Below are 56996 nucleotides of genomic sequence, written 5' to 3'. Positions count from 1 at the left end.
ACAGCTGCTGATTAGCGCCAAACAAAACGGCCGCAGGTTAATGCTCGATTTTGCCGATAGCGGCCCCGGCGTTAGCGACGAGCAGCTGGCGCGGCTGTGTGAACGTTTTTACCGCACCGAAGGTTCGCGTAACCGCGCCAGCGGCGGATCCGGCCTTGGGCTGGCAATCTGTATGAACATCGTAGCGGCCCACGGCGGCAGCCTGAACGCCAGCCATTCGCCTTTTGGCGGGGTTAGCATTAAAGTAGAATTACCTCTGGAACAGGATTTATCGAGGGACGTATGAGCGAATTACCCATTGATGAAAACACGCCGCGTATTTTAATCGTGGAAGACGAGCCCAAGCTCGGTCAGTTGTTGATCGACTATTTGCAGGCCGCGAGCTACGCGCCAACGCTAATTGCGCATGGCGATCGGGTACTGCCCTACGTTCGCCAGACGCCCCCGCATTTGATTCTGCTGGATTTAATGCTGCCCGGCACCGACGGCCTGACATTGTGCCGTGAAATCCGCCGTTTTTCCGATGTACCGATCGTGATGGTCACCGCCAAAATCGAGGAGATCGATCGCCTGCTGGGGCTGGAGATCGGCGCCGACGACTACATCTGCAAACCATATAGTCCGCGTGAAGTTGTGGCTCGCGTGAAGACGATCCTGCGTCGCTGCAAGCCACAGCGGGCTCTGCAGGCGCTGGATGCGCAAAGCCCGCTCATCGTTGATGAGAGCCGCTTCCAGGCCTCGTGGCGCGAAAAATTACTGGACCTGACTCCCGCCGAGTTTCGGCTATTAAAAACGCTGTCTCAGGAGCCGGGTAAAGTCTTCTCCCGCGAACAACTGCTCAATCATCTGTACGACGATTATCGCGTGGTCACCGACCGCACTATCGACAGCCATATTAAAAACCTGCGCCGTAAGCTTGAATCGCTGGATGCCGAGCAGTCGTTTATTCGCGCCGTCTACGGCGTCGGCTATCGCTGGGAAGCGGACGCCTGTCGAATAGCCTAACCTCTGCGCCTCTCAGAGCAGAGAGGCGCAAAGGTTTACTCCCTCTTTCCACGGCGCTACAATGCCCGCCCTTAATGTGGGGACACTCCCCCGAATCGCCGCACCTGGTGCGGCGAGTCTGACCTGTCATCAGAACGAGAAAATCATGTTTAAACCGGAACTCCTTTCCCCGGCGGGAACGCTGAAAAATATGCGTTACGCTTTCGCTTATGGCGCCGATGCGGTCTACGCCGGCCAGCCGCGTTACTCACTGCGCGTGCGCAACAATGAATTTAACCACGAAAACCTGCAGCTCGGCATCAATGAAGCCCACGAGCTAGGGAAAAAATTCTACGTGGTGGTTAACATCGCGCCGCATAACGCCAAGCTGAAAACGTTCATTCGCGATCTCAAACCGGTAGTGGAAATGGGGCCGGACGCGCTGATTATGTCCGATCCTGGTTTAATCATGCTGGTGCGGGAAAACTTCCCTGATATGCCAATTCACCTGTCGGTACAGGCCAACGCCGTCAACTGGGCGACGGTGAAATTCTGGCAGCAAATGGGGCTAACCCGCGTGATCCTCTCCCGCGAGCTGTCGCTGGACGAGATCGCCGAAATTCGCAGCCAGGTGCCGGAGATGGAAATCGAGATTTTCGTCCATGGCGCGCTGTGCATGGCCTACTCCGGCCGCTGCCTGCTCTCCGGCTATATCAACAAACGTGACCCTAACCAGGGTACCTGCACCAACGCCTGCCGCTGGGAGTACAACGTTCAGGAAGGCAAAGAAGATGACGTAGGTAATATCGTCCACAAGCATGAGCCTATCCCGGTGCAGAACGTTGAACCCACTCTCGGTATCGGCGCGCCAACCGACCAGGTATTTATGATTGAGGAAGCCAAACGTCCGGGCGAGTATATGACCGCCTTCGAAGACGAGCACGGCACCTACATCATGAACTCCAAAGATCTGCGCGCAATCGCCCACGTGGAGCGCCTGACCCAGATGGGCGTGCACTCTCTGAAGATTGAAGGCCGCACCAAATCCTTCTACTACTGCGCCCGCACCGCCCAGGTGTACCGTAAAGCGATTGACGACGCCGCCGCCGGTAAACCGTTCGATACCAGTCTGCTGGAGACGCTGGAAGGTCTGGCTCACCGCGGCTATACCGAAGGCTTCCTGCGCCGCCACACCCACGACGACTATCAGAATTACGAGTACGGCTACTCGGTTTCCGAACGCCAGCAGTTTGTCGGCGAATTCACCGGCAAGCGTAATGGTAATCTGGCCGAAGTGGCGGTAAAAAATAAGTTCTCGGTCGGCGACAGCCTGGAGGTCATGACTCCGCAAGGCAACGTCAACTTTACGCTCGAACATATGGAGAACGCCAAAGGCGAAGCAATGCCGGTCGCGCCGGGAGACGGTTATATCGTCTGGCTGCCGCTGCCGGAGGATATGGCGCTGGAGTATGGTTTGCTGATGCGTAATTTCAACGGCGAGTCGACGCGCAATCCGCATAAAAATTAGTTTATTGGCGTTATTTTTTCACTATGTATGGATATTAGAATCGGATCACATACCGTTACGTTCGAAGCAGGTATCATCCATTTCGCTGAAAAACATAACCCATAAATGCTAGCTGTACCAGGAACCACCTCCTTAGCCTGCGTAATCTCCCTTACGCGGGCTTATTTTTTATGCATCCTATTTTCCCGACTTTCTTATTCCATGACGCCATTCATGCGATACACTGAGGATGACGACTAAGAATGAGGCGATAAAGGATGACCCAATTTCCAGCCAGCTTATTAATTCTCAACGGTAAAGGCGCGAATGAGCCACAACTGCGCGAAGCCGTTAATCTCCTGCGCGAAGAAGGTATCGAGATACACGTCCGCGTGACCTGGGAAAAAGGCGATGCGATTCGTTTTGTCGAGGAAGCCGAAACGCTCAAGGTGGCGACGGTGATTGCCGGCGGCGGCGATGGCACGATTAATGAAGTCGCCACCGCGCTGGTCCAGCGCGGCAGCAACATGGCGCTTGGAATACTCCCCCTCGGCACAGCCAATGATTTCGCCACCAGCGTCGGCATCCCGCAGGACTTAGCCAGCGCGCTGAAGCTGGCGATAGCCGGGCGCGACGTCCCTATTGATGTGGTTCGCGTGAATAACGAGGCCGGATTTATCAATATGGCCACCGGCGGCTTTGGTACCCGTATCACCACCGAAACGCCGGAAAAACTGAAAGCCGCGCTCGGCGGCGTCTCCTATCTGATTCACGGCCTGACGCGCATGGATACCCTGAAGCCGGACCGCTGCGAAATTCGCGGCGAGAACTTTCACTGGCAGGGCGACGCGCTGGTTATCGGCATCGGCAATGGCCGCCAGGCCGGTGGTGGTCAGCAACTGTGTCCTGAAGCATTAATTAACGACGGGCTACTGCATCTGCGTATTTTTACCGGCGAAGAGTTGCTGCCTGCGCTGTTTAGCACCCTCGCTAATCCCGATAATTCACCAAATCTGATCGACGGCGTATCGCCGTGGTTTGAAGTCACCGCAGCCCATGAAATGACCTTCAACCTGGATGGCGAACCGCTGAGCGGCAAATCCTTCCGTATGGAAATCCTCGGCGAGGCGCTACGCTGCCGTCTGCCGCCGGACTGTATGTTACTGCGTTAAAACATCAGGGCGGGATATACCCGCCCTGATAACGTTATGAATATTCTACCCCTTCCCTGACGCCGCTTGCCTTACGGGCAAAGCCCGGCTGATCGACACGAATAAACGGGCACAGACAAAACGCCAGCAGATAGAGCGCGGTATAGGCCACCACCACGCCGATGGTGCTGAAGTGCGGCAGCAGCACCACCGCAATCGCCGGCGCGAGGAAGTTCGACAACCCGGCCGACAGGTTATAGACCGAAATCGCCGCCCCTTTATGCTTTGGCTCCAGCGCCGGGAACACCGCCGCCATCGGCACGAACGCCGCGACGAAAATCCCCAGCGCAATCGCCGGCACCAGCGCCATGGCGAAGTTATGCCCGAAGTGCTGCGGCAGGTAGTAAAACGCCAGGCTCGACAGCGCCATGCCGATGCAGCCGAACCAGCGCACCACTTTCATCCAGCCCAGTTTCTCCGCCACGATACCCCAGAAGACGTTGGAGAAAATGGTGGTGAAGAAGAACGCCGCCCACACCTGCAGCCATTCGGAAGTGGTGAAGCCAAGCTCATCGACGAACATCATCGGCATGACCACCGCGAAGCCGAACAGCGACAGGGTGTTGATAATGCGCACAATGCTGGAGAGCATAATGCTGCGGTTGGTGTAGATAAGGGTCACCGCGCGCCCCAGTTCGGAGAACTTCTCGCGGGTGGTGAGGTTCTGCATATGGCGCGGGGTTTCGGTGTTGCGCAGCGCCGCCAGGGCAATCAGCCCGCCGGTGACGCAGAACGCCAGCGCCAGCCACAGGGTGCCCATCTCGCCAATGTGCGGGATGGTGAAGCTCGGGATATAGCTGCCGAACACGCCGATGCCGACGGAGTAGACCGCCCAGAACCAGCCCAGCGCCGAGCTGGAGCTGTCGCTGCGGACATTATGGATAATGGCGACGATGAACGAATAGAGGAACAGCGGATAGGCCAGGCCGCGGATACCGTAAAACAGCAGGATTAAGGCGTAGTTGGCGCGGCCAAGGCCGAAGACGAGGAACAGGACGTGGAACACGCACCACAGCACAAAACCGATAAACATGGTTTTACGCGGGGTGATGATTTCCGCGACCACGCCGGAGACCCAGGCCGAGAGGGCGGCGGCGAGGCCGTAGAGAGTGAAGGCGAAAGAGGCCTGCGCCGGGCTGAAGCCCAGCTCCTTGATGTAGTGCGAGAGGAAGGCGAGTTCAAAACCGTCGCCGGTCATAAACACGGCGATGGCGACGTATCCCCAGATAAGATTCAGCGGCAGACCCATCCACTGTTTGTGATTAACGGACATGGTGACCTCGTTGTTGTAGGGTGCAGGAGAATCACTCCGGCAGCTTCGCCGGAGCGTCTTATGTCTTATTGCTGTCGAAAATGTCGGTCGTTGAGGTACAGAGACTGGAAATGGGCGTAACGCGGCATCAGCGTCTGATGACGCTGCGGATCCGCCTGCCAGGTTTGCCAGATTTCCGGCTTATGGCAAACGCTGGCCAGCGGTTTGCCCGCCGCCAGGCAGGCCAGCCGCGCCGCTCCCAGCGCGCCGCCGGTTTCCCCGCCTTTATGCGTCACCACCGGCATCGCCAGGATATCCGCCAGCAGTTGCGCCCAGAATGGACTGCGGGCACCGCCGCCGACCAGTGAACACTGGTCGATACGGGTTCCACTCTCCTGCAACGCGCGCAGGCCGTCAGCAATGCCGAAGCTCACTCCCTCTAGCACCGCATATCCCAGTTGAGCGCGCTGGCTGGCATGGGTCATTCCCCAGAACATACCGCGCGCCAGCGGATCGTTATGCGGCGTACGCTCGCCGGAAAGATAAGGCAGGAAGTATGGCGCATTGGCTTTTTCGTCTTCGCTTAACTGGGCTATCTCCTCCAGTAGCGCCACTTCGGTGGTGCCGGTCAGACGACAGAACCACTGCAGACAGCTGGCGGCGCTGAGCATCACGCTCATCTGGTGCCACAGGTTCGGCAGCACGTGACAGAAAGCATGCACCGCCGACTGCGGCGCCGGACGATAGCGGTCGGTGACGACAAACAGCACGCCGGAGGTACCCAGCGAGATAAAAGCGTCTCCCGGCGACACCGCGCCAACGCCAATCGCGCTGACCGCATTATCGCCGCCGCCCCCCGCCACCAGCACCGAAGGATTAAGCCCCCAGCGTTCGGCAATGTCTGCCGCCAGCGTGGCGGAAACGTCGCATCCTTCAACCAGTTCCGGCATTTGTTGCCGCGTCAGGCCGCACTTTTGCAGCAGCGCGTCGGACCAGTCCCGTCGCGCAACATCCAGCCACAGGGTGCCGGCGGCATCCGACATATCGGAGACTTTTTTGCCGGTCATCTTGTAGCGCAGAAAATCTTTCGGCAGCAGTACGCAAGCGGTACGGGCAAAATGCTGCGGCTCGTGACGCCGCACCCACAGCAGTTTCGGCGCGGTAAATCCCGGCATCGCCAGATTACCGGCCACCTGATGCAGCTCCGGCGCCATCTCCTCAAGCTCGACGCACTCCTGCGCGCAGCGGGTATCATTCCATAAAATCGCCGGGCGAATCACTTCGCCGCTGGCATCCAGTAGCACGGCGCCGTGCATCTGTCCGGAAAGGCCGATGGCTTTAATCGCCGACCAATGGCTCGCGCACTTCTCGCGCAGAGTGGCAATCAGGTATTCCGTCGCTTCCCACCACGCCTGCGGCGATTGTTCAGACCATTGCGGATGCGGCCGTTGGATGGTCAGCGGCGCGCTATGGCTGGCGACGACCGCATTATTTTCATCCAGCACCAGCGCTTTAACTTCCGAAGTGCCGAGATCGATACCTAAATACATAGCGCCTCCTGCTGGGTCAGCGCGTAAACGGCGGCGATTTGCTCACGCAGCAGCGCGTGGAAATCCGCCGATTCCGCCAGCTCGCCAAACAGGGCTTTATCACCGGCGTACCGGGCGATCGGGTCAGGCGAATTAAACATGGCGTGTACCGCCGACTCATCAAGAATTCCGTCCTGGTACTGATACGGTAAAGCTCCTTTATGCCACTGCTGCATAAAGACAAAGAACAGCGCCGGCAACATAGCGGTAGCCTGCGGGCGCACGCCGCGCTGGTAGCACTCCTGCAGGGTTGGGGCAATCATCGCCGGGATTTTTGAGAATCCGTCTGCCGCCACCCGCTGGTTGGTGTCCTGGATATAGGGGTTGGTAAAACGCTTGAGTACCACGTCGCGATAGGTTGCCAGGTCGATGCCGTTATCGCCCAGACACGGAATCACATCTTCACTGACGTAACGGTCGGCGATGGCGTAGATGGCATCGGTAAGCGTACTCTCGTGAATATATTGCTGGCCCAACAGGGTTCCCGCCCACGCAATACAGCTATGTGACGCGTTAAGAATGCGGATCTTCGCCTCTTCATAGGGGATAACCGACACCACCATCTCGACGCCCACCGTCTCAAGCGCCGGGCGCTCAGCGCGGAAATTATCTTCCACAACCCATTGAATAAAGGTTTCGCCCATCACCGGCGCTTTATCGTCGATGCCGGTTTGCGCTTTGATACGTGGCGCCAGATCGGCGGCCGGGCGCGGCGTGATACGATCGACCATCGTGTTTGGACAGGTCGCGTTCACCGCCAGCCAGTCAATAACCTGCTGTTTACCGGTCAGCTGCAGAAATTCCACCAGTCCATCATGGAAACGCTCGCCGTTGTGGCGCACGTTGTCGCAGTTAAGCAGCGTCAGCGGACCAGCATCGTCGGCGATGCGTTTTTCAAGAATCCGGGTGATGGTGCCATAAATGGTTTTGCAATCCCCCTGCAAATCGGCCTGCAGATCGGCGTTGCTGGTCTCCAGGCGATGTTGCGTATTGAGGTAATAGCCCCCTTCCGTCACCGTGAAAGCAATGACTTTGGTCTGCGGGTTCGCGCCTTCATCAATCAGCGGCTGCAGCCCCGCCTGCCACGGCAGTAATTTTTGAATTGAGGCGATCTCTTCGTATTCTCGCTCCCCTTCCGGGCTCACCGTCTCGAGGACATAGCGCCCTCCCTGCTCCGCCAGCGCCTGCACCACATGCTCGGCGTCATTACGAATATTTCCCGCCGCGATATGCCAGCGCGAATCGCCGGAAACCCGCAGTCGATGCAGATACCACGCCTGATGGGCGCGATGAAAAGACCCGAGACCAATGTGAAGCCATGTGAATTGCGTATTCATGTTCTGCTCTCCTTGAGGTGATGCGGCTCACTGTAGATGATCATTTGAATCAAATAAGAGCTACAGATCACAAAAGAACAATTACCCAATAAAATTACAAATGACCAATTCAGAGCAAAAGCTTGCCTGTTTGGAAAACCGCAGCCAAAATGCGGGTATCTGCGCTACTGCGCCCGCGTATTTAAGGCAGGATAACGTGAGTAAAGAAGACGACATCAGGCTGGATCAGAAGGTCCGCGCCGCATGGATGTACTACATTGCCGGTCAGAATCAGAGCGAAATCGCCAGCCATCTCGGCACCTCAAGGCCGGTGGTCCAGCGCCTGATCGCCGCGGCGAAGGAAGAAGGCATTGTGTCAATTGGTTTGCATCATCCGGTGGCGAACTGCCTCGATTATGCGCAGTTGTTGCAGGAAAAGTATCAACTCATCGAGTGCAATATCGTGCCGACCTACAACGAGGAGAGCACGCTGGATAGCGTTTCCTTCGGTTGTTATCAGCTGATGGCCCGCTACCTGCAGAGCGATAACGCCAAAATAATCGGCATTGGTTCTGGATTAACGCTGAAAAAAACCATCCAGCGCATTGATTTCGATAGCCCCAACAGCCGCTGCGTGGCGCTGATTAGCGCAATGAACGATGAAGGGAAATGCAACTACTACGACGACGTGCCGTTGCTGCTGGCGCGGAAAATTCAGGCCAACTACTACCAGTGGCCCGCGCCGCGCTATGCGCAAACCCGTCAGGAACATGAGATGTGGTGCGGCAGCCGCCTGTTCAGCAACGTATCTGCCGCCGCACAGCAGGCGGACGTTATTTTCGTCGGTATCGGCCCATTGGGGACCCAAAGCCCGATCTTCAAAGACGGATTTATTAATAAGGCCCAACTGGATGAACTGACGGCGCGCGGCGGCATCGGCGAGATCCTCGGCCGCTTTATCGATGCCGACGGCGGCGTCGTCGACAGCGAAATTAATCGCCTGATCACCAGCTACGATATCCGCCAAAATCAGTGCCCGCGCATAGCCGTCGCCTGTGGCGAGAACAAGCGCCCGGCGATCCTCGCGGCGTTAAAAGGCGGCTGGATTAACGGCCTGGTGACCGATGAACATACCGCCCGCTGGCTGCTGACGCGCTAGCGCCAGCGGTTTTCACGCCAGATGCTCGCGGCTGCTAATCAGCAGCGGCGGGATCTCTACCCGCTGCTGGCTGGCCTCGCCAGCGTCGATGATATTGAATACCGCTTCCAGCATCGCCGGTACGTTCTGCTGCACCATGTCAATGTCGTGACCCAATAGATAAACAAACGGATCCCAGTCAAAACAGCCCATTGGTGGCTGTTCGGCGCCGGTCAGCCCTAGCTGGGCCAGCCATCGCACCACCCCTTCCAGCGAGATGGTCGAGTTAACGAAGAACCCCTGAAGATGTTCATCAGCGCTTTTGAAACGCGCCTGCATGCAGGCTTCTACTTTGCCTTTTGAATAGCCCGGAGAAAGAATATTTTCATCCGGCACGCTCATGCCCCGCGCCGCATGGGCATCGCGAAATCCGCGCAAACGCTCCAGGGTGTTGTGGTCGCTGCTGCGCCCGCCGACAAAAAACAGCGGCGCCAGTTTGCCGTGGCGATTGAGGCTGTTATCAAGAATTTTATCGGTCAACGCGCGGGCGCCCGCGTAGTTATCGGAGATCACCGACGGTGCGGTGGAGCCCGGCAGGTCAAGGTTGACCGTCGGCACCCCCGCCTGCTGACAAAGCTCGGTAATTTTATCCGGATTAGTCGCCCCGGTCGCCACCACCCAGTCCACCTGCCAGGAAAGCATCGCTTTCACCGCTTCGATTTCCAGCTCCGGTCGACGGCGAGTACAGGTAATAATCGGCAGCAGGCCGCGCTCACGCGCCATCTCTTCAAAGCCTTCCGCCACGGAACCAAAATAACGGTTGTCGTATTTGGGGACAATCATCCCGATGACATGCGATTTTTTACTGCGCAACATGCTGGCCTGGCGATTAATCGCGTAGCCCTGTTCTTGCGCAATCCGCGTCACTTTTTCCGCAAGTTTGGCGCTGATACGGCGTTTTTTCCAGTTGCCATTGAGGATCGCGCTCACCGCGCTTGCCGAAACGCCGGATAATTCCGCCAGATCGTAGATAGTGATTTTTTTCATTTTCCCAACTTGCGTCACAAATTCATTTCGCTGTTAATTTCCCCACTTGCTCAATCGATGAAGCTGGCGCAACATTAGCTTCATCGATTGAGCAACCATGACGCTCGCTAGCGTATACACTCAATAATCGTTCAGACATCAGCAAATTGAAATAAATGGTGCTGATATTCAATAGCTTAACTTAGTTACTCCTGCTCTGACAGGCCAGATTGTTGTAGCAGGTAACCGCTCCTCAAGCTCGTCGAGTCCCGCTTGATGAGCAAAACAGACAACATGAAGGATTATAAAATGAACCACTCTGTATCCTCTATGAATACTTCTCTTAGCGGCAAAGTCGCCGCGGTCACCGGCGCCGCTTCCGGCATTGGTCTTGAATGCGCGAAAACCCTGCTTGGCGCGGGCGCGAAGGTGGTTCTGATCGACCGTGAAGGCGAAAAGCTCAACAAGATTGTGGCAGAGCTTGGCGAAAACGCTTTTGCTTTACAGGTCGATCTGATGCAGGGCGAGCAGGTGGATAAGATCATTGACGGCATCCTGCAACTTGCCGGCCGTCTCGATATCTTCCACGCCAACGCCGGCGCTTACATCGGCGGCCCGGTCGCTGAGGGCGACCCGGACGTCTGGGATCGCGTGCTGCACCTCAATACTAACGCCGCCTTCCGCTGCGTGCGTAGCGTGCTGCCGCATATGATCGCGCAAAAATCCGGCGATATTATTTTCACCAGCTCCATCGCCGGCGTGGTGCCGGTTATCTGGGAACCTATCTATACCGCCTCAAAATTCGCCGTACAGGCATTTGTTCATACTACCCGCCGCCAGGTTTCCCAGCACGGCGTCCGCGTCGGCGCGGTACTGCCGGGCCCGGTGGTCACCGCCCTGCTCGATGACTGGCCGAAAGAGAAAATGGAAGAAGCGCTGGCCAACGGCAGCCTGATGCAGCCTATCGAAGTTGCCGAATCGGTGCTGTTTATGGTCACCCGTTCGAAAAACGTCACCGTGCGCGACCTGGTTATTCTGCCTAACAGCGTTGATTTATAACCCCCGGTATCGGTGACTAAAAGGACGATTTTATGAATGGCGAGACTCAAACCCTCATCGGCGTCGATGTCGGCTCCGGCAGCGTGCGCGCCGGGGTATTTAACCTCAGCGGCGAACTGCTGGCCCACGCCACCCGGGAGATAACCCTCTTCCGTAGCGCCGGCAGCGTGGTGGAACAATCCAGCCGCGAAATCTGGCAGGCGGTTTGCGACTGCATTAAACGCGCGGTCGTAAAGGCCGCCGTCTCTCCGCACTCGGTAGCCGGTATCGGCTTCGACGCCACCTGCTCGCTGGTGGTAATCGGGGAGAATGACGCGCCGCTGGCCGTCGGCCCCAGCGAAGAGGCGGACCGCAATATCATCGTCTGGATGGATCACCGCGCCACCGAACAGGCGGAACGCATCAATGCCACCCGCCATCCGGTGCTGCAATACGTCGGCGGGACTATCTCTCCGGAGATGGAAACGCCGAAGCTGCTGTGGCTGAAAGAAAATCGCCCGCAGACTTATGCCCGTGCGCGTCACTTCTTCGACCTGGCCGACTACCTCACCTGGCGCGCGACTGGCGATCTGGCCCGCTCCGTCTGTACCGTCACCTGTAAATGGACCTATCTGGCCCATGAAAAGCGCTGGGATGCCGACTACTTCCGCCAGATTGGCCTCGCAGAGCTGGCGGAAGAAGACTTCGCCCGTATCGGCCAGCGTATCGTCGATCCGGGAACGCCATGTGGTGATGGGTTAACCGCGGCGGCGGCCGAAGAGATGGGTCTGCCTGTCGGTACGCCGGTGGCGGTCGGGATGATCGACGCCCATGCCGGCGGCATTGGCACCGTTGGCGTACTCAACGGCGCGGTGAATAATATGGCCTACGTCTTCGGCACCTCCTCCTGCACCATGACCACCACCGAGAAAGCGGTGTTCGTCCCTGGGGTCTGGGGGCCTTACTATTCGGCGATGGTGCCGGGTTACTGGCTGAACGAAGGTGGACAAAGCGCCGCCGGCGCGGCTATCGACCAGTTACTGAGCTTCCATCCGGCGGCGGCCGAAGCGCGCGAACAGGCCAAAGCCGCCGCCGTTCCACTGCCGGTCTGGCTGGCGGATCGCGTGCTGGCGCAGGTTGCCTCGCCGTCGGAGGCGGTGAAGCTGGCAGATGGACTGCACGTCGTGCCGGAGTTTCTCGGCAACCGCGCGCCGCTTGCCGACCCCCACGCGAAAGCGCTGATTGCCGGGCTGGGGATGGAGCGGGATCTTGATAACCTGACCGCGCTGTATGTCGCTGGATTATGCGGGATTGGCTACGGCCTGCGGCAGATCCTTGATGCCCAACGCGCCTGTGGTATTGAGAGCGAAAATATCGTTATCAGCGGCGGCGCGGGGCAGCACCCGCTGGTACGCCAGCTATTGGCCGATGCCTGTGGCGTAACCGTGGTCAGCACCGCCAGCAGCGAACCAGTCTTACTGGGCTCCGCCATCCTCGGCGCCGTCGCGGGTAACGTCGCCGCCTCGCTGCCGGACGCCATGAAGCGGTTCACCAGAGTGGATAAAACCTATCGCAGCGAAACGGCGTTTAGCCCGCTGCATCAACGCAGGTATGAGGCCTACAAAGCGCTACAACAGGCCGGTCGGCTAATCCGCGAATAACGTACCTCTTTAATTTAATAACAATAATGCTCCGCTGTTGTGCAGCGGAGCCGCTCCTCTGCATCCTGAAATCGAGGTTAACATGTCCGTTAATAACAAACAGTGGTTCGGTCTGCCGCTGAACCTTATCTGGGGATACGTCGCCATCGCCGTGTTTATGACCGGCGACGGTTTTGAACTCGCCTTCCTCTCGCACTACATCAAGGAGCTGGGCTTCAGCCCGGCACAGGCCTCTTTCGCCTTCACCCTCTACGGCCTCGCCGCTGCCCTCTCGGCCTGGGTCTCCGGCGTGGTCGCGGAAATCATCACCCCGCGTAAAACCATGTTTATCGGTTTTGTGCTGTGGTGCGTGTTCCACGTCCTGTTCCTCGTCTTCGGCCTCGGCCGCGCCAACTACGCCTTAATCCTGCTGTTTTACGGTATCCGCGGTCTGGCCTATCCGCTGTTCCTCTACTCGTTCATCGTCGCCATTATCCATAACGTCCGCAGCGACAGCTCCAGCTCGGCGCTGGGCTGGTTCTGGGCGGTCTACTCCGTCGGCATCGGCGTGTTCGGCAGCTATATCCCGAGCTTCACCATCCCGCACATTGGCGAGATGGGCACTCTGTGGCTGGCGCTGGCGTTCTGCGTCACCGGCGGGCTGATTGCCCTGGCGGCGCTGCGCAACACCGAAACCCCGCGCCATATGCAGAACCTCACCACCCGCGAGAAGTTCTCCGAGCTGGGGCGCGCGGTGACCCTTATCTACACCAACCGCAGCATTATGCTCTCCAGCATTGTGCGCATTATCAACACCCTGTCGCTGTTCGGCTTCGCGGTGGTCATGCCGATGATGTTCGTCGATGAGCTCGGTTTCACTACTTCCGAATGGCTGCAGGTGTGGGCGGCGTTCTTCTTCACCACCATCTTCTCCAACGTCTTCTGGGGTATCGTGGCGGAGAAACTGGGCTGGATGAAAGTGGTGCGCTGGTTCGGCTGCATCGGCATGGCGCTGTCGAGCCTGGCGTTTTACTACCTGCCGCAGCACTTCGGGCATAACTTCGCCATGGCGCTGGTGCCGGCGATTGCGCTGGGGATTTTTGTCGCGGCGTTCGTGCCGATGGCGGCGGTGTTCCCGGCGCTGGAGCCAAAGCATAAAGGGGCGGCGATTTCGGTCTACAACCTGTCGGCCGGGCTGTCGAATTTCCTCGCGCCGGCGATTGCGGTGGTGCTGCTGCCGCACTTCAGCACCATCGGCGTGGTGGTGGCCTATACCGCGCTCTATATTCTCGCCTTCTTCCTGTGCCCGTTTATTCGCGTTGAACAGCCAGGGTTTGCTACCAGCGAAGCGGCTAAACCGCTGACCGTCAGCGCAGCAAAATCATAAAAAACCCCGGAGACCGGGGTAAGTAAAAGAGTCAATCCGGGCCTCACGCCCGGATTTTTGCCTTATGCGATAGTGACTTTGCCGTCCAGATAGACATCCTGCACCGCATTGATCAGCTTCACGCCTTCGCTCATCGATTTCTTAAACGCTTTACGACCGAGGATCAGCCCCATGCCGCCGGCGCGTTTATTGATCACCGCCGTGCGCACCGCATCGGCGAGATCGGTTTCGCCGCCCGCCGCGCCGCCGGAGTTAATCAACCCGGCACGGCCCATATAGCAGTTTGCCAGCTGATAGCGCACCAGATCGATCGGGTTATCGCTGGTCAGCTTGCTGTAGACGCGATCGTCGGTATAACCGAAGTTCACCGCCTTATAGCCGCCGTTATTCTCGGCCATTTTCTGCTTCACGATATCAGCGCCGATGGTGGCGGCCAGATGGTTGGCCTGGCCGGTCAGGTCAGCGGAAACGTGGTAATCGACGCCATCTTTTTTGAATGCCGGGTTGCGCAGATAGGCCCACAGCACGGTGACCAGGCCGAGCTCGTGCGCGCGCTCGAAGGCGGCGGAGATCTCTTCAATCTGCCGACGCGACTGCTCGGAGCCAAAATAGATCGTCGCGCCAACCGCAACCGCGCCCATGTTGAACGCCTGCTCAACGCTGGCGTACAGGGTCTGGTCATACTCGGTCGGGTAGCTCAGGGTTTCGTTATGGTTGAGCTTAACGAGGAATGGAATGCGGTGCGCGTAGCGGCGCGATACCGAGGCCAGTACGCCATAGGTAGAAGCCACGCAGTTACAGCCGGCTTCGATGGCGAGTTCCACAATATTCTTCGGATCGAAGTAGAGCGGGTTGGCGGCGAATGACGCGCCCGCCGAATGCTCTACGCCCTGGTCGACCGGCAGAATGGAAAGGTACCCCGTTCCGGCCAGACGCCCGGTATTGTAGAGGGTCTGCATATTACGCAGCACCGCAGGCGGGCGGTTGTTATCCACCATCACCCGGTCGACGTAATCCGCGCCCGGTAAATAGAGTTGATCGGCTGGAATAGTCATACAACGGTGCTGTAAAAGGCTGTCGGCATCTTTGCCAAGCAACTGCGTAATATCAGTCATAGCTATCTCCCGTAAGTGCTGGCCGCAGCCAGCATGTTTTATCCCAACCCAAAAATTTTGGGCAGGTTAAGCCTGGTACCGAGTTAGCATATTTTCCAGCCGGGCGCGCATTTTTTCAGTAGATTCTGCTGTCTCGTTTCACTGCCATTTACCACCAGGCGTGGAAATGATGTACCGGGCCGATACCGTGCCCCACTTCCAGCGAATCGGCCTGCGCCAGCGCCGCCGATAGCCAACCCTTCGCTTCGGCGACGGTTTGTCCCCAATCGGCATAGCGAGGACGCAGCGCCGCCAGCGCGGCAGATAACGTACAGCCGGTACCGTGGGTATTTTTGGTCTGCACGCGCGGCGCGGTAAAGCGCTGTTCGCCTTCGCGGGTGAACAGCCAGTCCGGGCTTTCGGCGTCGTCCAGATGTCCGCCCTTCATTAATACCGCCCCGCAGCCTAATGCCAACAGCGCCCTGCCCTGTTCCAGCATCTCGCGCTCGCTTTGCGCATGCGGCGCATCGAGCAGCGCCGCGGCCTCCGGCAAATTCGGGGTGATCAGTGAAACGTGCGGCAGCAGGCGCTGGCGCAGCGTCGCAATTGCCGAGTGGGATAACAGCGGATCGCCGCTTTTCGCCAGCATCACGGTATCCAGCACCACGTTGGCAATCTGATAGCGGGCAAGACGCTCCGCCACCGCTTCAACGATATCGGTTTCCGCCAGCATGCCGATTTTCGTGGTATCGATTCGCACGTCGCTAAACACCGAATCCAGCTGCGCCGCCACGAAGTCCGGCTCAATGCGGTATACCGACTGCACGCCGCGGGTATTCTGCGCCACTAGCGCGGTGATGACCGAGCAACCGTAAGCGCCGAGTGCGGAGAATGTTTTGAGGTCGGCCTGGATCCCGGCGCCGCCGCTGGGGTCGGTGCCGGCGATGGTTAAGGCGTTAATCCGCTTCATGCATGTACCTCCGCGTATAGCGAGTCGAGGAATGCCGGAATAAAACTACCGGGGCCGCCATGCTTCGCCGCTTCCCCACCCGCCATTTTCATCAGGCCGCAGGCGGCGGCCACGTTTTGCAGCCGATCGCCGGGCATCGCGGCGCTTGCCGCCACCACCGCGGATAACGCACAGCCGGTCCCGACCACCCGCGTCATCAGGGGATCCCCGCCGCTCACGGCTAGTGTGCGCTCGCCGTCGCTGATGTAATCCACCTCGCCCGTCACCGCGACCACGGTATTGAGCTTGCGCGCCAACGACTGGGCGGCGGGTAACGCCGCGGCTGCGCTATCGGTCGTGTCCACGCCGCGCCCGCCGCCGCTGCTCCCCGCCAGCGCCATGATTTCCGAGGCGTTGCCGCGAATCGCCGCAGGCCGCAGTTCCAGTAACTCACGACAAAAATCAGTGCGTAGCGTCAGCGCGCCGACGGCAACCGGATCCAGCGTCCAGGGTTTTCCCGCCTGGCGGGCGCTCTGCGCCGCCGCTCGCATCGCGTTGGCGCGCTCAGTGGTTAAGGTCCCGACATTAATCAATAGCGCATCGGCAATGGCGGCAAACTGCGCGGCTTCCGTAGAATCAATCACCATCGCCGGCGAGGCGCCAATAGCCAGCAGGACGTTAGCGGTGAAAGTCTGGACCACATCGTTGGTCATACAGTGAACAAGCGGCGAAGAGGTGCGGAAAAGCTGCTGCAGGTGCGCGATATGCGCCGGATTTAGCGGTTCATGCATGGTTTGCTCCCGCCAGATGAGGAAGCAGCGCAGACCATGCGGTCTCTGACTTCCCTACGCTGGCATTATCCAGATCAGGTGGTACGGGTATTTCTCAGCCTTCACAAAGAAGGGCACCCCGAGTCATTTGGTACAAAATGGCGACTAACGTTCCGTTAATCTCTCTTCAGGATAGTAATGCCAGCGGTAAGTCTTGTAAACGGTAAAAGCGGTATGTCTCCCGGCGATATGTCCCTTAATCGTACAGCCATTCACCCGCTTTTGCGGACTCTACCAACATTTGTACTGTTAGCGGTTTAAGCGGCTTCTCTGGAGGCATGGAACCTAAAAACTCAGGTTCAAAGTAATAGATAATTTCGAAGCCATTCATTTTTACATTCCATTGTTTGAAATAGTAATCTAAAGTATCTTCTGCATCTTCCCAGATGATATTCAGCCCCCCCTTTGTTAATTCAGTATCTAACGTGACTTCTGGACGATCGCCAAAAAAACAGTATTTCTTATGGCTATGATGAGTATATATATAATCAATAATTTCTTGTTCAATGCTCATTAGAAGTATGTCCATAGTTTCATCATAATGGCTGATTGGCACACCGTCATTACTCGTCATTGTATCATCCCCGTACGCTTGCCACAGAGACGCTCTTTTCACCGCATTGTAAACGATTACACTATTTTTTAGTTATCCGTACGGCGGTTGATGTAGATCACAATTTGCTTAATCACCCTACGACATAGTTACCACGCGTTACGAATTAAGCACGCTAACGATCCGCGGACGATCGCCGCTGTCATGAATGTTCGTCGCATGTATAAAATAATATCTACGATAAGGTCGTTAATGATGAAAGTGAAATACGTCTCGACGATACTGCTGGCACTCAGCGCAGCCATCGCGGCTGGTTGCAGTTCGCCGGCGCAGCGTATGGCCGAGTGTGAAGCCCAGGGGCTCAGTAAAGACGCCTGTTATATTGCGGAACAAAACAAACAGGCTGCGGTGAACGCCGCAGCAGAGAAGCAGGCGCTGGAAAACGCGCAGGCTTTATATCCCGTGCAGAAAGCGCAATCCAGCAAAAAAGTGAAAATCTTCAATGGCATGAAGCTGGTCATAAACTCAACCGGGCTGATCGTTGATGGCAAACCCGCGGCTTTAGACGAAAGCAATGCTGACGCGAAAACCTATTCACAGGGTTTATACGTTTTTATAGTCTACCAATCAGGAAAAATCGCCGTCATGCAGGACGGTAAATTTTTAGGCTACGCCAAATAGCGCCGCTTCCTTGTTAATTTAAAAGCGGCCTAAGAGCCGCTTTTTTCTCCCCTTCCCCGCAGTAACCGACACGTCTGACACCGCGCTAAACAAGAGACATCAATCCCATTGGATAAATCTCATTTTACCTACGAGTGAGTAGTTTTTTAACTAATGTAGTTTTTTTGTAACCATAACTTGCTCAATGTAAACAACTGGTTATAGTTCAAATAAGCGTTACAATTTGTAACACCACGTCAGATCGGAATTAACGAGTGAATTGCCATCATGGTAAGAGGATTCCAATGAAATTGACCCCCGTAGTGAAAGGTTTAGCCATCGCCGGCTTGCTGTCATCGTTAAGCCTGTCAGCATGGGCGGAAGTCGCCGCAAAAGAAGCGACCGCAGCCACCAAACAAGCCAACGACACCCTCTATAACCAACTTCCCTTCTCAGATAACACCGATTTCACCAACGCCCACAAAGGTTTTATTGCCGCCCTGCCCACAGAGATCATTAAAGGCGAACAAGGTAACGTAGTATGGGATCCGCAGCAGTACTCCTTCATCAAAGAAGGTGAAAAAGCCCCGGACACCGTCAACCCGAGCCTGTGGCGTCAGTCTCAATTGATCAATATTAGCGGCCTGTTTGAGGTCACCGATGGCGTCTACCAGATCCGCAATCTTGATCTCTCCAATATGAGCATCATCGAAGGTAAAGAAGGCATTACCGTCGTGGATCCGCTGGTGTCGGCAGAAACCGCCAAAGTGGGCATGGATCTGTATTACCAAAACCGCGGTAAGAAACCGGTCGTCGCCGTTATCTATACCCACAGCCACGTTGACCACTACGGCGGCGTGCGCGGCGTAGTTGATGAAGCGGATGTAAAATCCGGCAAAGTGAAAATTTACGCACCGTCCGGCTTTATGGAAGCGGCGGTCGCAGAAAACATCATGGCCGGTAACGTCATGAGCCGCCGCGCCAGCTACATGTACGGTAACCTGCTGAAACCATCGGCCACCGGACAGGTCGGCGCCGGCCTTGGCACCACCACCTCGGCGGGTACCGTGACCCTGATTGCGCCGACCAATATCATCGAAAAAGACGGGCAGAAAGAAGTCATTGACGGTCTGACCTATGACTTCATGCTGGCGCCGGGTTCGGAAGCGCCGTCGGAAATGCTGTGGTTCATCGAAGAGAAAAAACTGATTGAATCCGCGGAAGACGTGACACACACCCTGCACAACACCTATTCGCTGCGCGGCGCGAAAATCCGCGAACCGCTGCCGTGGTCGAAGTACATCAACGAAGCAATTGTGCGCTGGGGCGACAAGGCCGAAATTATTATGGCTCAACACCACTGGCCGACCTGGGGCAACGAAAACGTGGTTAACCTGCTGAAGAGCCAGCGTGACCTGTATCGTTACATTAACGATCAGACCCTGCGCATGGCCAACGAAGGGCTGACCCGCGATGAAATCGCCGCTAAATTCAAACTGCCGGAGAGCCTTGCCAACACCTGGGCTAACCGGGGTTATTACGGCTCTGTCAGCCACGACGTGAAGGCCACCTACGTGCTGTATCTCGGCTGGTTCGACGGCAACCCGGCGACCCTCGACGAGCTGCCGCCGGAAGAAGCGGCGAAAAAATTCGTCGATTACATGGGCGGCGCCGATGCCATCATGAAGAAAGCGAAAGAGGATTTTGACCAGGGTAACTACCGCTGGGTTGCTCAGGTCGTCAGCAAAATCGTCTTCGCCGATCCGAAAAACCAGGATGCGCGTAATCTGGAAGCGGATGCGCTGGAGCAGTTAGGCTACCAGGCGGAATCCGGCCCGTGGCGTAACTTCTACCTCACCGGCGCGCAGGAACTGCGTAACGGCGTGGTGAAAGGTCCTACCCCGAACACCGCCAGCCCGGATACCGTGCGCGCGATGACCCCGGAAATGTTCTTCGACTATCTGGCGGTACATATCAATGGCGAGAAAGCGGGTAACGCGAAATCGGTGTTTAATATCGATCTCGGCAGCGACGGCGGCAAGTATAAGCTGGAGCTGGAAAACGGCGTACTGAACCATACCGCCAACGCGGAAGCGAAAGATGCCGATACCACTATCGCCCTCAACCGCGCCACCCTGAATAAGATCATCCTCAAAGAGGAGACGCTTAAACAGGCCGTCGATAATGGCGACGCGAAAATCACCGGTAACGCCGATAAGCTCAATGAAATGCTGGGTTATATGGACAATTTCGAATTCTGGTTCGACATCGTCACGCCATAATGCCCTGCTCCCGCGACCATCGGTCGCGGGAGTTTCCTTTCTACTAGTAAGCTTCCGGCAGCGGTCGGTCGATCGAAACCAGTTTGCCGCGCTTCATCGTGATATAGCCCCCGGCTTTTAGATCCGCCAGTACGCGAAATACATGCGTGCGCGACAGATTAGTGCGCTTAATAATAAACAGCGCCAGGCCTTCATTTTCCCCCTGATGGGTACTCTGGCGATAAAGATAACGAAACAGCATCGGCCTGATGGTTTGGTAGCTGGTCATTTGCCGGCGTTCGTTGTGAAGATCGATAGTAAAAATCGACATATAGGTCAGAATGGTCGCCAACTCCTGCACGCGTTCAGGACCGCCGCGTAAAAAGATTTGGTCAAAAACATCATAAGTGACTTTGACCAGCTTCACCGCCGCGCTGCCGATGTATTCAAACTTCGCCAGCGGGCAGTACCTTTCCATAAGTCCAATCGGCATATACTCAATGGAATTACCAATATGAAGGCCATTCTCCGGCATTAATATTGAAAGCGAACCTTCAGTGCAAAAATAAATATACCCTGGCTGAATTGCTAATTTTTTATTTGCCGCAACCGTCAGGGGCTCCCCTTGTGCCATTATTTGCGGAAAAAAGGCATCAATGTTGAGTTGCTGATAATAGCTATGGATATCCTGAAAATTCACGCTATACACCTTGCTACGCCGTCTGTTGTGATATCGAGTATAGCAGCGAAGTGATAGCAGATTCGAGGGCGATTATTTCTTTGAGAATGACCAGTCCCATATGGGACTATCAACGCAAAGTATTCGCTTTAAAATGGCCAGTAATTAGTCTGCATTTAAATTACCCGCTGATATTAAACACTGATAGCGGAACAAATAATCTAAGAGGCCATGCAATGAAATTAAATCAGATCGCTAAACATCTGGCTCTGGCCGGTGTTTTAACTTCACTGTCGCTTTCCGCCTTCGCTGCCGCCCAGCAACAGGACGCCACTCCGGCAACTCATCAGGCAAATAACGCGCTGTACAACAAACTGCCGTTTGCCGATAAAACCGATTTCGATAACGCGCATAAAGGCTTTATCGCCGCGCTGCCGCAAACCATGATTAAAGGCGAGCAAGGCAACGTTATCTGGAACCCGGCAAAGTATGACTTCGTCAAAGAAGGTGAAAAAGCCCCGGATACCGTTAACCCAAGCCTGTGGCGCCAGTCGCAGCTGATTAATATCGGCGGCCTGTTTAAAGTCACCGACGGGGTTTATCAGATCCGTAATCTCGATCTCTCCAACATGACTATCATTGAAGGTGAGAAAGGGATAACCGTTATCGACCCGCTGCTGAGCGCCGAGCCGGCGAAAGAAGCGATGGATCTCTATTACGCCAACCGTGGTAAAAAGCCGGTTGTCGCCGTGCTGTTCACCCACAGCCACGTTGATCACTACGGCGGTATCCGCGGCGTGGTTGATGAAGCCGACGTGAAAGCGGGTAAGGTGAAAATCTACGCCCCTGCCGGATTTATGGAAGAAGCGGTTTCCGAGAACATCATGGCCGGTACCGCAATGAGCCGCCGCGCCAGCTACATGTACGGCAACCTGCTGAAGCCTGACGCCAAAGGGCAGGTCGGCGCCGGTCTTGGCACCACCACCTCCGCAGGTACCGTGACGCTTATCCAGCCGACCAACTACATCACCAAAACCGGCCAGCAGGAAGTGATAGATGGTCTGACCTACGACTTCATGATGGCGCCGGGTTCCGAAGCGCCGTCGGAAATGCTGTGGTATGTCAAAGAGAAGAAAATGATTGAAGCGGCAGAGGATGTTACCCATACCCTGCACAATACCTACTCGCTGCGCGGCGCGAAGATCCGCGACCCGCTGGCGTGGTCAAAATACATCAACGCCGCGATCGACCGCTGGGGCAACGATGCTGAAGTCATTATCGCTCAGCACCACTGGCCAACCTGGGGTAACGACAACATTATCAAGCTGATGAAAGGTCAGCGCGACATGTATCGCTACATCAACGACCAGACCCTACGCATGGCCAACGAAGGCCTGACCCGCGATGAAATCGCCGCTAACTTCAAGCTGCCGGAATCGCTGGAGAAACAGTGGTCGAGCCGCGGTTATTACGGCTCCGTCAGCCACGATGTGAAAGCGACCTATGTTTACTACCTCGGCTGGTTCGATGGCAACCCGGCGACCCTCGACGAGCTGCCGCCGCAACAGGCTGCGAAGAAGTTCGTTGAATACATGGGCGGCGCCGATGCCATCATGCAGAAAGCCAAAGCCGACTATCAGCAGGGGAACTACCGCTGGGTGGCGCAGGTGACCAGTAAAATCGTCTTCGCCGACCCGCAGAATACCGATGCGCGTAATCTCGAAGCGGATGCCCTGGAGCAGTTAGGTTACCAGGCGGAAGCCGGTACCTGGCGCAACTTCTACCTGACCGGCGCGCAGGAACTGCGTAACGGCGTACAGAAACTCCCGACGCCAAATACCGCCAGCCCGGATACCGTGCGCGCGATGACCCCGGAGATGTTCTTCGACTATCTGGGCGTACATATCAACGGCCAGAAAGCCGGCGCGGCGAAAGCGGTCTTCAATATCGATCTGGGTACAGATGGCGGGAAGTATAAGCTGGAGCTGGAAAATGGCGTGCTTAACCACACCGCTAATGCGGTAGCAGACAACGCTGACGCCAGTATTACTCTGAACCGCGATACCCTGAACAAGATCATTTTGAAACAGGAAACGCTGAAGCAGGCTGAAGATAAGGGCGACGTCAAGATTAGCGGCAATGGCGCTAAGCTCGATGAAATGCTGAGCTACATGGACAAATTTGAATTCTGGTTCAACATTGTCACCCCGTAAGCGATAATCGCTGAATCTCCCTCGCGCCCTTTCTGGCCGCGGGGGATTTTTTTATCCATTCGACTCGCATGTTCTGATTTGCGTTCCCCTCGCCGCAGGCTCAAAATGAGTTCAGGACTGTTTTATTGCGCGGAGGTATATATGACCGTTTATCACCATGCGCTGGTACTGATTAATAGCAGCCTTGATGGTGTTCCGTTGCTACAACACGCCGCCAGGATGGCGCAGGAAAACGGGATGCGGATTACCATCGCCCACATCAGCACCGACTACCGGGCACTTAATTACGTGTCCGACAGCCTGCAGAATGATGAAGTATCGCAAGAGGTCATTCAGGCCAAAGCCCTGCTCAACGAGCTGGCGGTGACCGTCGCCCTGCCGGTACAGACGCTATCGCTGGTGACGACCCGCCGTTTTGCTGATGTCGAAGAGTGCGTACAACAACGCCATATCGATTTAATTATCGCCGGACACCATAACCGGCTGCTGGGGGTGCTGTCCTCGCACTCGCTGGAGTACATCAACCATTTGACGGTGGACGTACTGATAAAACACCTGTCCTAGCGCAATGCGGACTGTAACAGAGAAAAACACTCTTCGATTAATGGCGGTAGCGCCTGCGGCCCGCGCATCAGGGCCACCGTCCGCGTCAGTGCCGGCTGCTGTAGTTGCGCCACCTTTAACGCCGGGTCCTGGAGATAGGTCGTATACAGCGCCGGGAGAATGGCCACCGCCAGTCGCGAACGCACCAGCCCATAAAGGGTTTCGATATAGTCTACCTGGTAACGCGTCGTTAAGGTCAAACGCTGGCTTTCCACCAGCGCCGCCACCAGCCGCTGGATATTCCCCTTGGAGAAAACGGCAATATCACGGCCTACCAGTTGCTTCCACGGTAAATTTGGCTGCGCAGCCAGCGGATCATCGCTGTGCAGTACCGCCACGAACGGATCCTCGCGTAGCGGATAAACCAGTAGCTCAGCCGGCAGCGAACTGTCGATGGCGCCGATACCAAAATCAATCTCACCGCTTTGCAGCGCCCGCATTAACGCATCGTTGGTCTGGTCATGAAATTCGATGCGCAGACGCGGAAAGGCCTGCGCCAGGGTCTGCGGCAGCAGCGGAAACAGCAGTGAGCTCACCGACGGAACCAGGCCTATTCGCACCGTGCCATCGCCGCCCGCTTCCACGATCTGTTGCATATCAAAAAAAGATGCCTGGGCCACGCTCAGTATCCGCTGGGCATGAGGTAAAATCGCCGCCCCCAGTTCCGTCAGGGTGACCGCCGAGGCGGTACGATTGACCAACTTGCCCCCAAGCACCGCTTCTATCTGGCGCAGCGCGCTGCTGAGCGCCGGTTGGCTAATCGCCAGCCTATTGGCGGTATCGGTAAAATGGCGTAGCTGGGCCAGGGTCACAAAATACTGCAGTTGCTTTAGTGAGAGCGCGGGCAGACGTTGCCAGGGTTCGTTCATTGTCAGGTTCGCTACCGGTGGTCATACAGGATAACCCGAGCTTATCGGGCGATAAATTTATTCATCTGGGCAAACGTTTGCTGTGCCCCTAGAGTATCCGCATTATCCTTGTGGCGGAGTTGTTATGTCCAGCAATGCTGAAGTCCGTCGTCGCGCCGTACAGGCCGCGCGCGGCGAGTCCCCGTTTGATCTGTTGCTTATCGATGCGCAGATCGTCGATATGGCCACTGGCGAAGTCCGCGACGCTGACGTCGGCATTGTGGGTGAAATGATTGCCAGCGTGCATCCGCGCGGTAGCCGCGCCGACGCCCATGAAGTGCGCTCGCTGCAAGGCGGGTATCTGTCACCGGGTTTGATGGACACTCACGTTCATCTTGAAAGTTCGCATTTACCGCCCGAGCGCTACGCCGAAATTGTCCTGACGCAGGGTACCACCGCGGTGTTCTGGGATCCGCATGAGCTGGCCAACGTGCTCGGCGTCGATGGCGTGCGCTACGCGGTTGACGCCAGTCGCCACCTGCCGCTACAGGTGATGGTGGCCGCGCCGTCCAGCGTCCCCTCTACGCCAGGTCTCGAAATGTCCGGCGCTGATTTCGCCGGCGCTGAAATGGAAACTATGCTCGGTTGGCCGGAAGTACGCGGCGTGGCGGAAGTGATGGACATGCACGGTGTGCTGAACGGTAGCGAACGGATGCAGGAGATTGTCCAGGCCGGGCTTAACAGCGGCAAACTGATTGAGGGACACGCCCGCGGGCTTAGCGGTGCTGACCTGCAAGCGTACCTCGCCGCCGGCGTCACCTCCGATCATGAGCTGACTTCAGCGGCCGATGCGCTGGAAAAACTGCGCGCCGGGCTGACTATCGAAATTCGCGGCTCACACCCCTATCTGCTGCCCGATATCGTTACGGCGTTAAAAACGCTGCCGCATCTCTCTTCGCAAATCACCGTCTGCACCGATGACGTCCCGCCGGATATGCTGCTGGAGAAAGGTGGCATTATCGCCCTGCTCAACCTGCTGATTGAACACGGTTTGCCAACGGTCGATGTGCTGCGTTTCGCCACCCTCAATGCGGCTATTCGCCTGCAGCGTAACGATCTTGGGCTGATTGCCGCAGGACGGCGCGCGGATCTGGTGGTGTTTGATTCGCTGGAGAAACTCGAGGCTCAGGAGGTCTATGTCGGCGGCAAACTTATCGCTCGCAGCGGTCATCTGCTAACCCCCCTTGCCGCCGCGCCCGGCGTGACGCCGCCGCGTGATACTCTGCAGTTAGCGCCCCTCGCCGCGGAAGACTTTATCCTGCGAATTAAGGGCATTCGCCATGGCGTCGCCCGTCTGCGCCACATCAGCGGCGCGCGCTTCACGAAATGGGGTGAAGTAGAAGTACAGATCCGCGACGGTGAAGTACAACTGCCCGCGGGCTTTAGCCTGATATGGGTTAAGCACCGCCACGGCCGCCATCAGGCAACGCCGCAAATCGCCCTGCTCGAAGGCTGGGGCGAGCTGCGCGGCGCCATCGCCACCAGCTACTCGCATGATTCACATAACCTGGTCGTGCTCGGGCGCGATGCTCAGGATATGGCCCTAGCGGCAAATCAGTTGATCGCTTCCGGCGGCGGAATGGCGCTGGCGCAACAGGGCGAGATCCTGGCCCATGTGGCGATGCCGATTGCCGGCATGCTCTCCGATCTTCCCGCCGCCGAGCTGGCGCGGCAGTTCCGCGAGCTGCGAGATTTAAGCAGTAAAGTCGCCGACTGGGAGCCGCCATACCGGGTATTTAAGGCGATTGAAGGCACCTGCCTCGCCTGCAACGCCGGGCCGCATTTAACCGATTTGGGTTTAACCGACGGCGGCAGCCGCCAGATAGTTGACCCGTTGATAGCCTGCCGGGAGACACCGGCGCCAACTCATCACAACAATAATCCTCAGGGAGCCTGAGCATGGCCGATAACACACTTCATACTTCTGCCCGTAGCCACTGGCTGGAGCGCCGCTTTGCGCTGCGCGCACGGGGCGGTTCGCTACGCACCGAATGCCTGGCCGGGATCACCGGCTTTCTCGCCGCCGCCTATTTACTGGTGGTCATTCCAGGGCTGCTGGCGATTGGCGGAATGGATAAAGGCGCCGCCACCACCGGCACTATCCTGGTTTTTGTCGCCGGTTCGCTATTAATGGCGTTTTACGCCAACCTGCCGTTTATCGTCGGTCCGGGCATTGGCGGCTCGGTACTGGTAGGGGTGACGCTGGCGGGCAGCGAAGGTATTGGCTGGCAGATTGGCCTCGGAATTGCCTGCTGGTCGGGGATCCTCTTCTTCCTGCTGACCCAATTTGGCCTGCGCGAAGTGGTCACCCGCTCGGTACCGCAATCAATTAAACTGGGGCTGACGGCCTCGATCGGGTTGTTCGTCGCGGTTCTCGGCTTTCGCAATGCCGGGCTGGTGTTGGCGAATGCCAAAACCAACGCCCTGATGCTCGGCGATTTTCTTGCCCCCGGCGCGCTGGTGGCGCTGTGCGGCCTGTTTCTGGCGATAGCGCTACAGGCGCGTAAAGTGCCCGGCGCGATACTGTGGGCCATTCTGTTCGCCACCCTGGTGGGTATTCCGTTCGGGGTAACAAAGCTGCCGGGCAGCTTTATTGATGTTCCGCACTCGCTGGCTCCGGTGTTCGGGCAAATCGATCTGTTGGGGGCATTAAATATCGCCTTTCTGCCGTTCCTGTTCGTCTTTTTCGCGTCCGAGTTTTTCTCGACCATGGGCACGACCCTGGCGGTCGGTGGCGAAGCGGGTTTACTGGATGAAGAAGGTAACATGCCGCAGATTAATCGCCCGTTTATGGTCGATTCGATTGCCGCCGCGCTGGGCCCGTGGGTCGGTATTCCGGCGGCTACGGCGCTGATTGAATCATCCGCGGCGGCGGAAGCCGGCGGCAAGACCGGCCTCACGGCGCTCTCGGCGGCGGTGATGTTCCTGTTGATGCTACTGTTTACGCCGGTGGCGCTCATGATCCCTAAAGAGGCCACCGCGCCGGCGTTAATTCTGATTGGCCTGAATATGTTCAGCGGCCTGCGCAAAGTCGATCTGGGTAACTTTACCGATGGACTGCCGGTCCTCATGATGGTGATGATTACGCTCATCGCCAACAGCTTCGGCACCGGTATTGCCGGCGGACTGCTGTTTTACATTGTCATCAAAGCGATCGCCGGCAAGTGGCGTGAAATTCCGATTGGCCTGTGGGTGCTGGCGATCCCGCTAATCTATTATTTCGCGACCTTAGTTAAGCACTAAGCGCTTCACAATGTGATTTCACCTCTTGATATAACAAACGCACCGCGGCAGAGAGCTGTTTGCGGTGCGGACAAATCATATTCAACGGCGTTAAATCGCCCTGATAGTCCGGCAGCAGCCGCACCAGTCTTCCTTCCCGCAGATCGTCGCTGACATCGAGAAACGATTTATAAGCGATCCCCTCCCCGGCTACCGCCAGCCGACGGATCACCTCCGCATCATCACTCATGATCGCGCCGTTCATCTCCACGGTATGTACTTCATTACCTGAAATCAGCGGCCAGCGGTCAAAAGGCCGGCCGCGTAATACATACAGTAGCGCACTGTGCCGGGATAACTCCTCCAGACTACTGATTTGACCGTGGCGGGCAATCCACTGCGGTGAAGCGACTAACACCCGGCGATTCTCCGGCGCGACCGGCAGCGAGATAAACGAAGCGTCTTCGTGGTAGCCGTAGCGAAAAGCGACATCCACCGGATCTTTAAACACGTCGGTCAGATGATCGGAAAAGTGCAGCCGCAGACTCAGCGCCGGATGACGTTCGCGAAAAGCGCAAAATACCTTGAGCAGCAGGTTGCGCCCAAGGTCGGATGGCACAGAGATTTGCAGCGTGCCGCGCACTTCATCCCCCGGCGCCTGAATTTTCTGTAACCCGGCCTGTAAGGTATCGAGCATCTGAGTGGCATAGGGCAACCAGGTTTCGCCCTCCGGAGTCAGACGCAGGCTACGGGTCGAACGAGCAAAGAGGCGAATATTAAGCGTCGTTTCCAGGCGTTTGATCGCCGCGCTTACCTGCGCTGGCTGCTGCCCCGCTTCTCGTGCCGCCTCGCTAAAACTGCCTAACGCCGCCGCGCGGACAAATAAGGTCAGATCTTCCAGCCTGAACATGCCAATTCTCCAAAGCTTCAGAATGCTCCCAAAATAGCGATTTACCGCGTAACAACGCAAGCGGCACAAGACTTCAGCCGTGTTTTGCTTACACTTTTTAAAAAACCAGTGCTTGCCATTTCAGCAGCGCTTCAGGAATGATACGAGGCTGCTATTTTGAGTCCAGGTAATATTGAGGAAAATATGCGTAAAACAAAAATGATGCTTCTGGGCGTACTTCTTGCCAGCGCCAGCGCAAGCTGGGCGGCGCCGGCCTCCGGGATTGAACAGTATGCGATGAAAGAATTCACCGCTGATTTTACCCAATTTCATATTGGCGATACCGTGCCGGCGATGTACCTCACTCCTGAGTACAACATCAAGCAGTGGCAATTGCGTAACCTGCCCGCGCCGGATGCCGGCAGCCACTGGACCTACATGGGCGGCAACTATGTTCTGATCACCGACACCGAAGGCAAGATCCTGAAAGTGTATGACGGCGAGATCTTCTATCATCGCTAAGCTCTCACTATCGCCGCAGTTGCGTATTCTTCCTGGCCGCGACAGCGACTACCCTCGCCTGCGTCAGCTGTTTCTTGACGCGCGTCTTGCCTCGTGGACATGGCTTAACGGCGATCAATGGCGGTTGGAAGATTTTGATGCCGTAGTGCAAGACGAACAGCTATGGGTCGCCGAATGCGGCGATGTGCTGGCAGGATTCGCCTCGGTGTGGGTTATCGACAACTTCCTGCATAACCTGTTCGTGGATCCGCAGTGGCAGGGAAAAGGCGTCGGTAGCCTGCTGCTGGAACAGGTTCAGCGCTCATTTAAGCGCAGCGGCACGCTGAAGTGCCTGTCGCGAAATGAAAACGCCCTGCGCTTCTACCAGCATCACGGCTGGAAAGTCGAAGCGCAGGGCGCGTCTCCTGACGGAGATTATTGGCTGATGCGTTACACCCAGCCTTAAACGGCGCGGAAGGCGATCTCGCTCGGGATAACTTCGCCCTGCCAGTACATCTGCGCCGCCACGCGTCCCGCCAGCTGGCGGTAGATATCGGTAAACTCGCTTTCCGGACGCGCAATGACCGTCGGCGTGCCTTTATCCAGGTCTTCACGCAGCGTGATATGCAATGGCAACTGGCCTAGCAACTGGGTGTGATACTTCGCCGCCAGCTTCTCGGCGCCGCCGGTGCCAAAGATAGGTTCGTGGTGGCCACAGTTGCTGCAGATATGCATGCTCATGTTTTCCACGATCCCCACGACCGGCACTTCCACCTTCTCAAACATCACGATGCCTTTTTTGGCGTCGATCAGCGCGATGTCCTGCGGCGTCGTCACCACTACCGCGCCGGTCACCGGAATGTTTTGCGCCAGGGTCAGCTGGATGTCGCCCGTTCCCGGCGGCATATCCAGTACCAGGTAATCCAGATCCGGCCACAGCGTCTCTTGAAGCATCTGCATCAGCGCCTTGCTGGCCATCGGGCCGCGCCACACCATGGCGTTGTCGTCGGTCACCAGATATCCGATGGAGTTAGTCGCCAGGCCATACTTCATGATCGGCGCCATATGGGTGCCGTCCGGCGACGTCGGGCGGCTGTCTTCGGCGCCGAGCATGGTCGGAATCGACGGACCATAGATATCGGCATCGAGAATACCCACTTTGGCCCCTTCCGCCGCCAGCGCCAGGGCGAGGTTCACGGCGGTAGAAGATTTGCCCACCCCGCCTTTACCGGAACTCACGGCGATGATGTTTTTCACGCCATTAATGCCCGGCTGGTTTTTCACTCGCTTCAGGGTGGCGATACTGTGAGAGAGCTTCCAGTCGATGGCCTTCGCGCCGGTAATGCGCAGCAGCTCGGCGCTGCATTGCTCCTTCAACGCCTCAAACGCGCGGGTCCAGACGAACGGCATTTGGATCTCGATATGCACGGTATCGTCAAGCCAGGCAACATGGTGCAGCGCCTTTAGCGTGGTGAGGTTATGCTTCAGGGTTGGGTGCTGGAAATTAGCCAGAGTCCCGGCGACCATCGCACGTAGACGTTCGGGGGATTTGGCCTGGGATTGCGAACTCATCCCGACTCCTTTGTTATTGTGAGTTGATTCTTGTCCGTTAAGTTTACCTGAAAGGGAATAATTCCCCCACAATAAGCTTTGGGCTTACCAAATTATTGCCTTTCAGGTAACATCAAAAGCCCTTTTTACAACAGAAGATGTAATGCCCACTATGACTCAAGTCGCGAAAAAAATTCTGGTAACGTGCGCGCTGCCGTACGCCAACGGCTCTATCCACCTCGGCCACATGCTGGAGCACATCCAGGCTGATGTCTGGGTCCGTTACCAGCGAATGCGCGGCCACGAAGTCAACTTCATCTGCGCCGACGACGCCCACGGCACCCCGATTATGCTGAAAGCGCAGCAGCTTGGCATCACCCCGGAGCAGATGATTGGCGAGATGAGTCAGGAGCATCAGACCGATTTTGCCGGTTTCGATATCAGTTACGACAACTACCACTCGACGCACAGCGACGAGAACCGCGAGCTGTCGGAGCTTATCTATACCCGTCTGAAAGAAAACGGTTTTATTAAAAACCGCACTATCTCCCAGCTCTACGACCCGGAAAAGGGCATGTTCCTGCCGGACCGTTTCGTCAAAGGTACCTGTCCGAAGTGTAAATCTCCGGACCAGTACGGCGATAACTGCGAAGTCTGCGGCGCGACCTACAGCCCGACTGAACTCATCGACCCGAAATCCGTGGTGTCCGGCGCGACGCCGGTGATGCGTGAATCTGAGCACTTCTTCTTCGACCTGCCGTCCTTTAGCGAAATGCTGCAGGCGTGGACCCGCAGCGGCGCGCTGCAGGAGCAGGTGGCGAACAAAATGCAGGAGTGGTTCGAATCCGGCCTGCAGCAGTGGGATATTTCCCGTGACGCGCCGTACTTTGGCTTTGAAATTCCGAATGCGCCGGGCAAATACTTCTACGTCTGGCTGGATGCGCCGATCGGTTACATGGGTTCCTTTAAGAATCTGTGCGATAAACGCGGCGACACGACCAGCTTCGATGAATACTGGAAGAAAGATTCCAGCGCCGAGCTATATCACTTCATCGGTAAAGACATCGTTTACTTCCACAGCCTGTTCTGGCCGGCCATGCTTGAAGGCAGCAATTTCCGTAAGCCGACCAACCTGTTCGTTCACGGCTATGTCACGGTAAACGGCGCCAAGATGTCCAAATCTCGCGGCACCTTTATCAAAGCCAGCACCTGGCTGAACCATTTTGATGCCGATAGCCTGCGCTACTACTACACCGCTAAGCTCTCTTCGCGCATCGATGATATCGACCTGAACCTGGAAGACTTTATCCAGCGCGTTAACGCCGATATCGTTAACAAAGTGGTCAACCTGGCCTCACGTAACGCCGGCTTTATCAATAAACGCTTTGACGGCATGCTCTCTGCTGAGCTGGCTGACCCGGCGCTGTATAAAACCTTCACCGATGCGGCTGCCGCTATCGGCGAAGCGTGGGAAAGCCGCGAGTTCGGTAAAGCAATCCGCGAAATTATGGCGCTGGCCGACGTCGCTAACCGCTATGTCGACGAGCAGGCGCCGTGGGTGGTGGCCAAACAGGAAGGCCGCGACGCCGACCTGCAGGCAATCTGCACCATGGGGCTGAACATGTTCCGCGTATTGATGACCTGGCTGAAGCCGGTTCTGCCGGGGCTGAGCGCGCGCGCTGAAGCGTTCCTCAACACCGAGCTGAGCTGGGACGCCATCCAGCAGCCGCTGCTGGCGCACAAGGTTAACGCCTTCAAAGCGCTGTACAATCGCATTGAGATGAAACAGGTCGAAGCGCTGGTGGAAGCCTCTAAAGAAGAAGTTAAAGCCGCCGCCGCGCCGGTGACTGGCCCGCTGGCCGATGATCCGATCCAGGAAACTATCTCCTTTGACGATTTCGCCAAGGTGGATATGCGCATCGCGCTGATTGAAAACGCCGAGTTCGTCGACGGTTCCGATAAGCTGTTGCGCCTGACCCTCGATCTCGGCGGCGAGAAGCGCAACGTCTTCTCCGGCATCCGATCCGCCTACCCGGATCCGCAGGCGCTGATTGGCCGTCTGACGGTGATGGTCGCCAACCTGGCGCCGCGTAAAATGCGCTTCGGTATCTCCGAAGGGATGGTGATGGCCGCCGGCCCTGGCGGGAAAGATATTTTCCTGTTAAGCCCTGACAGCGGCGCACAGCCGGGTCAGCAGGTTAAATAACCCTCCGCAAAAGCGCTGCTCCGGCAGCGCTTTTTTTTATTCCCTTCACGCCTTCTGTTGCGACAACGCGTAATCGCCATAATAATCATTACTGTCTGCTCCTCTCTGGACGCGCAATACCACTCAACATAGGGAATCGTGATGAAATTTAACCGCAAGATGGCTGGCGTGCTGGCCGTATCCGTTCTGCTGGCGGCCCTCGCCGGCTGCGATAATAAAAAAGAAGAGACTAAAACCTTTGCGCTGAATACCAACGGCGTCGAACTTAGCTTTACCTACCACTATGACGGCGACAAAGTGCTGCGTCAGGATGCCGACAATACCATTCCCTATAAATCGATCGGCGCGGAAAATAAAGAACAGGCGCGGGCGATTATCGAGCCGATCAGCAGCGTCTATCGTAATCTGCAGGGCGTTGAGCAGACCATCGACTATAAAGACTCCTACGCGCTTGAACATCTGACCGTGGATTTCAGCAAAGCGAAAATCAGCGAGCTGTGCAAGCTGCCAGGCTCGATGTTCACCGACTGCTCACAGCAGTTTGTTTCGCTATCAGTATCGACTAAGCTGCTGGAATCGCAGGGTTTTAAAGAAGTGAAGAAGTAAAGAGATACAGGGCCCGGGCGCAGGCCCGGGTCAAGTCAGGCGCTTAGCCTTTGGCGTGCTCGCGCTCGGTAAGACCGCGCAGGAAATAGCGCAAAAACTGATCGCCGCATTCACGGTAGTTTTTATGGTCCGGCGCGCGCATCATGGCGGTAATTTCCGGCATCGACACGCGGAATTTTTGCTGAGTCAGGATCGCCAGAATGTCGTCGGTCTTCAGCGAGAAGGCGATACGCAATTTTTTCAGTACGATATTGTTATTCACCCGGCGCTCGACCGCCAGCGGCGGCGCCGACTCATCTTTACCACGCTTGTCGTAAATCAGACCGTTGAGGAAATTCGACAGTACGACATCCGGGCAGCGCGCAAACCCTTCTTCGTCTTCTTTTTTCAGCCAGGGTACCAGTTGTTCCGCACTCACCGGCGCATCCGCCAGCGCAAAGATACGTACCAGACCGTTATTATTCGTTTTCAGGGTGTAGCGCAGGCTACGTAAAATGTCGTTACTGATCATAATGCCTTCATGATGAAAAATGCTGGCGCTAAGTCTACCATGATTCCGCGTTTTTACAGACCAATCGCCTCTTTCAGGCTTTTCAGGTAACGACGGCTGACCGGCACCGTTTGCCCGGCGCGCATCAGTAGCTCCGCCTGGCCGTTCTCCTCAAGGCGGATCTCTTTCAAATGCGCCATGTTAACCAAATACTGACGGTGGCAGCGCAGCAGCGGCGTTCGGCTTTCCAGAGTACGCAAAGTCAGCTCGGTAAAACCTTCTTTGCCTTCGCTATCGGTGACGTAAATACCGCTCATTCGGCTGCTCACAAAAGCCACATCCTCCATTTGCAGTAGCCAGATGCGGCTGTGACCGGTGCAGGGAATGTACTTCAGCGCCTGCTGGGCATCCTCCAACAGTGATACATCCTGCAGACTGCGCTCCTGGCGCAGGCGGCCCAGCGTTTTCTCCAGCCGGACGTTCTCAATAGGCTTGAGGAGATAATCGAAAGCGTGCTCTTCAAACGCCTTCACCGCATATTCATCGAAGGCGGTTAAAAAGACGATATAGGGGCGATGTTCAGGATCGAGCATGCCAACCATCTCCAGCCCACTGATACGCGGCATTTGAATGTCCAGAAACAGCACGTCGGGACGCAGCTTATGCACCGCGCCAATCGCTTCGACGGCATTGCCGCATTCGCCAACGATTTCTATATCGCTTTGCTCCTCCAGCAGGATGCGCAGGTTTTCTCGCGCCAGCGGCTCATCATCGACGATTAAAACTTTTAGCATGCATTTTCCTCCACAGGCAGTCGCAGCGTGATGCGGGTAAAATGTTCCGCTTCGCAAGCGACGCTAATTCCGCAGTCGGCGCCGAAGCGCGTGCGCAGTCGTCTGTCCACCAGACTCATCCCAAGCCCGCTGGCATTAGGGTTATCACGGTAAAGCCCGGCATTGTCTTCCACATCCAGCTGTAGCCAACGCTCATGCTGACTGGCGCGAATGGTAATTTCGCCCACGCCAAGATGCTGAGAGGTGCCGTGCTTGATCGCGTTTTCGACTATCGGCTGTAACGTAAATGCCGGTAGCTGGAGATGCTCAAGCGACGCTGGCACCTGCATGCGTATCTGCAAATTATCCTGGAATCGCGCCTTCTCAATTTGCAGATAGGCATTCACATGTTCAATTTCGTCCGCCAGGGTGACAATCTCCGTTGGTCGCTTCAGATTTTTGCGAAAGAAGGTCGATAAATACTGCACCAGTTGCCCAGCCTGATCGCTATCACGGCGGATCACTGCCTTCAGCGTGTTCAGGGCGTTGAACAGAAAGTGCGGGTTAACCTGCGCGTGTAGCAGTTTAATTTCCGACTGGGTCAGCAACGCTTTCTGTCGTTCATACTGGCCGGCAAGGATCTGCGCCGACAGCAGTTGCGCTATCCCCTCCCCCAACGTGCGGTTAATCGAGCTGAACAAGCGGTTTTTCGCTTCATATAGCTTAATAGTGCCAATAACCCGTTGATTCTCACCGCGCAGCGGAATGACCAGCGTCGAGCCCAGTTTACAGCCAGGGTGAATTGAACAACGGTATGGCACCTCGTTGCCGTCGGCATAAACCACTTCGCCGGTATCAATCGCCTTTTGTGTATAGGATGAGGAGATAGGTTTACCTGGCAGATGATGATCGTCGCCGATACCGGTAAACGCCAGCAGCCTTTCGCGGTCGGTAATCGCCACGGCGCCGATATCGAGTTCCTGAATCAGCACCTGAGCGACCTTCATACTGTTCTCTTCGTTGAACCCCTGGCGCAGGATCCCCTCGGTGGAGGCCGCCACCTTTAACGCGGTGGCTGAAAAAGCCGAGGTGTATTTCTCAAACATCGCCCGCTTATCCAGCAGAATGCGCATAAACAGCGCGGCGCCGACGGTATTCGTGACCATCATCGGCGCGGCGATACTCTGCACCAGATGCAGCGCATCCTGGAATGGCCGCGCAATGAGCAGAATTATCAGCATCTGTACCAGTTCAGCGAAAAAGGTAATCGCCCCGGCGGTAAGCGGGCTGAACACTTTATCCGGTCGTCCGCGTTTAATCAGTATGCTGTGTACCAGGCCGCCGAGCAGCCCTTCGACAATGGTCGACACCATACAGCTTAACGCCGTCATGCCGCCCAGCGAATAGCGATGCAAGCCGCCGGTCAACCCCACCAGACCGCCGACCACCGGGCCGCCGAGCAGGCCCCCCATCACTGCGCCAATAGCGCGAGTATTAGCAATAGAGTCTTCGATATGCAGACCGAAATAGGTCCCCATAATGCAAAAAATCGAGAAGGTGACATAGCACAGCAGCTTATGCGGTAAACGCACGGTGACCTGCATCAGGGGAATGAACAGCCGCGTTTTACTCATCAGCCAGGCGATAACCAGAAACACGCACATCTGCTGGAGCAGCAGCAAGACCAGATCGAACTCGTACATACCCGCCAACCACACAACCTTTGAAAGCGCGTAACATACACTGCCCGTCCATAACTTTCTTTGAAGCGATACAAGAAAATGATAAATCATGGTGACGATCACACTTTCCACCGTCTCGCCGGCGCCGTAAAGCGCAAAAAATGAACAATTGATAAACCCCTTCTACAGTTAAATGAGGAGCACACGGCGGGAGGGGAAAATGGCGCTGTATACGATAGGCGAAGTGGCTCAGCTTTGTGATATCAATCCCGTGACGCTGCGAGCCTGGCAGCGACGTTATGAACTCATCAAGCCGCAACGCACCGATGGCGGCCATCGTTTATTCAATGACAGTGAAATCGATCGCATCCGCGAAATTAAGCGCTGGATTGATGCCGGCGTTCAGGTCAGCAAAGTAAAAAACCTGCTGCCCGATCGCGAAGCGGATGTCGAAGACGGCTGGCGCGAACAGCAGGAAATCTTGCTCGGTTTTCTGCAGGAAGGTCATTACCAACGCGTGCGGCTATGGCTCAAAGAGCGTAGCCACAGCTATAGCGCACAGATGCTGGTGCATCATCTGCTTAATCCGCTTCGCCACCGCCTGCTAAGCCCTCAGCCGACTTTACTGGCGCTGCGTAGCCTGCTCGATGGTATCTTAATCAACCACATCGCCCAATGTCTCGCCCATGCCTGGAAGCGCCCCGGCCATCACGCGGTGGTGGTGGGCTGGAACACCGATGACACCACTCAATTATGGCTGGAAGGTTGGATCGCCTGCGAGCAGGGCTGGCGGGTGGATATCGTCGCGCACTCGCTTAATCAGATCCGCCCGCAGCTATTTCCTGACAGCACCCTGCTGGTGTGGTGCCCCGCGCCGCCGGGTAGCCCTCAGGCAGCGCAGCTCCGCGAATGGGAACAGCGGGAAAATCTGATCTGGCTAAATAGCAATTAATGTTTCATTAACACCTGCGCTTCACCGTATAATCCCTCCGTTAACAAAAGGAGCCTATCATGAAGCCTGCGAAAATCGCGGTCATTACCCTCTTCTTATGCATGGCCATCGGCGGGATCGGCGGCGTCATGCTGGCAGGTTACTCGTTTATTGTTCGCGGCGGTGTCGGCTGATCCACTGGTTCAGCCGTTCAAAAAAGCGGTCGATTATGATCGCGGCGAGCGCCACCAGCAGCGCCCCCTGTAGCACATAAGCGGTATTAAAGCCGCTGAGACCGATTATTATCGGCGTGCCGAGGGTGTTGGCGCCCACCGTTGAGGCAATGGTTGCCGTACCAATATTGACGATGGTCGAGGTGCGGATCCCGGCCAGCATCACCGGCGCCGCCAGCGGCAGCTCCACCTTGCACAACCGCTGCCAGCCGCTCATCCCCATCCCCTCGGCAATATTCAATACCCCAGGCGATATCGAACTTAATCCAGCCAGCGTCCCCTGCAGCACGGGCAATATTCCGTATAGCGCCAATGCGATAAGCGCCGGCTGCCAGCCGAAGCCCATCACCGGTACCGCGATCGCCAGTACCGCTACCGGCGGAAATGTCTGTCCCATGGCGGCAATGGTTTCCACCAGTGGACGAAACTCTCGCCCGGCGGGTCGAGTGACGATAATCCCTGCCCCCACGCCGATAACCGTCGCGGCAATGCTTGAGAGCGCCACCAGCCAAAAGTGGGCCAGCGTCAACGCCAGAAAACTCTCCTGCTGATAAACCGGGCGCGGCAGCTCCGGAAACAGCCAGGTAAACAGCGGCGCGCTGTGGGGCAATACCAGCAGCAGCGCGATAAACAGCGCTACCAGCCACAGTAGCGGATCGCGAAGCGCCTTCACATCGTGCCCCTATCGTGTAGCAGGTCTGAAAAGTGCAACGTACCGCACGCTTCACCCTGTTCATCGACCACCGGCAAAACGTCGCGGCGATGAGCGACAAACTGCGACAGCGCCTCGCGCAACGTCATCGAGACGTTCAGCGCATCGCCTGCCAGCCGTTCATCCCGCCGCAGGTAATCCCCAACGCCGCGTAGCGAGAGCAGCCGAACGCCCAGTTCGCTACGGCCAAAGAAGGTTTCAACAAAGGCGTTTTTCGGCTGCAGTAGCATCTGCATAGGTTCCCCCTGCTGCACCACTTCGCCGCTGTCCATCAGTACCAGGTGATCCGCCAGGCGTAGCGCTTCGTCGATATCATGGGTGACGAGCACGATCGTGCGCCCAAACAGACGATGAATGCGCAGCATCTCCTGCTGCAGCGCTTGGCGGGTGACCGGATCCAGCGCGCCAAATGGCTCATCCATTAACAGCACCTCCGGGTTGGCCGCCAGCGCCCGTGCCACGCCAACGCGCTGCTGCTGGCCGCCGGAAAGCTGATGCGGGTAGCGATCGCGTAGCAGAGGTTCCAGGCCAAGTAACGCCATGAGTTCATCAACCCGCTCGGTAATTTTTCCGCGCGGCCACTTTTGCAGCTGCGGCACGGTGGCGATATTCTGCGCCACCGTCCAGTGTGGAAACAGGCCGATAGACTGAATGGCGTACCCCATACGACGGCGTAGCGCCAGCAGCGGCTGTCGACGGATATCCTCGCCGGCGAAGCGTATCACTCCACTATCCTGTTCCACGAGTTGATTAATCATCTTCAGAGTGGTCGATTTTCCGGAGCCGGAAGTACCAATCAGCACGGAAAACGCGCCTTCGCGCAGATGCAGATTAAGATCCTTCACCGCCGGCTGTCCGGCGAAGGCCTTGTTCACCCCGGCGAATTCAATCATGCGCCTCTCCTTTTAATAACGCGCCCCACAGTGCAAACACGGCATCCACGACTACCGCCAACGCAATCGTCGGAATGACGCCCAGCAGCACCAAATCCAGCGCGCTGCTGAGGAGCCCCTGAAACACCAAAGCGCCGAAGCCGCCCGCGCCTATCAGCGCCGCCACCACCGCCATACCGACGGTCTGCACGCTGACAACCCGCAGGCTACGCAGCAGAATCGGTAGCGCCAACGGCATTTGGACCTGGCGAAAACGCTGTCCGCCGCTCATTCCCATCGCCATCGCGCTTTCCAGCGCCTCCCGCGGCACCTGCTGTAGTCCGGTCACCACCCCGCGCACCAGCGGCAATAACGCGTACAGCACCAGCGCGATCAGCGCCGGCGCCATCCCGGTTCCAGAAATACCTATATTCCCCAACCACGGAAAATGGCGGGTCAAACCGGCGAGCGGCGCGATCAACAAACCGAATAGCGCCACCGAGGGAATAGTTTGAATCACATTAAGGAAGGTAAATACTGGCGCCTGCCAGTGCGGTCGCCGCCAGAGGGCGAAGCCTATCGATAAACCCAATAATAATCCGGGTAGCAACGTCCCGAACAACAACCATAGATGCTGACGCAGCGCGTCATTAAAGACATCCTCGCGGTTAGCATATTCTTTCAGCAAAGAGAGTTGATCGAGGGCCCCATGCCACAGCAGCAGGCACGGTAGCAACCAAAGCTGCGCATTCAGCAGCCAACGCCATAAAGCGTGCGGAGTCAGTCGGCGGATAGTATCGCTGGCAAGCAGCAGGCATAGCGCGAGAGCAAGCCATAATCCGCTGCCGGGAGAGGTACGCGCCAGCGGGGAGCCCTGTTGCACCAGCTGTAGCGCGATGTCTCCGGCGCCCCACATTAGTAGTGGCAGGAGCAAATCGGCAATAAGCAGGCTACCGAGCAGCGCCAGACGGCCTGGGATCCAGCACAATAACAACAGCAGCAGCACGCCCGCCAGCTGCGCCGCCGCCAGCCACGGCATCTGCGTCCATAGCCAGCGCGCTTCACCGGAAAGCAGACGATTAGGGGCATAAGTGACGAATGGCAGCGCCGTCACGGCCAACAGCAGTAGCGTGAGCAGCAGCGCCACGCGGTTATAACAACGAATAGTCACTCGTATTTACTTCAGCAGCCCTTTTTGTTGCAGGTAATCGGCGGCGACGCTCTTCGCGTCACGCCCTTCAACGGCAATGCTGGCGTTTAATTTCTGCAACGTTTTTTCATCGAGGCTGGCGAACACCGGTTCCAGCCACTGCGCCATCTGCGGATACGCCTTCAGCACCGCGTCGCGCACAACCGGCGTCGGGGCGTAAATGGGCTGTACGCCTTTTGGATCGCTCAGGGTTTGCAGCCCCAAAGCCGCTACCGGGCCATCGGTGCCATAGGCCATCGCCGCGTTTACGCCGGAGGTTTGCTGCGCCGCCGCTTTAATGGTCACCGCGGTATCGCCGCCCGCCAGCGACAACAGCTGATTCTGATTGAGCTTAAAGCCATAGGCTTTTTCGAACGCCGGGAGAGCATCGGCCCGCTCGATAAACTCCGCGGAAGCCGCCAGTTTAAAATCGCCGCCCTTCTGTAGATAGGCGCTAAGATCGGCCAATGAAGCAAGATGATTTTGCTCCGCCACTTCCTGTCGCACCGCGATAGTCCAGGTATTATTGGCGGGAGCCGGGGTCAGCCAGATCAGCTTGTTTTTTTCCGCGTCCAGCTTTTTAACTTTTTCATAGCCCTGTTTGGCGTTTTTCCACGCCGGGTCATTTTCATCTTTAAAGAAGAAAGCCCCGTTGCCGGTGTATTCCGGATAGATATCCAGCTCACCGGCGGTAATCGCTCCGCGAACCACCGGCGTGGTGCCAAGCTGGACTTTATTGACCGTTTTCACGCCGTGGCTTTCCAGCACCTGCAAAATGATGTTGCCGAGCAGCGCCCCTTCCGTATCGATTTTCGAGCCCACCTTCACCGGTTCCGCCGCCTGCAGCGGCAGGCTAAGCAGGGCTGCAAGCGCCATTACACCTGACCATTTCATTGCCATCATCATCCCGCTTCCCTCATTTTTATACGCTTCGCTTACAGAAGCTTAAGAGAAAAGCGTAGTCCATTTGGCCATTTAACGAAAAAGAAAAGGCCGATTAATCGGCCTTTCAGGTGTAACACCCGGTTTATCCCTTTTTACTGGGCTCGCGACTACAGCAGCTCAAATTCGCTCTGCTTAACGCGGGCGGAATCGACGCCGATAAAGACGTTAAATTTGCCCGGTTCGGCAACGTATTTCATCTGCTGGTTCCAGAACTTCAGCGCTTCAACATCAATCGGGAAGCTGACAGTTTGTGTCTCGCCCGGCTTGAGATTCACCTTCTTAAAGCCGCGTAGCATTTTCACCGGCCGGCTCATCGACGCGGTCACGTCCTGCAAATAAAGCTGGATCACCGTCGCCCCTTCGCGTTTGCCGGTGTTGGTCACCTGCACGCTGGCGGTCACGCTGCCGTCGCGCGGCATCGTTGGCGCCGACATTTTGACATCGGAAACGCTAAACGTGGTGTAGCTCAGGCCATAGCCAAATGGATACAGCGGGCCGTTCGCTTGATCGAAATAACGCGAAGTGTATTTATTCGGTTTTTCCGGATTATACGGACGGCCGGTATTCAGATGGCTGTAGTAGGTCGGGATCTGCCCCACCGAACGCGGGAAGGACATCGGCAGCTTACCGGACGGGTTGTAATCGCCAAACAACACATCGGCGATCGCATGGCCGCCTTCAGTACCGGCAAACCAGGTCTCCAGCAGCGCATCCGCCTGCTGATCCTCTTTCACCAGCGCCAGCGGACGCCCGTTCATCAGCACCAGCACCAGCGGTTTACCGGTCGCTTTCAGCGCGCTAATCAGATCGCGCTGACTTTGCGGCAGGGTGATATCGGTACGGCTGGAAGCCTCATGCGCCATACCCTGCGCTTCGCCCACCACCGCAACGACCACGTCGGACTGTTTCGCCGCCGCCACGGCCTCATCGATCATCTCCTGCGGCGAACGTGGGTCGACCTGCACCGCTTTCTCATACAGGTTAAGGAAATCGACAATGCCTTTATCGTCGGTAACGTTAGCGCCTTTGGCATAAATCACTTTGCCTTTATCGCCCAGCGCCTCTTTGATGCCGGTCAGCACGGTGACCGACTGATCGGCCACGCCCGCCGCCGACCAGCTGCCCATCATGTCGCGCTTGCTATCCGCCAGCGCGCCCACCACCGCGATGGTGCCGGATTTTTTCAGCGGCAGCGTATCGAGACGATTTTTCAGCAGCACCAGGCTTTCTCGCGCCACTTCGCGCGCCTCTTTACGATGCAGACGGCTTTCGGCGTTGGTGTCCTGCGGGTCGGACGCTTTCGGCCCCAGATGGCTGTACGGATCGTTGAACAGCCCCATGTCATACTTGACGTTGAGCACGTGGCGGGTAGCGTCATCCAGTTCAGCCATCGTCACCTTGCCGGATTTCACCAGCCCCGGCAGATATTTGCTGTAGTACTCATCGCTCATGCTCATGTTGATACCGGACTTCAGCGCGACGCGCACCGCGTCTTCCGGGTCGGAGGCGACGCCGTGTTTAATCAACTCCTTGATGGCGCCATGGTCGGAAACGGTGATGCCTTTGAAGCCCCACTGGTCGCGCAGGACGTCTTTCAGCAGCCAGGAATCGGAAGTGGCCGGGGTACCGTTGAGCGAGTTTAGCGCCACCATCACCGCGCCGCTGCCGGCATCGAGACCGGCTTTATACGGCGGCATGTAGTCATTGAACAGGCGCTGCGGGCTCATATCGACGGTGTTGTACTCTTTACCGCCTTCAACCGCGCCGTAGGCGGCGAAGTGTTTAACGCTGGTCATCACCGAATAGCGGTCTGCCGGGCTCTTGCCCTGCATCGATTCCACCATCGCTTTACCCATCACGGTGGTCAGGTAAGTGTCTTCGCCAAACCCTTCAGAGGCGCGGCCCCAGCGCGGGTCGCGAGAAACGTCGACCATCGGCGCCCAGGTCATATTAAGACCATCGTCAGCCGCTTCGTAGGCCGAGATACGCCCGACGGTATTCACCGCGTCGAGATTAAAAGAGGAGGCCAGGCCGAGGCTTATCGGGAAGACGGTACGCTGGCCGTGCAGCACATCGTAGGCGAAAAACAGCGGGATCTTCAGGCGGCTTAGCTGCATCACCTGATCCTGCATCACGCGGATATCAGGCCGGGTCACGGTATTAAAAATCGCCCCAACCTGACCGTTTTTGATCATTTCCCGGATCGCTTCTTTCGGGTTATCCGGGCCAACGCTGATTAAGCGCAGCTGACCGATTTTTTCATCGACCGTCATTTTTTTCAGCAGTTCGCTAACAAACGCATCTCGCGCCTCAGGCGTCAGCGGATGGTTACCAAACAGTTCATCGGCCAGCGCGGGTTGCAGCGCCAGGCTCACGGCGACGCCAACAGTACACAACCATTTCATTATTATGTATCCCTCTTTGATTCGGTGCTAATAACCCAGCGAAAACGCAGCAAAAACCGCAGTTTGCCATATATATAAACAACGCGCCCGTAGAATGCTAAGGTTCTTATCTGATTTATAGAAACATTCATGCACCAAATTGTCATACAAAGCGGTATGCTAACAGCGATATAGCTTTCCTGTGCCCACAAGGAGTGAATCATGTCATCTGCAACAACAATAAATAACCCTCCCTTTTTGGCGGAACTGGCGCGGCTGGTTGGCTCCTCGCATCTGTTAACCGATCCGGCGAAAACCCAGCGTTACCGAAAAGGTTTCCGCTCCGGCCACGGCGATGCGCTGGCGGTGGTGTTCCCCGGTACCCTGCTTGAACTATGGCGGGTGCTCAGCGCCTGCGTACAAGCTGACAAAATTATCCTGATGCAGGCGGCGAATACCGGCTTGACCGAAGGCTCCACCCCGAGCGGCAATGATTACGATCGCGAAATCGTCATTATCAGCACGCTGCGTCTGGACAAGCTGCACCTGCTGGATAAGGGCGAGCAGGTGCTGGCCTACCCTGGTACCACCCTCTATTCACTGGAAAAAGCGCTCAAGCCGCTGGGCCGCGAACCGCACTCGGTGATCGGCTCTTCTTGCATCGGCGCATCGGTTATCGGCGGTATCTGTAACAACTCCGGCGGATCGCTGGTGCAGCGCGGACCTGCCTATACCGAAATGTCGCTGTTTGCGCAGATTGACGCCGACGGCAAACTGAAATTAGTCAACCATCTGGGAATCGATTTAGGCGCGACGCCGGAACAAATCCTGAGCCGCCTCGACGACGATCGTATCACCGATGCCGACGTGCAACACGATGGCCGCCACGCCCACGATCACGATTACGTCACCCGCGTGCGCGATGTCAACGCCGATACTCCGGCTCGCTATAACGCCGACCCGGACCGCCTGTTCGAATCCTCCGGCTGCGCCGGCAAGCTGGCGGTCTTCGCCGTCCGTCTCGATACTTTTCCAGCGGAAAAACGCCAGCAGGTGTTCTATATCGGCACTAACCAGCCGGAAGTGCTCACCGAGATCCGCCGCCACATCCTCGCTGAATTCAATAATCTGCCGGTGGCCGGCGAATATATGCACCGCGATATTTACGATATCGCCGAAAAATATGGCAAAGATACCTTCCTGATGATCGATAAGCTCGGCACCGATAAAATGCCGTTCTTCTTCACCATGAAGGGGCGCACCGACGCGATGCTGGAAAAGGTCTCCCTGTTCAAGCCGCACTTCACCGACCGCTTTATGCAGAAACTCGGTCACGCCTTCCCGGCGCACCTGCCGGAGCGTATGAAAACCTGGCGCGATAAGTACGAACATCACCTGCTGCTGAAGATGGCCGGCGACGGCATCGAAGAAGCGCAGAAGTGGCTTACGGACTATTTCCAGCAGGCCGAAGGCGATTTCTTTGTCTGTACCGCGGAAGAAGGCAGCAAGGCATTCCTGCACCGCTTCGCCGCCGCCGGCGCGGCGATCCGCTATCAGGCGGTACATGCCGACGAAGTGGAAGATATTCTGGCGCTGGACATCGCCCTGCGCCGCAATGACACCGAATGGTTCGAACATCTGCCGGCGGAAATCGACAGCCAGCTGGTCTACAAGCTCTACTATGGCCACTTTATGTGTCACGTCTTCCACCAGGATTACATCGTGAAGAAAGGGGTCGACGCGCACGAACTGAAAGAAAAAATGCTGGATCTGTTGAAAGCGCGCGGCGCGCAGTATCCGGCGGAGCACAACGTCGGCCATCTGTATGAAGCGGCGGAGAGTTTAAAGCGTTTCTATCGCCAGAACGATCCCACCAACAGCATGAATCCGGGTATCGGCAAAACCAGCAAACAAAAATACTGGGGCGAGGCGCAGAAGCCAACGGAAGCACAATAATCGTTAACCAGGACTGTTCAGCCGCGGGGCTTCTGTATTACGCTGCATGCCGGAGAAAAAGACTCTCCGGCCAATTAGCTTGAGGAGCCCCCATGTCCGCCAAGGATAAGTTACAAGACGCCGACTTAGAGATCCGCGAAGCGCTGCCCGATGACGCGCATGCGATTGCCGCGCTGTACGTCTGGCACGTGCTTAACGGCCGCGCCTCGTTTGAAGAGATCCCGCCTACCGTCGACGAAATGCGCAAGCGAATTAAAACCGTGCGCGATAACGGGCTTCCGTGGCTGGTCGCGCTGTGGCGCGGCACCATTGTCGGCTACTGCTATGCCACCTTTTACCGCCCTCGCCCGGCCTATCGCTATACGCTGGAAGAGTCGATTTACGTCGAGTCCGGTATGGGCGGGCGCGGCATCGGCAGCGCGCTGCTGACGCGCCTCATCGCGCAGTGTGAACAGGGGCCGTGGCGGCAAATGCTGGCGATTATCGGCGACGGCCACAACAACGCCGGCTCGATTGCCATTCATAAGAAATTTGGCTTTACCGTTGCCGGACAGCTGCGCAGCGTCGGCTATAAGATGGGCGACTGGCGCGATACCCTCATTATGCAGCGCCAGCTTGGCGACGGCGACTGGACGTTACCGGAGTGATATTAGAATTCCCGGATTGCGGCGCAATCCGGGGAAGGACAAATTAATCGTTCTGCGCGGTCTGCGTGCCGCCTTTCAGCATCGCTTCCGCCATCTGCGCTTCGCGCTGCTTTTTATAGCTCAATGCGGAGGCCGGAACCGGCATCACCTTGCCGGTTTCAATCCAGGTCCGTAAACGACTGGCGTCGGCAAAATGGGTGTATTTGCCAAACGCGTCCATTACCACCAGCGCCACCGGGCGTTGATTAATCACCGTACGCATAATCAGGCAGTGGCCGGCGGCGTTAGTAAAGCCGGTTTTGGTCAGCTGAATATTCCAGTTATCGCGATACACCAGATGGTTGGTATTGCGGAACGGCAAGGTATAAGCCGGATGCGCAAAGGTGGCGGTATCTTCTTTGGTGGTGCTTAGCTGGCCGATCAGCGGATATTGTTCGCTGGCGATCAGCAGCTTAGTCAGATCGCGCGCCGTGGAGACGTTATGCACCGACAGGCCGGTCGGCTCAACATAGCGTGTATGGGTCATCCCCAGCGCCTGCGCTTTGGCGTTCATCGCGCGGATAAAAGCGTTATAACCGCCAGGATAGTGGTGCGCCAGGCTGGCGGCGGCGCGGTTTTCCGAGGACATCAGCGCCAGCAGCAGCATATTGCGGCGGCTGATTTGGCTGTTAAGACGCACGCGGGAATAGATACCTTTCATCTCCGGCGTCTGGCTGATATCAACGGTCAGCATCTCGTCCAGCGGTAAATGCGCATCCAGCACCACCATGGCGGTCATTACTTTGGTGATCGACGCCATCGGGCGCACCAAATCGGGCTGGCTGGCGTAGATGATTTTCTTGGTCGCCAGATCGACGATCATCGCGCTACCGGAAGCGATATCCGGCTGGGAAGCGGCGGTTACCGCGCTGGTTTTTGCTATCGCCTGGGGCGCAAAAGGCACAGCCAGCAGCAAAGTCAGGCTGAGCAAGGAAATTCGAAAATTCGGCATCATGGGCATTCTGAAAAGTATTTTTGCACGCTATTGAACGTACGCCGCGGCGTAAAGTGGGCTACGCCGCTGGCAAACGCCATCATACCGCGTCATAACGCCCTGAGGCCAATAAGAATCGTGAGTAAATGCTGCATTGCCGACATAATTATTCATTTCTGCCGGCAATGCATCTGATTAGAAGAGTCGGTACCCGTAGCCCCACAGCACGACGGTGATCGCCAGCAGCACTTCCAGCACCAGCACCCCGATAGCCAGGGTTGAGCTGGCGAAGCTGAGCCCCTCTTCCTTATTAATACTCAGAAAGGTCGGAATGCCCAGATACAGCAGATAACCGGTGTAAAACAGCGCGATGGTGCCTATTAACGCGCACAGCCATACCAGCGGATAGAGCGCCACGATCCCGCTTAAAAACAGCGGCGTCGCGACGTAACCGGCAAAAACCATACAGCGTTTCAGCGACGGCTGTTGCGGATAGCTTCTGGCCATCCACCAGATCACCCGCCCCATCACCGCCACCCCGGCCAGCATCACGGCATAAAACAGTACCGCTAATACCAACCCGGTCATCAGTGAAAGCTTAATCACCGTGCCGTCGCCGAAGTTCCAGCCGAGCTGCGTCGTACCGATAAAGGCGCAGATAACCGGAACCGCCGCCATCACCAGCACATGGTGGGTATAATGGTGCGAAATGGTTTCATTTTCACTCTTGATCACGCTCATCTCTTGATTAGGATGAGAGAAGAGTCCCCAGACATGGTTCATCGCGTCCCCCTTGTCACGGCTTCGTACAGCACTGATCCAAGTATAATTCACTCTGTAGATTATTTTGTGTACAGCGATAAAAATGCGCTTCAGACCGTTTTAATCATCAGGGTGTATGATTAAGGGACTGGTAATAGTAGGAGTTTATGTTTATATGGATATCAATCACCTGATTTCCCAATACGGCTACGCGGCGCTGGTTATCGGCAGCATCGCAGAAGGTGAAACCATCACCATCCTTGGCGGCGTGGCGGCGCATCAGGGTCTATTGAAGTTTCCTTTGGTGGTCGTTGCCGTAGCCTTAGGCGGCATGATCGGCGATCAGCTACTCTATTTTCTGGGGCGCCAGTTCGGCGGCAAGCTACTGCGTCGCTTCTCGCGGCAGAAGGCGCGGATCCGAAAAGCGCAGCGCCTGATTCAGCGGCATCCCTATCTGTTCGTTATCGGCACCCGCTTTATGTACGGCTTTCGGGTTATCGGCCCGGTCTTGATCGGCGCCAGCCGCTTGCCACCGAAAATTTTTCTGCCGCTGAATATTTTCGGCGCCATCGTTTGGGCGCTGATTTTTACCACCCTCGGCTACCTTGGCGGCGAGGCGATAGGCCCGTGGCTACATCATCTCGATCAGCACATCAAACACTGGGTCTGGCTGATCCTGGTGGTGGCGCTGGTAGTCGGAGCTCATCTGTGGCTGAAACGCCGGGAAGCGAAAAGAAAAGCGCAAGATACAGAGGATGATAATGAATAGCGGCGCCGCGCGCCGCTATTGACGCCGTTATTTCGTCGTCTGGTGATAACCGCCACCCAGTGCGGAAGTCAGCTGAATGCTGGCGTCCAGCCACTGGCCGTGCAGGCGCAGCGCGGTAATTCGCTCCTGTAGCGCAGGTAGCTTCGCCATGCTCACGCGGGAGCCGGGTAAGATACCGGCGTTCATTCGCGCCTGGGCGAGATTGACCACCCGCTGCGCGTCTTTCTCCACCTGCTGCTGCTGCTGGTTTTTCTCCATCAGCGTCTCTACCTGGCTTGCGGTTTTCGCCACCTGGTTCACCGCATCGACTACGGCTTTGTTGTATTTAGCGATCGACAGGCCGTTCTGCGCGCTGGCGATATCGAGATTGGCGTTCAACCTGCCGCTATCAAAGATAGGCAGCGTCAGCCCGGCGGTGACGCCCATCTGCTGCGCCGAATGACGGAACAGATCGCTTAAATGCAGCGCATCCTGCTGCAGGAACGCCATCAGGTTGATATCCGGATAAAACGCCGCTTTCGCCGCATCAATTTCGCTCAGCGAGGATTCGATATACCAGTGGGCTTCCTGCAGATCCGGACGGCGGGCCAGCAGTTCATAGCCCAGTTCGCTCGGCATCTGCGCGCTGACCGCGGGCAGCGGCGCCGCTCGCAGATTGAGCGACTGGCTCTGGCTGTTGGTTAACGCCATCAGCCGCGCTTCAATCTCTTTCATATTACCCGCCACGTCGGCCAGCTGCTGATCGGTTTTGCTGACGTTAATGTCGTTCTCCGCCCCTTCGGCGGAGTTGGTGATGCCACGCTGATAGAGCGCGGTATCGACGCTAACAATATTATTCTGTTCGCTTTTAACCTGCTGCAGCACCGTTTTTACCGCCGCTTCGGTCTGCCACTGCCAGTACAGGCGCGCCACGCTGCTGGCCAGCAGCTCGCGGGTCTGCGCCTGCTCGGCGAGCTGGGCTTTCACTTCGCCGATGCGCGCTTTCACCAGCGCGCGGTTTTTCCCCCACAGGTCCAGATCCCAACCGGCGGTCAGGCCAAAGGTACCGTTGGTATACCAGGGTCCGGTATTGCCGTCGGTGTCGGTGGCGAATGGCCCCATCAGGCCTTCCGCGGACATTTTCTGTCGTTCGATATCGGCGGAGAAATCCATCTCCGGACCGAGATTCGCCTGAGACATTCGCGCCTGCGCTTCGGCCAGCTTGATGCGCTGCGCGGCAATTTGCATATCCGGAGCATTGGCTAACGCGCGCTGAATCAGATTATCCAGTTGGGCATCGTGGTAATCTTTCCACCAGTCGGTCTGCGGCCAGCCATTTTTTACGGCGGCGGGCAGATCCATCGAAACGTGAGATGCCGGGGTTTGCTGCTTTAAAGGGCCGCCAATGTCATGCGATGGCGCGCAGCCAGCCAGCGCGATGGCCAGTGGCAGTGCCGCCAGCACGCTTTTGCTCAGTGTAAGATTCATTCTTCGGGTCGGGTTACTTATAAAGGTTGGTCATCATAAATTAATTGAATGACGGTCGTTAAGTAAAGCGTGTGCATTGACAATGAGTCAGCTAAAAATAAACAAAGTTATTATTGGAGTTGCAATGAGTCAGAACATTTATGACGATCCCGGTTTCTTTGCCGGTTACGCCACCCTTGACCGCTCGGTGAAGGGGCTTGACGGCGCGCCGGAGTGGCCGGCAATTCAGCGCCTGCTGCCAGCGTTAGATGGCCTGCGGGTGGTCGATCTCGGCTGCGGATATGGCTGGTTTTGCCGCTGGGCGCAGCAACAGGGAGCAAAACAGATAATCGGTTTCGATCTCTCCAGCCGGATGCTGGAGCGGGCACGGGAGATGACCACCGGCGAGACTATCGAATATCGCTGCGCCGACCTGCAAACCCTGACGCTGCCCGCGAATAGCTGCGATCTGGTCTACAGTTCGCTGGCGCTGCATTATCTGCCGGACGTCGCGCCGCTGTTCGCCATGCTCTATCAGGCGCTGGTTCCCGGCGGTACGCTGGTCTTTTCCGCCGAACACCCCATCTATACCGCGCCGCTGCAGCAGGGTTGGCAGGTAGATGAACAGGGGCAAAAACGCTGGCCGGTGAGCCACTATCAGCAGGAAGGCGAACGTATCAGCAACTGGTTTGCCGAGGGGGTGATTAAACAGCATCGCAAACTCTCAAGCTGGATTAACGCGCTTATCGCCGCCGGTTTTGTGCTGGAGCAGCTTGATGAGTGGGGCCCGAGCGCCGAGCAAATCGCCGCCCAACCGGCGCTCGAGGAAGAGAAAGAGCGTCCGATGATCTTTTTACTGCGCGCCGGTAAACCGGCTTAAACGGCATGCGGCCCGGAAAAAACCGGGCCGCCGAACAGCTTATTCCTGCAGACTACCGCCGTTGCTGGCAATCACCGCCTGATACCAGGCGAAGCTTTTCTTCTTACGCCGTTCGAGCGTCCCCTGCCCGCGATCGTCACGATCGACATAGATAAAACCGTAGCGCTTGGACATCTCTGCCTTTGACGCGCTAACCAGATCGATTGGCCCCCAGCTGGTAAAGCCCATCAGTTCGACGCCGTCAGCAATGGCTTCGCGCGCCTGCACCAGATGATCGTTGAGATAGCTGATGCGATAGTCATCGTTGATGCTGCCGTCGGCTTCGATTTTATCCTTCGCCCCCAGACCATTTTCAACGATAAACAACGGCTTCTGATAGCGGTCCCACAGTACGTTCAACAGCGTACGCAGCCCCAGCGGGTCTATCTGCCAGCCCCACTCCGAGCTTGCCAGATGCGGGTTCGGCACCATGCTGAGAATGTTGCCGCGCGCCTGCTGGTTCAGCGCTTCATCGGCGGTGACGCAGCCGGTCATATAGTAGCTAAAGGAGATAAAATCGACGGTCTCTTTCAGCGCTTTCCGGTCGTCGTCGGTGATGGTTAGCGTAATATCGTTTTCGCGGAAATAGCGCTGCATGTAGCCCGGATAGGCGCCACGGCACTGCACATCGCCGAAGAACTGCCAGCTGCGGTTTTGCTGCAGCGTTTCAAAGACATCTTCCGGCTTGCAGCTCAGCGGATACATCAACCCGCCGAGCAGCATATTGCCAATTTTCCCTTGCGGTACCAGTTCATGACAGGCTTTGACCGCCAGCGCGCTGGCCACCAGCTGGTGGTGGATAGCCTGATAGACTTCGCCTTTACTGCTACCGGCCGGCAGGCCGACGCCGGTCATTGGCGCATGCAGCGACATATTAATTTCGTTAAAAGTAAGCCACAGCTTGACCTGATTTTTATAGCGGCTGAATACCGTCCGGGCGTAGCGCTCGAAAAAGCCAATCACCTCGCGGCTGCCCCAGCCGCCATAGTTTTTCACCAGCGCCCACGGCATTTCGTAATGAGATAGCGTCACCAGCGGAGTGATGTTGTGCGCGGCCATCTCGGCAAACAGCTTGTCGTAGAAGGCCAGCCCGGCTTCGTTCGGCTCGGCGTCATCGCCGTTCGGGAAGATACGCGTCCAGGCGATCGAGACCCGCAGACAGTTGAAGCCCATCTCAGCAAACAGCGCGATATCCTGCGGGTAACGATGGTAAAAATCGATCGCCACATCTTTAATACCGCTGTCGCCGGCGACGCGCTCCACGACGTCGCCGAATACCCCCTGCGGCTGCACGTCGGAGGTGGATAAACCTTTGCCATCTTCCAGATATGCGCCTTCGACCTGATTTGCCGCGGTGGCGCCGCCCCATAAAAAGCCCTGCGGGAATGTTTTCATCGCTCTCTCCTGTGATTAATGGCTAACGGACAACAGCGGCTGGCCGGCATCCACGACGCTCGCGGACACAATCTCAACGCTACGGTAATCATCGCTGTTGCTGATAATAATCGGGGTCGCCAGGTCGTAACCGGCGTCCAGAATGGCCTGACGATCGAACTCCAGCAGCAGATCGCCGGCCTGAACTTTGTCCCCCTCTTTGACATGGGCGGTAAACGGTACGCCGTCGAGTTTGACGGTATCAATGCCGACGTGGATCAGTAGCTCAATGCCACTGTCGCTCAGCAGGCCGATAGCGTGTTTAGTCTGAAACAGTGAGGCGACCTCGCCAGAAAACGGGGCAATGACCTTGCCCACCGCCGGAATAATGGCTACGCCTTTGCCCAGCAGGCCGCTGGCGAAGGTGCGATCCGGCACCTGATCGAGGGCCAGTACGCTGCCGGACATCGGCGCCAGAATATCGTTTTCCGCCGCAGGCGCGATGACGACCGCCTGTTCTGCCTGGCTGCGCGGCAAGCCGGCGAAGAAGGTCAATACGCAGGCGAGAATGAAAGCCACGCCGGTGCCAATGAGACCGCCCCACACGCTAAAATCAATGCCGCCGGGCGGGATCATCTGTGCCGGAAAGAAAATGTTCGGCACCCCAAAGGAGTAGGCGTAGCTATTACTGAAGGCGGTAATCGCGCCGCCAATCGCGCCGGCGATACATCCGAAGATAAACGGGCGACGTAACGGAAGGGTCAGGCCATAAATGGCAGGCTCAGTGATGCCAAATAGCCCGGCGGAAAACGCGGAACCGGCCAGCATCCGCTGACGCGAATCGCGCGTGGCCAGCAGTATCCCCAGCACGGCGCCCACCTGGGCTATCACCGCCGGCAGAATGATCGGCAGCATAGAATCATGCCCCAACACGGTCATGTTATTGATCATCAGCGGTATCAACCCCCAGTGCAGGCCGAAGATAACGCATACTTGCCATAGCGCGCCCAGCACTGCGCCTGCCAGCCATGGGGCAAAAACGTAGATAACCTGATAGCCATTGGCAATCATGTGGCTCAGCCAGGTCGCCAGCGGGCCTATTACCAGAAAGGTCAGCGGCACAACCACCGCCAGACAGATTGCCGGGGTAAAAAAGTTCTTCATCGCCGACGGCAGCACCGCGTTACTCTTCCGTTCCAGCCAGCAGCAGACCCAGGAGGCGAGAATAATCGGGATCACCGAGGAGCTATAATTGATATAGGTCACCGGTATACCGAGAAAATGCTCCACGGGCGCTCCCGTCTGACTGGCTTCAAAGGCCTGCATCATTAGCGGGTGGGTTAACGCGCCGCCGATCACCATTGAGATAAACGGGTTGCCGCCAAACTTTTTGCCGGCGGTGTAGCCAAGAAACAGCGGGAAGAAAAAGAACAGCGCGTCGCTGGCGGCAAACCAGATTTTATAGGTCCCCTGCTGCGGCGTGAGCCATCCGCAGGTTAGCGCCAGCGCCAGCAGTCCTTTCAGCAGACCCGTCGCCGCCATCACGCCAATAAAAGGGGTAAAGATGCCGGAGATGATGTCGATCAGCTGACTTAATACCGAGCTTTTCGCCGCTTTCTCCTGCGGCACCGGTTCGCTGTCGTCACTTAACCCCGCCTGCTGGCGCACTGCCAGCCAGACATCGTGCACATGGTTACCGATGACCACCTGAAACTGGCCGCCGCTTTCGACTACCATGATCACACCAGGATTCGCCTTCAGCCCTTCGGCATCGGCCTTCGCGTTATCTTTCAATTTGAAACGCAGACGTGTCGCGCAGTGAACCAGACTCACAATATTCTCTTTGCCGCCGACGCGGTGAAGAATATCCTGCGCGAGTGCTTTATATTCCATGCTCTTTTCCTTACTGCCGCTGCCCACAGACAACCGGCGACTGAGTAGTAAAAATAAAAAAACCCGAGAACCACGCCGGTTGGCGTCGCGCTCAGGTTTTGCCTGCATCATGCAGTAACAATCCAGTTTTGTTGGGGGATTAACGCCCCTCTTTTCTTACCCGCTCGATATGAATGGCAAGAAACATAATCTCTTCGGTGGTCAGCGCCCGTTGATAATTCTTTTGCAGGTGCTTCGCCACCGTTTCCGCGCACTTCCACGCTTTGGCGTAGTTATCTTTCACCGCACTGTGCAGCGTAACGTCGTCATCCTGCACTACCGTTCGCGTTAACATGCGCTGGGCGAAAAACTTCAGATGGGTCACAAAACGCTGGTAGCTGAGCGACTCTTCATCGTAGCTAAGCTGCAGCTGATACTTCACCAGTTGCAGGATCTCCTGCATCACCCGCGTCACGTGCATCACTTCCGGCATTTCGCTGTTGAGTTGCGCCGTCACCAGATGCAAAGCGATAAACCCGGCTTCATCCTCGGCAAGCTCGACGCCCAGCCGGCGGGCGATGATGGCCCTCGCCTCCTGACCCAGTTCAAACTCCTTCGGATACAACCGTTTAATCTCCCACAACAGCACGTTGCGAATCGCGACGCCGTTTTTCTGCCGCTCAATGGCAAAGTGACAGTGGTCAGTTAAGGTGATGTACAAACTTTCCTGTAACTTTCCCAACCGCCCGCGGGCCAGCTCGATGATACGATCGCAGGTGGTCATTACTTCTAACGGTATCTGACTGAGTAATTCGCCTAAGCGGCCAACCAGTTCATCGCTTTGTAAGGCGAAGACTTTTTCAATTTTACTTTCGTCCAACGAGTCGCCCACGCGCTTTTGAAAGGCCAGCCCTCGCCCCATCACCACCTGTTCGCGCTGCTGCTCGTTGACCACTACCACCACGTTATTATTAAGTACTTTGGCGATTAGCATATGAACCCCAGAAACAAAAAAACCTGACCCCCGACAAATGCCAGGTAATCAGGTTTCGCCTGCCGAAGCAGTAGCAATCCAACTATTGCACTGTATCAACTTCTTGTGACGACTCAAGCGCGAGGGAATAAAAACGTGATACAGCTCGCGTCGTATCGTGCAGGAATAAGTGCTAATTAATAAAGTGCGTACGGAATAACACCGCCTTATCTAATAACGTGCAATCGCTTTCGCTATCTCTGCTGAGGTTTGCAAGGTGCGAATTTCATTAAAGAGGCCAAGCGCTTCCGTGTATTCTTTGCGTAAATAGCCCAGCCACTGCTTAATGCGCGCTACGTGATATAAACCGGTATCCCCCTGCTTTTCCAGTTGGGTATATTTTTTGAGTAACTCAACCACCTGTGGCCACGGCATACGCGGTTCATTGTATTTGATTACCCGGCTGAGATTCGGCACGTTGAGCGCGCCGCGGCCAATCATCACCGAATCACAGCCGGTAGCGGCCATGCACTCCTGCGCGCTTTGCCAGTCCCAGATTTCGCCGTTAGCAACCACCGGAATAGTCAGACGCTGGCGGATTTCGCCGATGGCCTGCCAGTTGATGCGTTCAGCTTTGTAACCATCCTCTTTGGTGCGGCCATGCACCACCAGCTCGCTGGCGCCCGCCTGCTGGACCGCGTCGGCGATTTCGAAGCGCCGTTCGCCGCTGTCCCAGCCGAGGCGAACTTTCACCGTCACCGGCAGGTGATCGGGAACCGCTTCGCGCATGGCTTTCGCCCCGCGATAGATAAGTTCGGGATCTTTCAATAACGTCGCACCGCCGCCGCTGCCGTTCACCAGCTTCGATGGACAACCGCAGTTTAAATCCACGCCCCAAGAGCCAAGCTCCACCGCGCGGGCGGCGTTTTCCGCCAGCCATTGCGGGTATTGCCCCAACAATTGTACGCGCACGCGGGTGCCGGACGGAGTGCGACTTTGATGGTGCAGTTCCGGGCACAGTCTGTAGAACGATTTTACCGGCAGCAGTTGATCCACCACGCGCAGAAATTCGGTGATGCACAGATCGTAATCATTAACCTCGGTCAGCAGCTCGCGCACCAGCGAATCGAGCACGCCTTCCATTGGCGCCAGTAATACACGCATATCGTTACCCGGAAAAAAAAGAGGCGCTATGGTAGCGCCTCTGTGCGTCGGTTTAAAGATCTCAATATCAGACCTTAGCGTGGTGCGAGGCAGTTATCTTCTTTCCAGCCGTAAAGC

52 protein-coding genes and 1 riboswitch (2 of these 53 cut by a window edge) are annotated in these 56996 nt (G+C 56.7%); of the genes, 24 read left to right on the top strand and 28 right to left on the bottom strand.

The features are described 5' to 3' along the window. The 4 genes from baeS to yegS all read left to right on the top strand — a co-directional run. Positions 1–286 carry the final stretch of an envelope stress sensor histidine kinase BaeS gene (baeS, locus tag ABLV66_RS08625; RefSeq protein WP_320483215.1) on the top strand. Its footprint begins 1169 nt before the window's first position, so the window shows 286 of its 1455 coding nt (coding positions 1170–1455); its start codon lies off the left edge, out of view; its stop codon occupies positions 284–286. After that, complete coding sequence (gene baeR / locus ABLV66_RS08620; RefSeq protein ID WP_045391890.1) at positions 283–1005, top strand: envelope stress response regulator BaeR; 723 nt, start codon at positions 283–285, stop codon at positions 1003–1005. Before baeS ends, baeR begins: the two co-directional genes overlap by 4 nt. A 145-nt stretch (positions 1006–1150) precedes the next feature. Next, positions 1151–2512, top strand: coding sequence for a prephenate-dependent tRNA uridine(34) hydroxylase TrhP (gene trhP, locus ABLV66_RS08615; RefSeq protein ID WP_032714942.1), 1362 nt, complete (start codon positions 1151–1153; stop codon positions 2510–2512). Between the two features lie 257 nt (positions 2513–2769). After that, entirely contained in the window at positions 2770–3663 is an 894-nt protein-coding gene (gene yegS, locus ABLV66_RS08610) for a lipid kinase YegS (protein ID WP_047078109.1), read from the top strand. 34 nt (positions 3664–3697) lie between these two features. Here yegS and ABLV66_RS08605 read toward each other — a convergent pair whose 3' ends face one another. From ABLV66_RS08605 to dalD, 3 genes are all read right to left on the bottom strand, one after another. Then, complete coding sequence (locus ABLV66_RS08605) at positions 3698–4975, bottom strand: RbtT/DalT/CsbX family MFS transporter (RefSeq protein WP_321140158.1); 1278 nt, start codon at positions 4973–4975, stop codon at positions 3698–3700. Between the two features lie 65 nt (positions 4976–5040). Beyond that, positions 5041–6504 carry a xylulokinase gene (gene xylB, locus ABLV66_RS08600; RefSeq protein ID WP_348876004.1) on the bottom strand — a complete coding sequence of 488 codons (1464 nt, stop codon included), beginning with the start codon at positions 6502–6504 and terminating at the stop codon, positions 5041–5043. Next, a complete protein-coding gene (dalD, locus tag ABLV66_RS08595) occupies positions 6495–7880 on the bottom strand; it encodes a D-arabinitol 4-dehydrogenase (protein WP_348876005.1) in 1386 nt (461 codons plus the stop codon). The genes xylB and dalD overlap by 10 nt, the downstream gene beginning before the upstream one ends. A 196-nt stretch (positions 7881–8076) precedes the next feature. Between dalD and ABLV66_RS08590 the strand changes: the two genes are divergently transcribed. After that, the gene (locus ABLV66_RS08590) at positions 8077–9018 is read left to right on the top strand and encodes a sugar-binding transcriptional regulator (protein ID WP_045398229.1); all 942 of its coding nucleotides are present in this window, start codon (positions 8077–8079) and stop codon (positions 9016–9018) included. 12 nt (positions 9019–9030) lie between these two features. Here the strand turns inward: ABLV66_RS08590 and ABLV66_RS08585 are convergent, their stop codons facing one another. Further along, entirely contained in the window at positions 9031–10044 is a 1014-nt protein-coding gene (locus ABLV66_RS08585; protein WP_045398223.1) for a LacI family DNA-binding transcriptional regulator, read from the bottom strand. A gap of 288 nt (positions 10045–10332) precedes the next feature. Here ABLV66_RS08585 and ABLV66_RS08580 point away from each other — a divergent pair, with 288 nt between their 5' ends. The 3 genes from ABLV66_RS08580 (at position 10333) to ABLV66_RS08570 (ending at position 14088) form a co-directional block, all read left to right on the top strand. After that, positions 10333–11082, top strand: coding sequence for an SDR family oxidoreductase (locus ABLV66_RS08580; RefSeq protein ID WP_015365771.1), 750 nt, complete (start codon positions 10333–10335; stop codon positions 11080–11082). A gap of 32 nt (positions 11083–11114) precedes the next feature. Continuing rightward, positions 11115–12722, top strand: a complete 1608-nt coding sequence (locus ABLV66_RS08575) for an FGGY-family carbohydrate kinase (protein WP_289578119.1) — start codon at positions 11115–11117, stop codon at positions 12720–12722. A gap of 82 nt (positions 12723–12804) precedes the next feature. Beyond that, a complete protein-coding gene (locus ABLV66_RS08570) occupies positions 12805–14088 on the top strand; it encodes an RbtT/DalT/CsbX family MFS transporter (RefSeq protein WP_165430572.1) in 1284 nt (427 codons plus the stop codon). Between the two features lie 62 nt (positions 14089–14150). On the opposite strand, the gene fbaB is transcribed toward ABLV66_RS08570, so the two are convergent. The 4 genes from fbaB to ABLV66_RS08550 form a co-directional block, all read right to left on the bottom strand. After that, complete coding sequence (gene fbaB / locus ABLV66_RS08565; protein WP_015365768.1) at positions 14151–15203, bottom strand: class I fructose-bisphosphate aldolase; 1053 nt, start codon at positions 15201–15203, stop codon at positions 14151–14153. 148 nt (positions 15204–15351) lie between these two features. Next, the gene (thiD, locus tag ABLV66_RS08560; RefSeq protein ID WP_015706078.1) at positions 15352–16152 is read right to left on the bottom strand and encodes a bifunctional hydroxymethylpyrimidine kinase/phosphomethylpyrimidine kinase; all 801 of its coding nucleotides are present in this window, start codon (positions 16150–16152) and stop codon (positions 15352–15354) included. Then, positions 16149–16922, bottom strand: a complete 774-nt coding sequence (gene thiM, locus ABLV66_RS08555; RefSeq protein ID WP_315711214.1) for a hydroxyethylthiazole kinase — start codon at positions 16920–16922, stop codon at positions 16149–16151. The genes thiD and thiM overlap by 4 nt, the downstream gene beginning before the upstream one ends. A 34-nt stretch (positions 16923–16956) precedes the next feature. Continuing rightward, positions 16957–17053: riboswitch (TPP riboswitch) on the bottom strand. A 104-nt stretch (positions 17054–17157) separates the two neighbouring features. Continuing rightward, the gene (locus tag ABLV66_RS08550) at positions 17158–17475 is read right to left on the bottom strand and encodes a DUF1493 family protein (protein WP_045391193.1); all 318 of its coding nucleotides are present in this window, start codon (positions 17473–17475) and stop codon (positions 17158–17160) included. Positions 17476–17769: 294 nt separating this feature from the next. Here ABLV66_RS08550 and ABLV66_RS08545 point away from each other — a divergent pair, with 294 nt between their 5' ends. Further along, complete coding sequence (locus ABLV66_RS08545; RefSeq protein WP_348876115.1) at positions 17770–18195, top strand: hypothetical protein; 426 nt, start codon at positions 17770–17772, stop codon at positions 18193–18195. Between the two features lie 284 nt (positions 18196–18479). Then, complete coding sequence (locus tag ABLV66_RS08540; protein WP_348876007.1) at positions 18480–20456, top strand: alkyl/aryl-sulfatase; 1977 nt, start codon at positions 18480–18482, stop codon at positions 20454–20456. A gap of 43 nt (positions 20457–20499) precedes the next feature. On the opposite strand, the gene ABLV66_RS08535 is transcribed toward ABLV66_RS08540, so the two are convergent. After that, complete coding sequence (locus tag ABLV66_RS08535) at positions 20500–21135, bottom strand: helix-turn-helix domain-containing protein (protein ID WP_348876008.1); 636 nt, start codon at positions 21133–21135, stop codon at positions 20500–20502. A 215-nt stretch (positions 21136–21350) separates the two neighbouring features. On the opposite strand from ABLV66_RS08535, the gene ABLV66_RS08530 reads away from it, so the two are divergent. After that, the gene (locus tag ABLV66_RS08530) at positions 21351–23327 is read left to right on the top strand and encodes an alkyl/aryl-sulfatase (protein WP_047044849.1); all 1977 of its coding nucleotides are present in this window, start codon (positions 21351–21353) and stop codon (positions 23325–23327) included. A gap of 141 nt (positions 23328–23468) precedes the next feature. Next, positions 23469–23891 (top strand): universal stress protein, encoded by a 423-nt coding sequence (locus tag ABLV66_RS08525; RefSeq protein WP_315711215.1) that lies wholly within the window; start codon positions 23469–23471, stop codon positions 23889–23891. Here ABLV66_RS08525 and ABLV66_RS08520 read toward each other — a convergent pair. Continuing rightward, on the bottom strand, positions 23888–24799 hold the full coding sequence (locus ABLV66_RS08520; protein ID WP_047044855.1) for a LysR family transcriptional regulator: 912 nt from the start codon (positions 24797–24799) through the stop codon (positions 23888–23890). The genes ABLV66_RS08525 and ABLV66_RS08520 overlap by 4 nt on opposite strands. Positions 24800–24923: 124 nt before the next feature. On the opposite strand from ABLV66_RS08520, the gene ABLV66_RS08515 reads away from it, so the two are divergent. Together ABLV66_RS08515 and ABLV66_RS08510 are read left to right on the top strand one after the other, a co-directional pair. After that, positions 24924–26735: an adenine deaminase gene (locus tag ABLV66_RS08515; protein WP_047078265.1), complete on the top strand. Its 1812-nt coding sequence runs from the start codon at positions 24924–24926 to the stop codon at positions 26733–26735. A gap of 2 nt (positions 26736–26737) precedes the next feature. Further along, positions 26738–28081 carry an NCS2 family permease gene (locus ABLV66_RS08510; protein ID WP_047078266.1) on the top strand — a complete coding sequence of 448 codons (1344 nt, stop codon included), beginning with the start codon at positions 26738–26740 and terminating at the stop codon, positions 28079–28081. On the opposite strand, the gene ABLV66_RS08505 is transcribed toward ABLV66_RS08510, so the two are convergent. Further along, positions 28071–28970, bottom strand: coding sequence for a LysR family transcriptional regulator (locus tag ABLV66_RS08505; RefSeq protein ID WP_047051025.1), 900 nt, complete (start codon positions 28968–28970; stop codon positions 28071–28073). The two genes, ABLV66_RS08510 and ABLV66_RS08505, sit on opposite strands and share 11 nt — an antisense overlap. A gap of 183 nt (positions 28971–29153) precedes the next feature. Between ABLV66_RS08505 and ABLV66_RS08500 the strand changes: the two genes are divergently transcribed. Both ABLV66_RS08500 and ABLV66_RS08495 read left to right on the top strand, forming a co-directional pair. Further along, entirely contained in the window at positions 29154–29471 is a 318-nt protein-coding gene (locus ABLV66_RS08500; protein WP_015365753.1) for an RcnB family protein, read from the top strand. After that, positions 29443–29916: a GNAT family N-acetyltransferase gene (locus ABLV66_RS08495; RefSeq protein ID WP_047078267.1), complete on the top strand. Its 474-nt coding sequence runs from the start codon at positions 29443–29445 to the stop codon at positions 29914–29916. The genes ABLV66_RS08500 and ABLV66_RS08495 overlap by 29 nt, the downstream gene beginning before the upstream one ends. Here ABLV66_RS08495 and apbC read toward each other — a convergent pair. Beyond that, positions 29913–31022 carry an iron-sulfur cluster carrier protein ApbC gene (gene apbC / locus ABLV66_RS08490; RefSeq protein WP_015365751.1) on the bottom strand — a complete coding sequence of 370 codons (1110 nt, stop codon included), beginning with the start codon at positions 31020–31022 and terminating at the stop codon, positions 29913–29915. The two genes, ABLV66_RS08495 and apbC, sit on opposite strands and share 4 nt — an antisense overlap. Before the next feature lie 151 nt (positions 31023–31173). Between apbC and metG the strand changes: the two genes are divergently transcribed. Beyond that, positions 31174–33207, top strand: a complete 2034-nt coding sequence (gene metG / locus ABLV66_RS08485) for a methionine--tRNA ligase (protein ID WP_045377042.1) — start codon at positions 31174–31176, stop codon at positions 33205–33207. A gap of 141 nt (positions 33208–33348) precedes the next feature. Beyond that, a complete protein-coding gene (locus tag ABLV66_RS08480) occupies positions 33349–33813 on the top strand; it encodes a YehR family lipoprotein (RefSeq protein ID WP_047066101.1) in 465 nt (154 codons plus the stop codon). Positions 33814–33856: 43 nt separating this feature from the next. On the opposite strand, the gene ABLV66_RS08475 is transcribed toward ABLV66_RS08480, so the two are convergent. Genes ABLV66_RS08475 through ABLV66_RS08465 form a run of 3 tightly spaced genes read right to left on the bottom strand, consistent with a single transcriptional unit; the run spans position 33857 to position 36779 of the window. Next, positions 33857–34324, bottom strand: a complete 468-nt coding sequence (locus ABLV66_RS08475; RefSeq protein WP_015706088.1) for a YehS family protein — start codon at positions 34322–34324, stop codon at positions 33857–33859. Positions 34325–34377: 53 nt separating this feature from the next. Next, positions 34378–35097 (bottom strand): two-component system response regulator BtsR, encoded by a 720-nt coding sequence (gene btsR / locus ABLV66_RS08470; protein ID WP_045391229.1) that lies wholly within the window; start codon positions 35095–35097, stop codon positions 34378–34380. After that, positions 35091–36779 carry a sensor histidine kinase gene (locus ABLV66_RS08465; protein WP_047066103.1) on the bottom strand — a complete coding sequence of 563 codons (1689 nt, stop codon included), beginning with the start codon at positions 36777–36779 and terminating at the stop codon, positions 35091–35093. The genes btsR and ABLV66_RS08465 overlap by 7 nt, the downstream gene beginning before the upstream one ends. A gap of 199 nt (positions 36780–36978) precedes the next feature. Between ABLV66_RS08465 and ABLV66_RS08460 the strand changes: the two genes are divergently transcribed. Together ABLV66_RS08460 and ABLV66_RS08455 are read left to right on the top strand one after the other, a co-directional pair. Beyond that, positions 36979–37710: a MerR family transcriptional regulator gene (locus ABLV66_RS08460; RefSeq protein WP_045391234.1), complete on the top strand. Its 732-nt coding sequence runs from the start codon at positions 36979–36981 to the stop codon at positions 37708–37710. 59 nt (positions 37711–37769) lie between these two features. Continuing rightward, the gene (locus ABLV66_RS08455) at positions 37770–37883 is read left to right on the top strand and encodes a protein YohO (protein ID WP_015365743.1); all 114 of its coding nucleotides are present in this window, start codon (positions 37770–37772) and stop codon (positions 37881–37883) included. Here the strand turns inward: ABLV66_RS08455 and ABLV66_RS08450 are convergent. From ABLV66_RS08450 to bglX, 5 genes are all read right to left on the bottom strand, one after another. Next, positions 37858–38595 carry an ABC transporter permease gene (locus ABLV66_RS08450; RefSeq protein ID WP_348876011.1) on the bottom strand — a complete coding sequence of 246 codons (738 nt, stop codon included), beginning with the start codon at positions 38593–38595 and terminating at the stop codon, positions 37858–37860. The two genes, ABLV66_RS08455 and ABLV66_RS08450, sit on opposite strands and share 26 nt — an antisense overlap. Further along, positions 38592–39527 carry an ABC transporter ATP-binding protein gene (locus ABLV66_RS08445; protein WP_047044874.1) on the bottom strand — a complete coding sequence of 312 codons (936 nt, stop codon included), beginning with the start codon at positions 39525–39527 and terminating at the stop codon, positions 38592–38594. Before ABLV66_RS08445 ends, ABLV66_RS08450 begins: the two co-directional genes overlap by 4 nt. Next, entirely contained in the window at positions 39520–40677 is a 1158-nt protein-coding gene (locus tag ABLV66_RS08440) for an ABC transporter permease (protein WP_348876012.1), read from the bottom strand. The genes ABLV66_RS08445 and ABLV66_RS08440 overlap by 8 nt, the downstream gene beginning before the upstream one ends. 6 nt (positions 40678–40683) lie before the next feature. Then, positions 40684–41601 (bottom strand): glycine betaine ABC transporter substrate-binding protein OsmF, encoded by a 918-nt coding sequence (gene osmF / locus ABLV66_RS08435; RefSeq protein ID WP_348876014.1) that lies wholly within the window; start codon positions 41599–41601, stop codon positions 40684–40686. 146 nt (positions 41602–41747) lie between these two features. After that, on the bottom strand, positions 41748–44045 hold the full coding sequence (bglX, locus tag ABLV66_RS08430) for a beta-glucosidase BglX (RefSeq protein ID WP_074165378.1): 2298 nt from the start codon (positions 44043–44045) through the stop codon (positions 41748–41750). 201 nt (positions 44046–44246) lie between these two features. On the opposite strand from bglX, the gene dld reads away from it, so the two are divergent. Both dld and ABLV66_RS08420 read left to right on the top strand, forming a co-directional pair. Continuing rightward, positions 44247–45980, top strand: a complete 1734-nt coding sequence (gene dld / locus ABLV66_RS08425; RefSeq protein ID WP_045391249.1) for a D-lactate dehydrogenase — start codon at positions 44247–44249, stop codon at positions 45978–45980. 92 nt (positions 45981–46072) lie between these two features. After that, positions 46073–46627, top strand: a complete 555-nt coding sequence (locus tag ABLV66_RS08420; protein ID WP_015365736.1) for a GNAT family N-acetyltransferase — start codon at positions 46073–46075, stop codon at positions 46625–46627. A gap of 43 nt (positions 46628–46670) precedes the next feature. Here ABLV66_RS08420 and pbpG read toward each other — a convergent pair whose 3' ends face one another. After that, the gene (pbpG, locus tag ABLV66_RS08415) at positions 46671–47621 is read right to left on the bottom strand and encodes a D-alanyl-D-alanine endopeptidase (protein ID WP_161799877.1); all 951 of its coding nucleotides are present in this window, start codon (positions 47619–47621) and stop codon (positions 46671–46673) included. A gap of 174 nt (positions 47622–47795) precedes the next feature. Continuing rightward, positions 47796–48383 (bottom strand): Yip1 family protein, encoded by a 588-nt coding sequence (locus ABLV66_RS08410; protein WP_045391252.1) that lies wholly within the window; start codon positions 48381–48383, stop codon positions 47796–47798. Positions 48384–48537: 154 nt separating this feature from the next. Here ABLV66_RS08410 and ABLV66_RS08405 point away from each other — a divergent pair, with 154 nt between their 5' ends. After that, positions 48538–49131 carry a DedA family protein gene (locus tag ABLV66_RS08405; RefSeq protein ID WP_045391255.1) on the top strand — a complete coding sequence of 198 codons (594 nt, stop codon included), beginning with the start codon at positions 48538–48540 and terminating at the stop codon, positions 49129–49131. A gap of 27 nt (positions 49132–49158) precedes the next feature. Here ABLV66_RS08405 and mdtQ read toward each other — a convergent pair whose 3' ends face one another. After that, entirely contained in the window at positions 49159–50598 is a 1440-nt protein-coding gene (gene mdtQ, locus ABLV66_RS08400; protein ID WP_045391258.1) for a multidrug resistance outer membrane protein MdtQ, read from the bottom strand. Between the two features lie 124 nt (positions 50599–50722). Between mdtQ and ABLV66_RS08395 the strand changes: the two genes are divergently transcribed. After that, positions 50723–51457: a class I SAM-dependent methyltransferase gene (locus ABLV66_RS08395; protein WP_348876015.1), complete on the top strand. Its 735-nt coding sequence runs from the start codon at positions 50723–50725 to the stop codon at positions 51455–51457. Positions 51458–51496: 39 nt separating this feature from the next. On the opposite strand, the gene ABLV66_RS08390 is transcribed toward ABLV66_RS08395, so the two are convergent. The 5 genes from ABLV66_RS08390 to ABLV66_RS08370 form a co-directional block, all read right to left on the bottom strand. After that, positions 51497–52891 carry a glycoside hydrolase family 1 protein gene (locus ABLV66_RS08390; protein ID WP_348876016.1) on the bottom strand — a complete coding sequence of 465 codons (1395 nt, stop codon included), beginning with the start codon at positions 52889–52891 and terminating at the stop codon, positions 51497–51499. 15 nt (positions 52892–52906) lie between these two features. Next, positions 52907–54874, bottom strand: coding sequence for a PTS beta-glucoside transporter subunit IIABC (gene bglF / locus ABLV66_RS08385; RefSeq protein ID WP_162184052.1), 1968 nt, complete (start codon positions 54872–54874; stop codon positions 52907–52909). Positions 54875–54902: 28 nt separating this feature from the next. Next, the gene (gene bglG / locus ABLV66_RS08380; RefSeq protein ID WP_045391270.1) at positions 54903–55736 is read right to left on the bottom strand and encodes a transcriptional antiterminator BglG; all 834 of its coding nucleotides are present in this window, start codon (positions 55734–55736) and stop codon (positions 54903–54905) included. Between the two features lie 210 nt (positions 55737–55946). Beyond that, positions 55947–56879 carry a tRNA dihydrouridine(16) synthase DusC gene (gene dusC / locus ABLV66_RS08375; protein WP_045391272.1) on the bottom strand — a complete coding sequence of 311 codons (933 nt, stop codon included), beginning with the start codon at positions 56877–56879 and terminating at the stop codon, positions 55947–55949. 74 nt (positions 56880–56953) lie between these two features. Then, positions 56954–56996, bottom strand: the end of a protein-coding gene (locus ABLV66_RS08370) for a 3-hydroxybenzoate 6-monooxygenase (protein ID WP_348876017.1). 1151 nt of this gene lie beyond the right edge of the window; 43 of the gene's 1194 nt are visible here — the last part of the coding sequence; its start codon lies off the right edge, out of view; it ends in the stop codon at positions 56954–56956.

The organism is Klebsiella sp. CN_Kp073 (assembly GCF_040065495.2).
In the GTDB taxonomy this organism is placed as follows: domain Bacteria; phylum Pseudomonadota; class Gammaproteobacteria; order Enterobacterales; family Enterobacteriaceae; genus Klebsiella; species Klebsiella aerogenes.
This window is presented reverse-complemented; position numbering and strand designations above follow the sequence as displayed.

Excerpts from the sequence above, each read along its gene's own strand:
- apbC (WP_015365751.1), bottom strand. The coding sequence starts at position 31,022 with ATGAGTTCGCAATCCCAGGCCAAATCCCCCGAACGTCTACGTGCGATG.
- ABLV66_RS08570 (WP_165430572.1), top strand. The coding sequence starts at position 12,805 with ATGTCCGTTAATAACAAACAGTGGTTCGGTCTGCCGCTGAACCTTATC.
- ABLV66_RS08505 (WP_047051025.1), bottom strand. The coding sequence starts at position 28,970 with ATGTTCAGGCTGGAAGATCTGACCTTATTTGTCCGCGCGGCGGCGTTA.
- ABLV66_RS08540 (WP_348876007.1), top strand. The coding sequence starts at position 18,480 with ATGAAATTGACCCCCGTAGTGAAAGGTTTAGCCATCGCCGGCTTGCTG.
- metG (WP_045377042.1), top strand. The coding sequence starts at position 31,174 with ATGACTCAAGTCGCGAAAAAAATTCTGGTAACGTGCGCGCTGCCGTAC.
- ABLV66_RS08500 (WP_015365753.1), top strand. The coding sequence starts at position 29,154 with ATGCGTAAAACAAAAATGATGCTTCTGGGCGTACTTCTTGCCAGCGCC.
- osmF (WP_348876014.1), bottom strand. The coding sequence starts at position 41,601 with ATGATGATGGCAATGAAATGGTCAGGTGTAATGGCGCTTGCAGCCCTG.
- fbaB (WP_015365768.1), bottom strand. The coding sequence starts at position 15,203 with ATGACTGATATTACGCAGTTGCTTGGCAAAGATGCCGACAGCCTTTTA.
- ABLV66_RS08520 (WP_047044855.1), bottom strand. The coding sequence starts at position 24,799 with ATGAACGAACCCTGGCAACGTCTGCCCGCGCTCTCACTAAAGCAACTG.
- ABLV66_RS08405 (WP_045391255.1), top strand. The coding sequence starts at position 48,538 with ATGGATATCAATCACCTGATTTCCCAATACGGCTACGCGGCGCTGGTT.
- ABLV66_RS08585 (WP_045398223.1), bottom strand. The coding sequence starts at position 10,044 with ATGAAAAAAATCACTATCTACGATCTGGCGGAATTATCCGGCGTTTCG.
- dalD (WP_348876005.1), bottom strand. The coding sequence starts at position 7,880 with ATGAATACGCAATTCACATGGCTTCACATTGGTCTCGGGTCTTTTCAT.
- ABLV66_RS08465 (WP_047066103.1), bottom strand. The coding sequence starts at position 36,779 with ATGTACGAGTTCGATCTGGTCTTGCTGCTGCTCCAGCAGATGTGCGTG.
- ABLV66_RS08395 (WP_348876015.1), top strand. The coding sequence starts at position 50,723 with ATGAGTCAGAACATTTATGACGATCCCGGTTTCTTTGCCGGTTACGCC.
- yegS (WP_047078109.1), top strand. The coding sequence starts at position 2,770 with ATGACCCAATTTCCAGCCAGCTTATTAATTCTCAACGGTAAAGGCGCG.
- bglF (WP_162184052.1), bottom strand. The coding sequence starts at position 54,874 with ATGATGCAGGCAAAACCTGAGCGCGACGCCAACCGGCGTGGTTCTCGG.
- thiD (WP_015706078.1), bottom strand. The coding sequence starts at position 16,152 with ATGAAGCGGATTAACGCCTTAACCATCGCCGGCACCGACCCCAGCGGC.
- dld (WP_045391249.1), top strand. The coding sequence starts at position 44,247 with ATGTCATCTGCAACAACAATAAATAACCCTCCCTTTTTGGCGGAACTG.
- ABLV66_RS08445 (WP_047044874.1), bottom strand. The coding sequence starts at position 39,527 with ATGATTGAATTCGCCGGGGTGAACAAGGCCTTCGCCGGACAGCCGGCG.
- baeR (WP_045391890.1), top strand. The coding sequence starts at position 283 with ATGAGCGAATTACCCATTGATGAAAACACGCCGCGTATTTTAATCGTG.
- ABLV66_RS08480 (WP_047066101.1), top strand. The coding sequence starts at position 33,349 with ATGAAATTTAACCGCAAGATGGCTGGCGTGCTGGCCGTATCCGTTCTG.
- dusC (WP_045391272.1), bottom strand. The coding sequence starts at position 56,879 with ATGCGTGTATTACTGGCGCCAATGGAAGGCGTGCTCGATTCGCTGGTG.
- bglG (WP_045391270.1), bottom strand. The coding sequence starts at position 55,736 with ATGCTAATCGCCAAAGTACTTAATAATAACGTGGTGGTAGTGGTCAAC.
- ABLV66_RS08580 (WP_015365771.1), top strand. The coding sequence starts at position 10,333 with ATGAACCACTCTGTATCCTCTATGAATACTTCTCTTAGCGGCAAAGTC.
- ABLV66_RS08390 (WP_348876016.1), bottom strand. The coding sequence starts at position 52,891 with ATGAAAACATTCCCGCAGGGCTTTTTATGGGGCGGCGCCACCGCGGCA.
- bglX (WP_074165378.1), bottom strand. The coding sequence starts at position 44,045 with ATGAAATGGTTGTGTACTGTTGGCGTCGCCGTGAGCCTGGCGCTGCAA.
- ABLV66_RS08515 (WP_047078265.1), top strand. The coding sequence starts at position 24,924 with ATGTCCAGCAATGCTGAAGTCCGTCGTCGCGCCGTACAGGCCGCGCGC.
- trhP (WP_032714942.1), top strand. The coding sequence starts at position 1,151 with ATGTTTAAACCGGAACTCCTTTCCCCGGCGGGAACGCTGAAAAATATG.
- ABLV66_RS08410 (WP_045391252.1), bottom strand. The coding sequence starts at position 48,383 with ATGAACCATGTCTGGGGACTCTTCTCTCATCCTAATCAAGAGATGAGC.
- btsR (WP_045391229.1), bottom strand. The coding sequence starts at position 35,097 with ATGCTAAAAGTTTTAATCGTCGATGATGAGCCGCTGGCGCGAGAAAAC.
- ABLV66_RS08545 (WP_348876115.1), top strand. The coding sequence starts at position 17,770 with ATGAAAGTGAAATACGTCTCGACGATACTGCTGGCACTCAGCGCAGCC.
- ABLV66_RS08530 (WP_047044849.1), top strand. The coding sequence starts at position 21,351 with ATGAAATTAAATCAGATCGCTAAACATCTGGCTCTGGCCGGTGTTTTA.
- ABLV66_RS08510 (WP_047078266.1), top strand. The coding sequence starts at position 26,738 with ATGGCCGATAACACACTTCATACTTCTGCCCGTAGCCACTGGCTGGAG.
- ABLV66_RS08575 (WP_289578119.1), top strand. The coding sequence starts at position 11,115 with ATGAATGGCGAGACTCAAACCCTCATCGGCGTCGATGTCGGCTCCGGC.
- ABLV66_RS08525 (WP_315711215.1), top strand. The coding sequence starts at position 23,469 with ATGACCGTTTATCACCATGCGCTGGTACTGATTAATAGCAGCCTTGAT.
- thiM (WP_315711214.1), bottom strand. The coding sequence starts at position 16,922 with ATGCATGAACCGCTAAATCCGGCGCATATCGCGCACCTGCAGCAGCTT.
- ABLV66_RS08605 (WP_321140158.1), bottom strand. The coding sequence starts at position 4,975 with ATGTCCGTTAATCACAAACAGTGGATGGGTCTGCCGCTGAATCTTATC.
- pbpG (WP_161799877.1), bottom strand. The coding sequence starts at position 47,621 with ATGATGCCGAATTTTCGAATTTCCTTGCTCAGCCTGACTTTGCTGCTG.
- ABLV66_RS08420 (WP_015365736.1), top strand. The coding sequence starts at position 46,073 with ATGTCCGCCAAGGATAAGTTACAAGACGCCGACTTAGAGATCCGCGAA.
- ABLV66_RS08455 (WP_015365743.1), top strand. The coding sequence starts at position 37,770 with ATGAAGCCTGCGAAAATCGCGGTCATTACCCTCTTCTTATGCATGGCC.
- ABLV66_RS08475 (WP_015706088.1), bottom strand. The coding sequence starts at position 34,324 with ATGATCAGTAACGACATTTTACGTAGCCTGCGCTACACCCTGAAAACG.
- ABLV66_RS08460 (WP_045391234.1), top strand. The coding sequence starts at position 36,979 with ATGGCGCTGTATACGATAGGCGAAGTGGCTCAGCTTTGTGATATCAAT.
- ABLV66_RS08550 (WP_045391193.1), bottom strand. The coding sequence starts at position 17,475 with ATGAGCATTGAACAAGAAATTATTGATTATATATATACTCATCATAGC.
- ABLV66_RS08495 (WP_047078267.1), top strand. The coding sequence starts at position 29,443 with ATGACGGCGAGATCTTCTATCATCGCTAAGCTCTCACTATCGCCGCAG.
- xylB (WP_348876004.1), bottom strand. The coding sequence starts at position 6,504 with ATGTATTTAGGTATCGATCTCGGCACTTCGGAAGTTAAAGCGCTGGTG.
- mdtQ (WP_045391258.1), bottom strand. The coding sequence starts at position 50,598 with ATGAATCTTACACTGAGCAAAAGCGTGCTGGCGGCACTGCCACTGGCC.